Origin of the sequence: Myroides marinus (assembly GCF_900109075.1) — a bacterium.
Taxonomy (GTDB): Bacteria; Bacteroidota; Bacteroidia; order Flavobacteriales; family Flavobacteriaceae; genus Flavobacterium; species Flavobacterium marinum_A.
This window is the reverse complement of sequence record NZ_FNYS01000001.1, coordinates 403,700-461,370: the sequence shown is the minus strand read 5'-3', so window position 1 is coordinate 461,370 and position 57,671 is coordinate 403,700. Positions and strand designations below refer to the sequence as shown.

Sequence of the window (57,671 nt, the reverse complement as noted above, 5' to 3'; positions counted from 1 at the left end):
AATTGGACAGAAGCGGCTTTTTTAAAAGAGTTAGAACCTTATATCAACAAGGTTAGTCACACTACTCCTAATGGATTTAATTATAACAATGGCTTTTCGGTAAGTTATGCTCATGATAACCAGCATGTCATCGTGACTACACCTACTGAACGTATACATTATAGGTATGCTGACTTCGGAGAGCGCCTTGCGGCTCGCATATTAGATGGGTTGATAATTATAATTCCATCTATATTTATACCTTTTATCGCAGGATGGTTATACTGTGCTATTATGCAGAGTGGAGATGAGCAGGCTACAGTAGGTCAGCGTACGATGGGTATTTGTTTATTAGATATGCAGACAGCTAAGGTGTCTTTTGGTCAAGCTACAGGACGTTTCTTCGCTTCTATTCTCTCAGCATTCTTTTTCTTTTTTGGGTATTGGATGTTTTTCTGGATGGATAAAAAGCAAACACTACATGATAACTTAGCGAGTACTATAGTCGTAAGAGAGGTAGGTAGAGAGAGAATAGGTTAAAACTAGATTTGTATTAGCCCAATGTATCGAGTTAGTTCTGCTGTGCCCCTGTTTTACTTCTATTAAAGTCATTATAATATGGCTTTTGATTTGTTCAGATACGGTTAGTATAACTAATACTCGTTTATAAGGTCGATGATGGAACTTAGGTTAAATATAAAAGAGAGCATTTCGTTCATTTCGAAATGCTCTCTTTGTTTATTTATCTTCTATATTTTCGTAGTATTCATCTATTAATAGATTCGATGAGGTAGCTGCCTTCACAGCTAGTACATCACAGCGTTCATTCATAGGGTGGTTATTATGTCCTTTTACCCATTTGAATTGCACATTGTGTTTGCGATATACTTTTAAGAAGCGCTGCCATAGGTCTGGATTCTTTTTGTCTTTAAAGGCTTTTTTCTCCCAGCCAAACACCCATCTTTTGTCCACAGCATCTACTACATACTTAGAGTCTGATACGACTAGTACATCAGTACCTTCGTTTTTTAGCATTTCTAAGCCGACGATTACCGCTAATAGTTCCATGCGATTATTGGTGGTTTTTCGGTAACCTTGAGATGCTTCTTTATAGACATTACGGCCAGCCCACTCTAATATTAGGCCATAGCCACCAGGACCAGGATTACCTCTAGATGAGCCGTCTGTATATAGTATTACTTGTGGTAAATTCATTTATGTTTAAAATAGTAGTTTTTCGATTACTTGAGGGAAGTGAAGGTGTTCTAATTTAAGTACAGCAGCCCCTACTTCTTCTGGAGTCATAGATTCATTAATAGGAGTAGATGTCTGGAATATAGTAGCTCCTTCGTCATAGTTCTCGTTTACATAATGTATAGTGATTCCTGATTCTTTTTCTTTATTTGCTACCACAGCTTCATGTACGTGATGACCATACATTCCTTTACCTCCGTACTTAGGTAAAAGTGCTGGGTGTATGTTAATTACTTTATTCGGATATTTTTTAACAAGGTCATCAGGAAATTTCCATAAGAAGCCTGCTAAAACAATTAAATCAGGTTGAAATTGTTCTAAATTTTGAGATACAACACCTTCATTAAGCATATTTCTATCAAAAATCAGAACGGGAACATTTCTTTTTTCCGCTTTTTCTATTACCTTAGCGTTTTGGTTGTTAACCAAAATTAGGTATTGATTAGTGATAGATTTTTGCTCAAAGTAGTTAAGAATGTTTTCTACATTAGAACCTGAACCAGAGGCGAATAGAGCTATTTTTTTCATGTTGTTAGTTGTGTTATGAAGTTGAAAGTGCGTTATTTTCGTACAAAAAAAAGAATAATAACTGACAATAAATAGAAAAATAGGGATAAGTATTAATAATTTTTATAATTTCGCACCGACAATTAACATGAAAAATCAGGTTTTAAAATAAAGTTTTTTATTTTTGCCTACGAAATTAAATTTAAAATTAAAGATTATGTCAGACATTGCATCAAGAGTAAAAGCGATTATCGTTGACAAATTAGGTGTTGACGAGAACGAAGTTGTAGCAGAAGCAAGCTTCACTAATGATTTAGGAGCTGATTCACTAGACACTGTTGAGCTTATCATGGAGTTCGAAAAAGAATTCGATATTCAAATTCCAGATGACCAAGCTGAAAACATTGCTACAGTTGGACAAGCTATCTCTTACATAGAAGAAGCTAAAAAGTAATAACTATATCCCGCGTGTTTATTCCATAAACACGTGGGTGTTATTATTTTTTTTAAGAAGACTGATTTTTAGAAGAAACAAAAAAGGACAGATTGGCAACAATCTAACATATACAATCAAACAAACACCCCAATGTTTCCTTTTTTTACAAAAGTGAAAGTTGGGATTTTTTTTTATAGTACAAACCATATAAGTTATTTTATGAAATTAAAGCGAGTTGTTGTTACCGGTTTAGGTGCCCTTACGCCAATTGGAAATAATATTCAAGAGTATTGGAACAACCTAATTAATGGAGTAAGCGGTGCTGCACCCATTACATATTTTGACGCTACCAATTTCAAAACTCAGTTTGCGTGCGAAGTAAAGAACTTTAACGTTGAGGATTTTATTGAGAGAAAAGAAGCACGTAAAATGGACCGTTACGCTCAGTATGCTATGGTTAGTGCAGACGAAGCGATCAAAGATTCAGGATTAAATTTAGAAACTATTGATTTAGATAGAGCTGGTGTTATCTGGGGTTCAGGTATCGGAGGATTAGAAACATTCCAAAACGAGGTTACTAACTTCGTAGAAGGTAATGGAATTCCTAAATTCAATCCGTTCTTTATCCCTAAGATGATTGCGGATCTTGCAGGTGGTCATATTTCAATGAAGTACGGTCTTAGAGGACCTAACTTTACGACTGTGTCTGCATGTGCATCATCTACTAATGCTATTATAGATGCGTTTAACTACATCCGTTTAGGTATGGCAGACATCTTCGTAACTGGAGGTTCTGAAGCTGCTGTAACTATTGCAGGTATTGGAGGATTTAACGCTATGCATGCATTATCTACACGTAATGACGATCCTCAGACTGCATCTCGTCCTATGGACAAAGACAGAGAAGGATTCGTATTAGGTGAAGGAGCTGGAGCTATCATCTTAGAAGAATATGAACATGCTGTGGCTCGTGGAGCTAAGATCTACTGTGAAATCGGTGGAGGTGGTATGTCTGCAGATGCACATCACTTAACAGCGCCACATCCAGAAGGATTAGGAGCTACTAATGTAATGATCAACTGTCTTAAAGATGCTGGATTAGAAGCTAAAGACGTGGACGTATTAAATATGCATGGTACTTCTACACCATTAGGAGATATCGCTGAGTCTAAAGCTATTATCAATGTATTCGGAGAACATGCTTATGATATGAACCTTAACTCGACTAAGTCGATGACAGGACACTTATTAGGAGCGGCTGGTGTTATCGAGGCTATTTCTGTTATCTTATCTATAGAACATGGAATAGTACCTCCTACTATCAACCACTTTACTGATGATGATCAAATCGATTCTAAACTTAACTTTACTTTTAACAAAGCACAAAAACGCGATGTTAAGGTAGGTATGAGTAATACATTCGGTTTTGGAGGACACAATGCTTGTGTACTTGTAAAGAAATTAGAGAAGTAATAATCATCCTGTAAAGATGAAAAAGTTACTAAATAGAATATTCAACAATTCCCGTTCCTTCAGTAATGAAGACGGGAATTTTTGTCGAAAGGTGACTCAAATAGTTGGGGTAAAACCTGTAGAATTATCTTATTATAAAGTTGCATTTACCCATCGCTCTATGAATAGATGTGATGAGGCTGGACATCCTATTAACTACGAAAGACTCGAGTTTTTAGGGGATGCAATGTTAGGGTCTGTTATCGCTTCTTATCTCTATATAGAGGTACCTAGTGGCGATGAGGGATACTTGACTAAAATGCGTTCTAAGATAGTGAGTAGAGAGAATCTTAATCACATCGGTAAAGAACTTGATTTAATCTCTCAAGTAGAGAGTAAGATGGGGAACCAACAGTTCGGAGAGAATATTCATGGTAATTTATTAGAAGCTATTATTGGCGCTATTTACCTAGATCGTGGATATCCTGCTTGTGAGAAGTTTATTCATGAGAAACTGCTTAGTACAGTTGAGGATATACAACAATTAGAGACTAAAATTACTAGCTATAAAAGCTTATTGATAGAGTGGTGTCAAAAGAGAAAGCATACTTTTAAGTATGATACTTTCGAAGAGGATACTGCTGAAGAATTAAAGTACTTCGGCGTTCGTTTATTCATAGACGATAAGCTAGTGGCGAGAGCAAGAGCCACTTCTAAGAAGAAAGCAGAAGAAAAAGCTTCTCAGAGAGCTTATTTTGCATTCCAGGAACAGATAAAGCAATAGTTATTTGTCAATTTCTTAACTTTTTTATAAACTATAATACAGCTGTTTACTATAACTAGCTGAATTAAAGTTGTATATTTGTATTGCAAATTTATGATATGGGGGCAATTATTAAGCATAAGCTAGAAGATTTTGACAGTGAAGATTACCGCTTAATCGCCATACATACTTCCCGCAAAGAAGATTATAAAGTAGTATATTTTATTAATTCTATACTTGAGATCAATCTGGTAAGGAGTAAAGAAGATGTAGATATCTTTACAGATGTCGGACATGCTTTTTTTTCTTTTTATGAATATGACGATATTGATCATCATGTTTATTGGAAGGTGGTCGCGAATAAGGCTTTCTTAATTCCTGAATCTGGATTAGATTCACCGTTATTTATCTCAGCCAACCATCCAGTAACTAAACAAGGGTATTTATTACCCGAACTAAAAGCGGTCGATTATCTAATAAAAATTGAAGAAACGGACAGTCAATTTGAAATTGGTACAATCATTGAGCGTTTAAATACAGTTAAATTAATATCTACTGCTTATGAAATTAGACAGGAGGTATTGAAAAATAAAACGAACTTAATTTTTTAAAAATATGTTAGCACAAAAAAAGACGAAAATCGTAGCAACGTTAGGACCTGCATCTAGTACAAGAGAGGTACTACATGATATGATCAAAGCTGGTGTAAATGTTTTTAGAATCAACTTTTCACATGCTGATTATAAAGATGTTCAAGAGAAAGTAAATATAATCCGCGATTTAAATCGCGAATTTGGATACACTACATCTATTTTAGGTGACTTACAAGGGCCTAAATTAAGAGTAGGTGTGATGTCAGAAGATGTTATCGTTAACCCAGGTGATGTTATTACATTTTCGACAAAAGAAGAATTTAAAGGTGACGCAGAACGCGTTTATATGAACTATAAAAAATTCCCAACTGATGTAAATGCAGGTGAGAGAATTTTATTAGACGATGGTAAGCTTATCTTCGAAGTGTTAGAAACAAACGGAGAAGATGAAGTTAAAACTGTAGTTATTCAAGGAGGACCTCTTAAGTCTAAAAAAGGAGTTAACCTTCCGATGACTAAAGTTTCTTTACCAGCCTTAACTGAGAAAGATATTAGAGATGCTATTTTTGCTTGTGAATTACAAGTGGATTGGATTGCGTTATCATTCGTACGTACTCCAGAAGACTTAATGGATTTACAGAATTTGATTAAAGAGCATTCAGATCATAAAATTCCAATTATAGCTAAAATCGAGAAACCTGAAGCAGTTAAAAATATTAAGAAATTAGTAGCTTACTGTGATGGTCTAATGGTAGCTCGTGGAGACTTAGGTGTGGAGATTCCTGCACAAGAGGTTCCATTAATCCAAAAAGAATTAGTACACGTAGCTAAAAATGCTAGAATCCCTGTTATCATCGCAACTCAGATGATGGAAACTATGATCTCTAGTCTTACTCCTACTAGAGCGGAGGTAAATGACGTAGCTAACTCTGTAATGGATGGTGCTGATGCTGTAATGTTATCTGGGGAAACTTCTGTAGGTAGCTACCCAGTACAAGTAATCGAGAAGATGACTCAAATCATTCAAAGTGTTGAGACTTCTCCATTAATTAAAGTGCCTCAAAGTCCACCTACGATTAAAACAAATCGTTATATCACTAAAAACATTTGTTACCACGCTGCTTTAATGGCAAATGATATTGAAGCTAAAGCAATCTGTACATTGACAAATAGTGGATATACAGCATTCCAAATTTCGGCTTGGAGACCAAATAGTAATATCTTAGTGTTCTCTTCGAACCGTCGTATTATTACTCAATTAAACTTATTATGGGGAGTGCAAGCATTCTACTACGATAAGTATGTGAGTACAGACGATACTATCGAAGATATCAATGCTATGGTAAAAGAGAAAGGATTAGCTAATCCTGGAGATATGGTTATCAACCTTGCTGCTATGCCTATTATTGAAAAAGGTATGGTAAATACATTGAGAATTTCTGAAGTAAAATAACCTTCGGATATAGATATAGAGAAGCCCAAAACATTGTTTTGGGCTTTTTTTTTTGGTTTATAGGCATAAAAAAAGCTCCACATAGTGGAGCTTTTAATAGTTTGTAATTTAGGTGCAAAAGTTAATTATTTTGCCTCTGCGTATCTTCTAGCTACTTCAGCCCAGTTGATTACATTAAAGAAAGCATTAATGTAGTCAGGACGACGGTTTTGGTAGTTTAAGTAATATGCGTGTTCCCAAACGTCCATTCCTAAGATTGGAGTTCCTCCATTGATGCTAGGCATTAATGGGTTGTCTTGGTTAGGAGTACCAGATACTTCTAGTTTTCCGTCTTTAACAGATAACCAAGCCCATCCAGAACCGAATTGTGTAGCACCAGCTTTAGCGAAAGCATCTTTGAAGTTTTCGAAAGATCCGAAAGTTTCAGTGATAGCAGCAGCTAATTCACCTGTAGGCTCACCACCTCCATTAGGAGTCATTACAGTCCAGAATAAGTTGTGGTTGTAAAAACCACCACCATTGTTACGTACTGCACCTTTAGTCATATCTAAGTTAGTAAGGATTTCTTCGATAGTTTTTCCTTCTAATTCAGTACCAGCGATAGCTGCGTTAAGGTTAGTAGTGTAAGCATTATGGTGTTTAGTATGATGGATCTCCATCGTACGAGCATCAATATGTGGTTCTAATGCATCGTATGCATAAGGTAATTTTGGTAATTCGAAAGCCATAATTCGTATTATTTAAAGATTAATATTAATTTTATTTCAAAATTAAACAAATAAAGCCTAATACGGAAAGGTTCTACTGTTTAATATAAGTTAATATAATCCCTTCTTACATGATTGATAAGCCTTCATTTTCAATATATAACGCCTCAGCAGGCTCTGGTAAAACGCATACTTTAGTTAAAGAATATCTGAAGATATTGCTGCTGGATAAGCAAGATGATGCTTATAAGAAGATATTAGCTATCACTTTTACGAATAAAGCTGTGGCAGAAATGAAGACTCGCGTGGTCTCATGCTTAAATGCATTCTCTAAAGAGACGCTAGATCCAAAGTATGAGAGTATCTTTAATCAAGTACAAGAGGATACAGAATTGAGTAAGGAATTTATACAAGCTAAGGCTGGACGTATCATTCGAAGTATTATTCATAACTATGCTTCTTTTGATATATCTACTATAGATAAGTTTACGCATAAGGTTATCCGTTCGTTTGCATTCGATTTGGATTTGCCAATGACCTTTGAGGTTTCTTTGGATTCTGATGAGTTATTGCAAGAAGCGGTAGATGCTGTAATTGCGAAGGCTGGTGTGGATAGTGAGTTGACAGACTTATTAATTGACTTCTCTTTAGATAAAGCGGATAACGATAAGAGTTGGGATATCACGAGGGAGTTAAAAGATGTAGGGTCGTTACTATTAAATGAAAATAACAGAGAAGAGATAGCTTTGTTTGCTGAACATACGCTTGAGGATTTTGTCAAAGTAAGAGATTTCTTAAGAAGTGAAATTAGGAGAATTGGTACAGAGACAGTTGAATTAGGAAAGCAAATTGCTTTAGTGATACAACAGAATGGGATGGATCCTAAATCGTTCTCTAGGGGTACATTTATTCGTCATATTGAAAATATTATTGCAGACAACGATAGCGCTCAAGACAGAAAGTATCTAGAATTTGACGATGTACAATTGCTTAAAGCAGCAAAGGATAGGGACTTAATAGAAGGATTTATACCTGAGTTTTTGAAAGTACTCGGACAGATTTATGAGATGTACTCTCGACGTGCTTTTTATAAGGCATTCTTGAAGAATTTAACTCCACTTTCTTTATTGAGCACTATCGGTCAAGAAATGGATAAGATACAGGAGGAACAGAATATACTTTCTATTACTCAATTTAATGCGATTATCCATAATGAGATACAGAATCAACCTGCGCCGTTTATTTATGAACGTCTAGGAGAGCGTTATCATCATTTTTTTATTGATGAGTTTCAAGATACTTCAGAGATGCAGTGGCAAAACTTAGTACCATTAATAGATAATGCTCTAGCAGGAGAAGATCTTACAGGGACTAAAGGAAGTCTGATGATCGTAGGGGACCCTAAACAATCTATTTATCGATGGAGAGGTGGAAAGGCGGAACAATTTATCGCATTGAGTAAAGAAGAAAACCCGTTCTCAAATCCTGATAAACAAACAATCAACTTAGGGAGAAACTACAGAAGTTATGCAGAGGTAATTAACTTTAATAATAGATTCTTTAAGGATGTTTCTCGCAATTTTGTGAATGAGGATTACAAGGATTTATATGAAAATAACAGTCACCAGGAGGTTAATAGTAAGACTGGTGGATATGTCAATATTACTTTCTTAAAGAAAGAAGAAGGTGAGGAGGCAGAAGCTAAAGATATGCAGTATGCTAATGCTACTTTGGATGCAATTCATCAAGCATTGGAACAGGGCTTTGAGTTAAAAGATATTGTCATCTTGACTAGAAAGCGTGATCATGGAGTATTGTTAGCTAATTTTTTGACTGAGAATGGACTGGAGATATTGTCTTCTGATTCACTATTGATTAACAATGCTAGCGAGGTACGTTTAATTATCAATGTTCTTAAGTTTTTAAAAACTGAAAGAGATCTAGAGGCTAAGATGATGTTGCTTTATTATGTGAGTAATAAGCGCGATGATCTAACAACAAAACATGATTTTATAAAAGAAGGGTTGTCTTTTGAGACAGAAAAAGAGTTTGAATCTTGGCTGGTGGATAATGGTGTACCAATATCTTTTGAAGCATGTCGTTCTAAGTCGCTATACGATGCAGTAGAAGCTATTGTATTGGCGTTCTTACCAGACAAGGGAGCTAATTCTTATGTGTTGTATTTCTTGGATTTGGTTTTAGAAAAGTCATTAAAAAATCAATTTGGTATAAGTGACTTCTTAGATTACTGGAATACAAATTATCACAAGTTTAGTATTCCTACGCCAGAAGGGCGTAATGCTGTACAGATAATGACTATTCATAAGTCTAAAGGACTAGAGTTTCCAGTAGTTATATTTCCATTTGCAGAAGAAGATTTTACAAGACCTAGTCGTGATAAACTTTGGGTAAATGTCGAAACTGATAAAGATCAAATAGTTTTTCCGAAAGCACTGGTAGATTCTAAGAAGGAAGTAGTAGAGTATGGTGAATATGCTCAGCAACTTTATGAGAAAAAAGAACAAGAGATGCTGCTGGATAATGTGAATGTGCTCTACGTAGCTTTAACTCGTGCTGAAGAGCAGTTATATGTTATTAGTTATAAGAATGTGACTGCTAAAGGAGAGTTTAAAAATAACCTTTCGAAGTTCTTCTTAGAGTTTTTATTTGCAGAAGGATTGTATAATGATGTGGATTTAGTCTACGAATTTGGTGTAAAAGAACGCGTATCTAAGAGGGTAGAAATAGATAGTGATGAGCTAAATAAAATGATTTTACCTGTGAAGTCTGTACTGGACTTTGAGGCAATAAAGATAGCTCAGCGCGAGGCATTGATGTGGGATTCTCATAATCAGCGTGCGATAGAATACGGAAATTTGGTACACAAGTTGATGTCATTTATACAGGATCACAGAGATGTAAAGGCTGTAGTAAATGAAGGTCTTGAAAAAGGATTGATTCAGGAGGATGTAAAAGAAAGCTTCGAAGAGATTATTCAACGAATAGTTAATCATCCTGATTTAGAAATTTTCTTTAGAGAGGATAACATCGTGTTTAATGAACGAGTAATTATTGGTCCTTATCAACGTAATACTATTCCTGATAGGGTGGTAGTGAGAGGAAAAGAGGCTTATGTCCTAGACTATAAAACAGGAAAGGAAGAAGAGAAATATAAAGAACAGGTGAAGGCTTATGGGGCATCTCTAGAGGAAATGGGGTATCAAGTCGTTAAAATGGTCTTGTTGTATACAGGAGAGAACTTAAATATGATACATTTGTAAGATAAATGTATAAAACGTTTAAAAGCTAAAATATATAATATGTACGGAAAGATTAAAGATTATCTTCAGAATGAATTGAAGACGATAGAAGATAATGGACTTTTTAAAAAAGAGCGAATTATTACTTCTCCACAAGGAGCGGAAATCACAGTATCAACAGGTGATAAAGTTTTAAATTTTTGTGCAAATAACTATTTAGGGTTATCATCACATCCAGAAGTTATTAAAGCAGCAAAAGAGGCTTTAGATACACACGGATTTGGTATGTCTTCGGTTCGTTTTATTTGTGGTACACAAGATATTCACAAGAAATTAGAATCAACTATTGCTGATTTTTACGGTACTGAAGATACTATTTTATATGCTGCTGCTTTTGATGCTAATGGTGGTGTATTTGAGCCATTATTAGGGGCAGAAGATGCTATTATTTCAGATAGTTTAAACCACGCATCTATTATTGATGGGGTAAGATTGTGTAAAGCTGCTCGTTACCGTTATGAAAATAACAATATGGCAGACTTAGAAGAGCAATTAATCAAAGCGAATGAAGCTGGACACCGTTTTAAAATTATCGTTACAGATGGTGTATTCTCTATGGACGGATTAGTAGCGCCATTAGATAAGATATGTGATCTTGCTGATAAATATGATGCATTAGTAATGGTGGATGAATGTCATGCTGCTGGATTTATTGGTGCAACAGGAAAAGGTACTTTAGAAGCTAAAAATGTAATGGGACGTGTAGATATTATCACAGGAACATTAGGAAAAGCTTTAGGAGGAGCAATGGGTGGATATACAACAGGTAAAAAAGAAATTATCGAGTTGTTAAGACAACGTTCTAGACCATATTTATTCTCTAACTCTTTAGCGCCAATGATCGTTGGGGCTTCTATCAAAGTATTTGAATTACTTCAGAATGACACTTCTTTAAGAGATAAATTAGAGTGGAATACAAATTACTTTAAAGCAGGATTGAAAAAAGCAGGTTTTGATTTCATAGATGGAGATTCTGCTATCGTTCCAGTAATGTTATACGATGCAAAATTATCTCAAGTAATGGCAGATCGTTTATTAGAAAAAGGTGTTTATGTGACTGGATTCTTCTATCCTGTTGTTCCACAAGGTAAAGCTAGAATACGTGTACAATTATCTGCTGCACATACTCAAGAGCATTTGGATAAAACTATCGCAGCCTTCACAGAAGTTGGTAAAGAGTTAAAAGTTATCTAATTAAAAAAACAATTTTCAATAAAAAGGACGATTCTTAACGAAATTTTTTGTAAATCTTGATTGAGAATTGTACTTTTGCTAGATTATTACGGTAAAGTAAAAATAAAAGTTATGAAACATTTCAACAAATTATTTGCAGCAGCAGTACTTTGTGCAGGGCTTTCAGCTCAAGCGCAAGACGCTGATCATCCTTGGGCTGTAACGGTTGGAGCTAACGCTGTTAACACAAAAGTTAGTACAACTAGTAACTTCTCAAACAGAATGGGAGGGTATTTCAAAACTAGTGATTGGAATATTCTACCATCAGTATCATACTTAAACGTAGCTAGATACTTAGGAGATGGATTTTCTATTGGTTTAGTAGGGTCAGTTAACAAAATTGACAAATTTATCGCTCCTGCTTCAGAAGGGTATTTAAAATACAACCCAGGAGACTTAACTTATTATGGAATTGATGCTGAGATCAAATACAGCTTCAAGGAAATTTTAAAATCTAAAGTAATCGATCCATTTATCTTAGTAGGTGGAGGTTATACTTTTATGGGAGATGCTAGTCAAGGAACTGTTAACGGAGGAGCTGGATTAAACTTCTGGTTCACTAAAAACGTTGCTTTAACTGTGCAATCTACTTATAAACATTCATTCTCTGATTCTAGATTACCAGACGTAGGAGTTGCTTCGCATATCCAACACTTCGCAGGTATCCGTTTCCAATTTGGTGGAAAAGATACTGATGGAGATGGAATCTTAGACAAATATGACGAATGTCCAGAAGTTCCTGGTTTAGCTGAGTTCAACGGATGTCCTGATACTGACGGTGACGGTATTCCAGATCATTTAGATGAGTGTCCAGATGTACCTGGTTTACCAGAATTCAACGGATGTCCTGATACAGACGGAGATGGTATTCCAGATAATAAAGACGAATGTCCAGAAGTTCCTGGTTTAGCTGAGTTCAACGGATGTCCTGATACTGACGGTGACGGTATTCCAGATCATTTAGATGAGTGTCCAGATGTACCTGGTTTACCAGAATTCAACGGATGTCCTGATACAGACGGAGATGGTATTCCAGATAATAAAGACGAATGTCCAGAAGTTCCTGGTTTAGCTGAGTTCAACGGATGTCCTGATACAGACGGAGATGGAGTGCCAGATAATAAAGACGAATGTCCAGAAGTTCCTGGTCCAAAAGAAAACAAAGGTTGTCCTTGGCCAGATAGAGACGGAGACGGAGTGCCTGATCATTTAGACAAATGTCCAGATGTACCTGGTCCAGCTTCTAACAATGGATGTCCTGAAGTAAAAGAAATCAAAGCTGAACAAGTAAAACAGCTTAACGATTACGGAAAAACATTATTATTCCACACTGGAAAATATACTTTCCAAGATGCTTCTTACTCAGTGTTAGACAACATGGTGAAAATTATGAAAGAGTACCCAACTGCTAACTTCCACATTGCTGGATATACTGACAGTACAGGTTCTGACAGAATTAACTTACCATTATCTGATAACAGAGCTAACGCTGTAAAAGTTTACTTAATTGAAAAAGGAATCGATTCTTCTAGATTAACTTCTAAAGGATACGGATCTAAAGATCCAATCGCTTCTAACAAAACAGTTAAAGGACGTGAGTTAAACAGACGTGTTGAGATCCAATTAGCAAAATAATTGAATTAAAACATACAATCTATAGAAAACGCTTCGAGTAATCGGAGCGTTTTTTTTTGTAACTTTCACTTATGAATTCAAATACATTTTTAGATAAACTGAGTGCGCAAATTTGTGCTGATTTTCCTGATTCTATGGATAACCTTGTTATCGTTTTACCTAATAAACGAGCTAAGGTTTTCTTGTTGGAAAATTTAAAGAAGTATTATAGATCTAGTGTCTTTGCACCAGAGATTATTAATATTGAAGACTTTATTCAGCAAATATCTAAGATTAGAGGAATTGACTCAATCGAGTTACTCTTTAAGTTTTATGTTGTTTATCAAGAGGTAGAACAAACAAACGCTCAAGACTTTGATCATTTTGCGAGTTGGGCAAATATGTTGTTAGGAGATTTTAATGAAGTTGATCGATATCTACTTGATCCAAATTATGTTTTCTCATATTTGAAAAATATTGAAGATATCAAACACTGGTCTTTAGATCCTGAAAAAAAGACTGATTTGATAGAGAACTACTTAGCTTTTTGGGAGCAGATACCAGTGTACTATAAAAGATTTTATGAAGTTTTATTAGAAGAACGTGTTGGTTATCAAGGGATGATCTATAGGGAGGCTGTGAAACTTCATAAGGAGTTTTTAAATAGAAATAATAAGGTTTATTATTTCGCTGGTTTTAATGCACTCAATGCAGCTGAGGAAAAGATTATTCAGCATTTTCTATTAGAGAAAAGAGGTAAAGTTTTTTGGGATATAGATAAGCATTTTATTGAAGATCCTTATCACGATGCTGGTCTGTTCTTAAGAAGAATAAAACGAAATTGGACTCACTATCAGTATAATCCATTTGAATGGATGGTTGATGAATTCGGAAAAGAGAAGAATATTCAAGTTATACAAACGCCTAAGAGTGTTGGTCAAGCTAAGATAGCAGGACAGATAGTGGAAGGATTGGGAGAAGAGGCGTCAAGATTAGAGAAAGTAGCAATAGTGTTAGGAGAAGAAAATCTTCTATTACCTGTTTTACACAGCTTGCCTTCAAGTGTGTCAAGTCTGAATATTACAATGGGGTATAGTGGAAAGAGTAATCCTATACAGATCTTGTTGAATAAGATATTTAAACTGCATTTATCGGCTATTCGTAGATCTGGTAAGCAGTATGTTGTGTATTACAAAGAGATATTGGATGTGTTGACAAATCCTGTGTTAGCTCAAATAATTGCACCAGATGAGGTTATAAAAGAGATAAATGATCGTAATCTTAGCTTCTTTAGCTTAAAGCGATTTGGGGAATGGATTGATAGTGATACTTATCCATTGAGAAGGCTTGTTTTTAAAGCTTGGAAAGAGCTAACACCAGTAGAAGTCTTGCAGAATCTTATTGAGATTGTTTTGGCAATTAAAAATAGCTTGAATGATGAAGTACATAGTGAGCGTATTAGTAAAACGTTTTTGTATTCGTCTTATCAAATGCTTAATAGATTAGTGTCTTACTGCCAGCGTTATCAGTTTATACAGAGTTATGATACATTGTATTCCCTGTTTAAACAAGTAATGGATATGTCAGAAGTTTCTTTTGAAGGTGAGCCTTTAGAAGGATTGCAAATTATGGGAGTTCTTGAAAGTAGGGTATTAGACTTTGACACTGTTATTGTTACTTCTGTTAATGAAGGTAAGTTTCCTGCAGGAAAGTCAATTAATTCTTTTATTCCGTATGATGTAAAGAGAGAAATAGGATTGCCAACGTATAAAGAGAAGGACGCTATTTATAGTTATCACTTCTACCATTTATTGTTAAGAGCTAAGAATGTTTATCTTTTATACAATTCTCAATCAGAAGGAATGGATGCGGGTGAGAAAAGTAGATTTTTGACTCAGTTAGAGGTAGAGCAGTTAGCTAATCACAATGTTAAGTATATCACATACTCTGCGGATTTGCCTGAGAAGGCTAATGAGTTGATACAAATACCAAAATCTCAACTACTACAAGAAGAGTTGAAGAGAATCTCAACGACAAAAGGTTTTTCTCCATCTGCATTATCTAATTATCTGCGTAATCCAATACAGTTTTATCTACAGCGAATATTGCGTATTAGAGAGGTAGAAGAAGTAGAAGAAAGTGTGGCTTTGAATACTTTAGGGACGATTATTCATAATTCTCTAGAGAATTTATATAAGCCTTACAAAGGTGCGCGCTTAACAGTAGATATAATTAAGAGTATTCAACGCAAGGCTGATGAAGAGGTACAAACTCAGTTCGAGGAAGTATATAATAGTGATAAGGAGAAGATAGGAAAGAATCTACTTGCTTTTGAAGTAGCAAAGCGTAATGTATATCATTTCTTAGAAGGTGAGTTAGAAAAGTTAAATGAAGGTGATGATATTCTGCTATTAGAACTTGAAACAGAATTGACGTATACTCTAGTTGATGATAGATTGCCTTATCCTATTAATTTGTTTGGATTTGTGGACCGTATTGAAGAACGCAACGGGGTTATTCGTGTTATTGATTATAAGAGTGGAAAGGTAGCTTCTACTAATGTGAGGTTAAGTAATTGGGAAGGATTGACCCTAGATCTTAAAAATGATAAGATTATACAGTTGTTATGTTATGCTTTGATGTATACTAAAAATGATAGTATGCAGTCTGTAGAGGCGGGTATTTATTCGTTTAAAAATAGAAAAGAGGGATTCTTATTCTTTGGAGTTAATGAAGGTAGAAATAATGTTAATCATGCTATAACACAAGAGACTTTAGCATTATTTAAAGATGAGTTAGTGACTTTGTTATTAGAAATACTTAATCCTGATATAGACTTTATTGAAAATGAGTTATAAATAGAAAAAGGAAAGCAACGCTTTCCTTTTTCTATTTTAGGCTATTGGTTAAAGCTTCTAATAGTTCTTCTTTGGCTTCTATCTGAGGCATATGTCCTGAGTTTATTTCAAATACTTCAGTATCGGTGCCTTCTATTTCTTTTTGTATTTCTTGAGGAGATATTACTGGATCTGATGTTCCTACTATCATTTTGATTGGATATGGAGCAAAGTGAAGCAGTACTTCTCTGTCAGTTCTTGATTTCATTCCTTCTATAGCTGCTATTATTCCTTGTTTTGGAGTTTTTAATGCTATTTCTAGATGGTGTTCTACTTCTTTAGCATGTGTAATCCTTGTCTCTGCTAAGAATGTGTTATTGATAGCCATCGTTACAAACAAGTCACTGTTCTTTTTTATTACTTCTAAAGCTCTATCTCTATTTATTTTTCGATCTGCACTGTCAGCTCTTGTTGAAGATGATACAAGAACAATTTTCTTGACATAATCAGGATATAACTCTCCAAAAGCTAATGACACGTAACCTCCCATAGAGTGACCAATAAGTGTTAACTTTTTTATCTTTAAGGATGAAATAATGGCGTATACCATATCTGCCATATCTTCCATACTGTGTATGTAACCTATGCATCCTGAATCTCCATGTCCTAGTAGGTCAATAGCTATTACTTTATTTTTTTGTGCGAAATAATCAAGATAGTATTCCCACATGGTATTGTCTTCTAAAAAGCCATGTAAGAAGACTAGTGTATTTCCTTTTCCTCTCTCTGTGTAAGAGATATTGGTGTTCTTATATAGAATTTTTGTGGTTCCCATCATTTTAATTTGATGCAAATTTAAAGTTTAGTGTTGTCGAGTCCAACTTTTTACAGTTTTAATAAGTAAATAGTACTTATATATTATCTGTAACAAGTCTAAATAATAGAAAAGTTTATCTTTGCCCAACTAATATTTACAACAATGAAAAAAATACTTACTGCAATTACACTTTTTTGTTCAATGGCTTACGGTCAAAGTGGTGAACCATATCAGATATATACTAAAGAAGGAAAAAAAGTTAGCTATGAAAAGATGGTTAAGAGCTTGTCTAAAAGTGATGTAGTCCTTTTTGGAGAATTTCATAACAATTCATTAGGACACTGGCTTCAATTACAAGTTACACAATCCCTTGGAGCTAAGAAAGAATTAGTGTTAGGGGCTGAAATGTTTGAGGCAGATAATCAAGAAGGTTTAACTAGTTATGTTAGGGGAGAGATTAATGAAGAACAGTTTGGAAAAGATGTTAGACTGTGGAATAATTACAAGACGGATTACAGACCTTTAGTGGAGTATGCTAAAAGCAATAAACTTGATTTTATTGCTACTAATGTGCCAAGAAGATATGCTAGTTTATTGTTTAAAAAGGGTACAGCTGCTTTAGATACGTTAAGTATAGAAGAAAAGGCGTGGATAGCACCATTACCTTTTCCTTATGATGGTAATTTGCCAGGGTACAAAAATATGATGGCAATGTTCGAAGATCATAAAGATGAGAACCTACCAAAAGCACAAGCTATAAAAGATGCAACAATGGGGTATTTTATCAATAAGCAATTTAAAACAGGTAAATTGTTTTTACATTTTAATGGATCTTACCACAGTAATAATTTCGAAGGTATCGTTTGGTATCTGAATCAATACAATTCATCTCTTAAAGTTAGTACTATTACTATGGTTGAGAGTGCAGATGTAGCTAATTTCGAAAATGATAATTTAGGTTTGGCTAACTTTATTATTGTTATAGATGCGAATATTTTAAAGTCTTTTTAACATAACGCTATATAAAATTCTTTAATGTCTTAAAAAATTTCTCGTTTGATTTAAATAGCGTTTTTTTGATTGAATAATTCTTTGTTTGTACTGAGTATAAATAGAGTCCTTGCCTTTGTGCATAACGTTAAGAAGATGTATTTTTGAGAGATTTTTTCAAGAAAAACAATTAAAATTACATTATGGCAAAATCTGCACTTTTAAAGTCATCCTTAGCTAAGAAGTATTGGATGGCTCTTACAGGGTTATTTTTATGCTTGTTTTTAGTAGGTCACTTGGCGGGAAACCTTCAATTGATCTTTGGTGACGCTTCTGCATTCAACGAGTATGCGTTATTTATGACTACTAATCCAGCAGTAAAAGTATTATCTTATGTTACGTACATTTCAATCTTATTTCACGCGATTGATGGTATCGTTTTAACAATCCAAAACAAAAAAGCACGTCCAATCGGATATGCAAAAAACAATGCTGCTGCTAATAGCTCATTTTCTTCTAGAAATATGGCTATTTTAGGAACTTTATTGTTAGTATTCATTGTGACTCACATGGCTAACTTCTGGGCTAAAATGCATTTCGCTGAAATGCCATTACAAAAAGTAGAAGTAAAAGTAGAAGGTCAAGAGCCAGTTTTAATTTATAAAACAGTACAACAACAAGCAATTCCTGTGAATGCTGTAGAAATGGGACAATTAGAGGTTAAAGGTACTCAATTCTTCCAACCAGGTACAGATTTAAAAGTTGCTGACGGATACAAAGATTTACATAAAATTACTGTAGAGTTCTTCAAAAACGAGAAGACTGGATTAATTGCAACAATAGCTTATGTATTAGCTATGGTGGTTTTAGGATTCCACTTATCTCATGGATTTGGTAGTGCATTCCAATCTTTAGGAGTTAATAATCCTAAATATAGAGGATGTATTAAAGGACTTAGCTTTATTATCGCATACGTTATTCCTGCGTTATTTGCTATCATTCCTGTATATATTCATTTTTTTAAATAGTCCTAAAGAAATTTGATCATGAAATTAGATTCTAAAATACCTCAGGGACCACTTGATAAAAAATGGTCTGAATACAAAAATCATATTAAATTAGTTAACCCTGCTAACAAACGTAACATTGATGTTATTGTTGTTGGAACTGGATTAGCTGGTGGTTCTGCTGCTGCTACATTAGCTGAGTTAGGATATAACGTAAAAGCTTTCTGTTACCAAGATTCACCTCGTCGTGCGCACTCTATTGCTGCTCAAGGGGGGATTAACGCATCTAAGAACTACCAAGGAGATGGTGACTCAGTTTACAGATTATTCTATGATACTGTAAAAGGAGGAGATTACCGTGCTCGTGAAGCAAACGTTTACCGTTTAGCTGAAGTTTCTGAAAACATTATTGACCAATGTGTTGCTCAAGGTGTACCTTTTGCACGTGAATACGGAGGTCTTTTAGATAACCGTTCTTTTGGTGGGGTACAAGTATCTCGTACTTTCTACGCTAAAGGACAAACTGGACAACAGTTATTATTAGGAGCATATTCTGCTATGAACCGTCAAATCGGTCGTGGTAAAATCCAAATGTATAACCGTCATGAGATGTTAGACATCGTATTAGTTGATGGTAAAGCAAGAGGTATTATTGCTCGTAACTTAATCAATGGTGAGATTGAACGTCACTCTGCACACGCTGTAGTTATTTGTACAGGTGGTTACGGAAACGTATTCTTCTTATCTACAAATGCAATGGGATCTAACGTTACTGCTGCTTGGAAAGCACACAAACGTGGAGCATATTTTGCTAACCCTTGTTATACTCAAATTCACCCAACTTGTATTCCTGTAACTGGTGACCACCAATCAAAACTTACTTTGATGTCTGAGTCATTACGTAACGATGGACGTATTTGGGTTCCTGCAAAAATGGAAGATGCTGTAGCAATTAGAGAAGGTAGATTAAAACCAACTCAAATCGCTGAAGAAGATAGAGATTACTACTTAGAAAGAAGATATCCATCATTCGGTAACTTAGTACCTCGTGACGTTGCGTCTCGTGCTGCTAAAGAAAGATGTGATGCTGGATATGGAGTAAACGCTACAGGTGAAGCCGTATACTTAGATTTCGCTTCTGCTATTGAGCGTTACGGTAAAGAACAAGCTCGTATTCACCACATGGATGAGAACGACGCTAAGTTAGTTTATAAATTAGGTAGAGACGTAGTTGAGAATAAGTATGGTAACTTATTCCAAATGTATGAGAAAATTGTTGATGAGGATCCATATACTACTCCTATGATGATTTACCCTGCTGTTCACTATACAATGGGAGGATTATGGGTAGATTACAACTTAATGTCTACTATCGAAGGATGTTATGTATTAGGAGAGGCTAACTTCTCTGACCATGGTGCTAACCGCCTTGGAGCTTCTGCTTTAATGCAAGGTTTAGCTGATGGATACTTTGTATTACCATATACTATTGGTGATTACTTAGCTAATGATATTCGTACAGGTGCTATCCCAACTGATTTACCTGAGTTTGACGCTGCTGAGAAAAATGTTCGTGGTATGATCGACCATTTAATTAGCAATAACGGTACACATTCAGTTGACTACTTCCACAAGAAGTTAGGAAAAATTATGTGGGATAAAGTAGGTATGGCTCGTAATGCTAAAGGTTTAACTGAAGCTATGGCTGAGATTGCTCAGTTAAGAGAAGAGTTCTACAAAGACGTGAAAGTATCAGGTACTAATGAAAGCTTTAACCAAGAGTTAGAGAAAGCATTAAGAGTAGCTGATTACTTAGAATTAGGTGAATTATTCGCTAAAGACGCTTTACACCGTGAAGAGTCTTGTGGAGGTCACTTCCGTGAAGAGCACCAAACTGAGGATGGTGAAGCAAAACGTGATGACGAGAACTTCGCATACGTTGCTGCTTGGGAATACAAAGGTAACCCAAGTGAAGCAGTGCTTCATAAAGAAGACTTAGTTTATGAAAACATTAAATTGGTAACTCGTAGTTATAAATAATATTGAGGCTTTGGTCTTCGGACCAAACCTTATTGTAAAAATTCGATACAAATGAATCTTACACTTAAAATATGGCGTCAATCAAACGCTAAAGAACAAGGAAAAATGGTTGATTATAAAATCGCCAATGTTTCTCCTGATATGTCTTTCTTAGAAATGCTTGATGTATTAAACAACGAGTTAATCGAGAAAGGTGATGATCCTGTAGCTTTCGACCATGACTGTCGTGAGGGTATCTGTGGTATGTGTTCTTTATTCATTAATGGTGAAGCTCACGGACCAGATAGAGGAATTACTACTTGTCAGTTACACATGAGAAAGTTCAAAGATGGTGATACTATCTATATTGAGCCTTTTAGAGCTAAAGCTTTCCCAGTAATTAAAGACTTAGTAGTTGACCGTACTGCTTTTGATAAAATTCAACATGCAGGTGGTTTCATCTCTGTAAATACTTCAGGTAATACACAAGATGCTAACGCTATCCCAGTTCCTAAACATGACGCTGACCGTGCATTTGACGCAGCTACTTGTATTGGATGTGGTGCTTGTGTTGCTACATGTAAAAACTCTTCTGCTATGTTATTCGTATCTGCAAAAGTTTCTCAATTTGCTTTGTTACCACAAGGTAAAGTTGAAGCTGCAGACCGTGTATTAAACATGGTAGCTGAGATGGATGCTTTAGGTTTTGGTAACTGTACTAATACTGGAGCATGTGAAGTAGAATGTCCTAAAGGAATTTCTTTAGAGAACATCGCTCGTATGAACAGAGAATACTTAAAAGCAAGCTTGAAATAATAGTTTTTCTTGAAATAAATGAAAAAGCAGATATAGAAATATATCTGCTTTTTTTATGCTTTTATTTAAATGTTTAAAAAATGATATTTTTTACTTTTGTATTCTTGATTTTTTAAGATTCTAAAAGTAGAGAATAGATGAGGAATATAACTGTAAAACAAAAGATTTACAATCTTTTAAATAACGAATCCAACTCCTTTGGGAGTAAAGCTATACAAGGAGTTATCATTGTCTTGATTTTGTTAAATGCAGTTTCGTTAATCTTCGAATCTATACCAGAATTTAAAGCAGAATACGCCTTTTTCTTTGTGCGTTTTAATCTTTTCTCAGTAGCTTTCTTTTCAGTAGAGTATGTTTTGCGCATGTGGTCTATTACATGTGACAAACGATTTAATCAACCATTCTTAGGTAGATTAAAGTACACTTTTACTTCTATGCAGCTGATAGACCTATTTGCTATATTACCTTTTTATCTATCTTTTGTTAGTGTTGACTTACGTATTTTACGTTTATTACGTGTGTTTAGATTGTTACGCGTATTTAAAGTTGCTAAGTATGTTTCTGCATTGGCAATTGTGATGAGCGTATTTAAAAGAAAGGCAAGTGAATTAGCAATTGCAGCATTCTTATTAATATTTCTATTGCTTATAGCTTCTACAGCTATCTATTATGCGGAGAACTCTTCACAACCTGAGGCTTTTTCGAGTATTCCAGATTCTATGTGGTGGTCTGTTATTACCATTTGTACAGTTGGGTATGGAGATATTTATCCTGTTACAGTATTAGGGAAGTTAATAGGAGGAGTATTAGCTGTAATTGGTATTGGTTTTTTTGCCCTACCTACAGGTATTATATCATCAGGTTTTACAGAAGTATTGGATGAGCGAAAAGAAGCAAAAGCTTTAGCGGCTTTAAAAGCAAAAGAGAAAGATACTTTAGAGAGTTGCCCTTGTTGCGGTAGGCCTATCGATGAGATATAATTATTATGTGTACTTTTGAGATATAATCTCAGCAATACCCTTATGAAAATAGCAATGTTACAATCTCCACTAGCATGGGAGGATATAGAACAAAATAAAAAGCATTTCTTACAGCAGTTAAATAAGATTGAAGAAGGAACTGATCTTGTAGTACTACCAGAGATGTTCGTTTCGGGCTTTACAATGAATCCTGAGCGAGTTTATATAACTATGCAGGATAACTTTATAGCAGAACTACAATCGTCTTGTAGAGAGCATTTATTTGCCTTAATTGGGAGTGTTGTTATAAAGGAAGGCGAGTATTATTACAATAGACTCTTTTTTATCTCTGATAAAGGAGAAATAAGTACCTATGACAAGAGACACCTTTTTTCATTAGCAGGAGAAGAGAAAGTGTATAAAGCAGGAAAAGAAAGATTGATTGTAGAATATAGAGGGTGGAAGATATGCCCATTAGTGTGTTATGATCTTCGCTTTCCAGTATTTAGCCGTAATAATGACGAAGCTTATGACCTACTTATCTATGTAGCGAGCTGGCCAGATCAGCGTATTTATGCGTGGGATTCTTTATTAAAAGCAAGAGCTATTGAGAACATGAGCTACCTAGTAGCTGTGAATAGATGTGGAGTAGATGAGAATGATAACATATACACTGGTCATTCTCAAGCCTTAGATATGCTAGGAAAGTACTTAGTAGAACCTATAGAAGGAGAGCACATTACCTATATCATGTTAGATAAAGCAAAACAAGATAAGATAAGAAAGAGTTTTGGTGTATTAAGAGATGCAGATACTTTTACTATTGACTAGAACTTATAGAATAACTAAAAAGGCCTCTTTGTATTTTACAAAGAGGCCTTTTTAGTTATAAACTGATTTGTTCTTTTACATCCCAGTTAGCACGTACATCTATAGCTTCAGGGAAGTATACTGTTTCTTCTGGCTGTCTTCTGTCCCAGAAGTATCCTGTATCCCATTTACCATTTTTATTATCGTCATAGATAACTCTAATATAATATTTTCGAGGAGGTAAAAGCGTAAATTCAAATGTATTTGAACTCTCACTAGCCTGACTAGTAATTACCTTTTCTCTTTCGTCTAGAAGTTCTACAATTACAGGGAATCTCTTAAGTCCATGTAAAGTAAGAGTTAAGTTACCATAATCTGTATAAGCCATAGTCTTATTGTTAAGAACTATAGTATCATTAGCTTTATCAAAGAAGTCTGTAATGGCACCAGGTAATAATGTTGCTTTATAGTTATCTGATTCAGCTTTTTTAAACTTAAGATAAATCTTTTGTTCTTTTGTTTTGTTCTCTATAGTGAATGGCACTGCTACCGAATCCTTATCTAGGATAGTGATTAAGTCTTTGTTAATAGATTTTACAGGTGTTGTAGTCTCTACTAATAGATCAGATAAGAAATCTAGCGTACCCGATTTACCATTTACACTTAGCGAATCTATCTCTTTCATCTTAGGTCTAGGTTTCACTGTAAATGTCTTAGAGTAGTCACCTTTAGTAGCTACGAAGTGTAGAGAGTCAGCGTCTATCTTAGGGAACCATACCTGTAAGCTGTCTTTCTCAGGGAAATAAGTATAAGCACTAGGAATAGTTTTACCATCTTTTTTTACCTCAATCTTTGCATCATCAGGATTTCCAGAGTATGGTACATACCATTTATTTTGCGTTATCTGAGCAGGTCTAGCCGCTTCAAATTTCTCATCTGATTTGAACAGTGTTAAGTCAAATGTTTTATCAGTAGGTATTTCGATAGGTTCTTTTATGAATGCTATTTTGTCCTCATTAGGGTTAAATAAGAAGTTATTATTCTTATCCTTTAATGCCACTAAATAGTATTTACCAGCTCTGATATTCTCTATTGAGAAAGTCGTTAAGCTGTCTAGTGTATTAGTTACATACAATGGTTTTTGTTTGTATATAGTAGAGTCTTTAAACGTCTCAGCATCATATAACATCACGTTCACGAAGTTATCTGTCTTTAGCTGATGAGCAGACTTAATAGTTCCTGCTATTTTCAGTGAGTCAATGTAATCTCCAGTAGAGAAAATGTATTTAAACTGTTTAAGTACGTTACCCTCATTGTTATCTATGATAGCATCACCGAAGTTAAAGCTATAAGTAGTATTTGGTTTTAGTGAATCTATTAAGTTAATAGTTACTGTCTTTCTAGCATTACCCATAGGAGACACATCAGGCATATGTTCCATAGGAGGTGATATAATCAAGTTTTGATTTACGTTTTTAATCTTAACGAACTCGTCAAAATCAATAGTAATCTGTTTTTTGTCAAAATGAATAGAATGGTTCTTTGGATTACTACCAATCATTACAGGAGGAATAGTGTCCTTAGGACCTCCAGAAATAAAACCTCTTTTCGCACAGTTTGAAAATGTTATAAAGCTGAATATCGTAAAGCAAACAATAAAGTATATACGAAACTTAGACATAATTTTAATTTAAAAGACAAATTAACAACTATATTTTTTAGTTAGAAAATATCAGTTATTAAAACTTTTATAATCACCAGAAGCTATTGAATATTTAGGTAATATAAATGCTTAAATACTCCTAGCTAAGCACAGTATAGTGATTTTAGTATTAGGAATTTGTAGTAGTTTTTTACAACACGATTCTAGTGTGTTTCCAGTTGTTAATATATCATCTAGTAAGAGGAAGTGGTTGTCTTCTGTGGTTAATTGAGTCTGATCTACTTCGAACACCTCTTTTTTAGAACCCTTTCGCTGAAATCTATTCTTAGTTGTCTGAGACGAAGTCTTAATTGTTTTAATCAGTAGAGTATTGTTTATTTCTATGTTATAATGTGTGCTTATAGCCTTAGCGAAACCATCTACTTGATTATATCCTCTTGTCTTCTTTTTATTCTTGTGTAAGGGTACAGGTATGATAGCGGTAATATCAGTTAGTAAATTAGTATGACTAAGCAGATGGGCATATATATTACCTAAGAAGAAGCTAACCTCAGGGTGATTCTTATATTTTAAATTATGAATGAGTTGCTGTATCATTCCTCCTTTAGAGTAGAGAAGTAGAGAAGAGGCATGTTCTATAGGTACTTTACCATAGAACTTGTGCATAGAAGCATTATCTACTGTTAAGTGCTCTTGGCTAAATGGCAATTCATCTCTACACAATAAGCAGAGTATCTCTTCCGATTGGAGCAATAGATTAGAACAGCCTAAACAATTCTTAGGGAACAATACATTGAGAATATCTTTTATCATCAGTTTTAGTTAAGTGTTTGGCTTGACTATTGTATTTATTGCTAAAATTAGTGAGAAGGAAAACGTTCTAATTACTAATAACAAATATCTTTGCGATGAAATGAATGTTTTGAAATGAAAATAGAAGAAGTACAACAACAGATTATGCAATTGATGGTTTTGATTGCTCAGAATAAGAAATCAGAAGCCTCTACTGCAATAGAGAAAATAGAAGAAAGTATTAACGATGGATTAGACTTCGCTAAGACAGACGAAGAGGTAGTACATTGGGGTAAGTTCTTGAAAATAGTTGAAGAATTAAAACTAAAGCTAGCTTAATGGAATCAGACCAACAGTGCTATTGTTGTAGCGGTAAGACCTTTGTAGATTGTTGTCAACCTATAGTTACACTTAAGAAGGAAGCATCTACTGCAGAGGAGCTAATGCGTTCGCGTTATACTGCTTATGCATTGATTAACGCTACATATATCATTAATACTACACATCCTAAGACTAGACACTTTCACAGTAAGAAGGCTATACTACAGTGGGCTAAAGAGAACACTTGGCAACGACTAGAAGTGATTTCTAGTGAGGAGAGCCGTGTAGTGTTTAAAGCTCATTTTATGGATAGAGACGGAAATGTCTGTGTACATTATGAAGATTCTTTATTTGAGATGTTAGGCGGGAAGTGGTACTATGTTTCGGGGACATTCTCTGAATAAACCTAGAGATTAAGTGGCGTTAAGTAAAAATTACTTTGTAAATTAGTAGAAATATAAAACTGTATTATTATGAAAACAACCAGAGTTGAGAGTGATTTATTAGGAGAGTTACAGGTTCCTGTAAATGCTTATTACGGTGTACAGACACAGCGAGCTATTAACAACTTTAAGATATCTACGAGCAAATTATCAGATTATCCAGAGTTCGTAAAAGGATTAGCTGTTGTGAAATGGGCTGCTGCTAAAACAAATTTTGAATTAAACGTCCTAGACGAAAAAATATATAAAGTTATCGCTGACGTATGTCAGGAGATATTAGATGGTAAGTTACACGATGAGTTCCCTGTAGATATGATTCAGGGAGGTGCAGGTACTTCTGTAAATATGAATGCTAATGAAGTTATTGCTAATAGAGCAATTGAGATATTAGGATTCGAAAAAGGGGATTATACACACTGCTCACCTAATGATCACGTAAACTTGTCACAATCTACTAATGACGCATATCCTACAGCACTAAAAGTAGCTGTATTCGAAATGAATAAGAAGGTAGTAGCGAAATTAGAGTTATTAGTAAAAGGATTTGAAGCTAAAGCAGTAGAGTTCGAAAACATCATTAAGATGGGACGTACACAGCTTCAGGATGCGGTACCTATGACTTTAGGACAAGAGTTCGGTGGTTTTGCTTTTACATTGAAGAAAGAAATAGCAGCTCTTAATCAAGCTAGTCAAGCATTTTTAGAGGTAAATATGGGAGCTACAGCTATCGGTACTGGTCTTAATGCAGTACCAGGATATGCAGATCTATGTGCTAAGAATATGGCTTTACTAATGAAAGAACCAGTTACATCTGCAGAAAACTTAGTAGAGGCTACGTCTGACACTAGTGGTTTCGTAGCGTACTCAGGGGTACTTAAGAAAGTAGCAATTAAGTTATCTAAGATTTGTAATGACTTAAGACTTTTATCTTCAGGACCTCGTACTGGACTTAACGAAATTCAATTACCACCAATGCAACCGGGATCTTCTATTATGCCAGGTAAAGTGAATCCTGTTATTCCAGAAGTAGTAAACCAAGTATGTTTTAAAGTAATCGGTAATGATATGACTATCACGATGGCTTCTGAGGCAGCTCAGTTACAGTTAAACGTGATGGAGCCAGTATTAGCTCACACACTGATGGAATCTATGATCTGGATGGAGAATGCTATGCAGACATTAGTGGAGAAATGTGTAGTAGGTATCAAGGCTAATGTAGAGCACAATAAAGAACTAGTATTAGGTAGTATCGGTATTGTGACAGCATTAAACCCATATATTGGGTATAAAGCGAGTACTAAAATTGCTAAAGAAGCATTAGAGTCTGGACGTGGAGTATACGAGTTAGTATTAGAGCACAATTTATTGACTAAGGAGAAACTAGATGAGATCTTAGATCCTAAACATATGTTAGCTCCGCATACAATTTAATCTATCAATAGAATTAGATATAGAAAGTCTCCCTTAGGGAGACTTTTTTTATACTTATTTAAGTAACTTTTTAAATATCTGTTGTCTAAATAGAGATTGGTAAGTTTATTGTGGTAATATACTGAACTAAAGAAATTTATTATGAAAGCATTAGTCATTGGAGGTACTGGAGCAACTGGTAAAGTACTCGTACGTCAATTACTTTGTGACGATGATTTTCACGAAGTAGTTATTTTTATTCGAAAAGAATGGGATATACACCATCCTAAATTAGTTACTCACCTAGTAGATTTTGAACAAATCGACCAGTGGAAACATTTAATAGAAGGAGATATTGCCTTCAGTTGTCTTGGGACGACATTAAAGCAAGCAGGGAGTAAGAAGGCTCAGTGGCATATAGATTATGATTACGTAATGCAGTTCGCTCAGTATGCGAAGGCCAACAGAGTGAAGAACTTTGTACTCTTATCTGCTAAAGCTGCTTCTGATAAGAGTATGTTCTTTTACAGTAAGTTAAAAGGGACACTAGAGCGATCTATACTTAATCTTCGATTTGAGAATACTATTATCCTACGACCAGGGTTATTATTACGACCAGGCACCAATCGTATGGGTGAGCGTATAGCTGCTAAAGTTCTACAGTTCTTTAATTCTATGAGGTTGTTTATGAAGTATAAACCAATAGAAGTGGTTAAAGTAGCTAATCGTATGCGCAAAGAGGCAAAGAATGAATGCTGTCGTCGCCTAATTATAGAAAGTGATGAAATGTAAAAGGCTTATCTCTATGAGATAAGCCTTTTTATATTCGCTTATTATTTTATTTAAAGCTTGTTGCTATTTTTAGTAGAGCATCTGGATTCATTACCCCTTTAGTAACATCCATTAGTTTAATGTCGTGATCATCTCCTGTACCCGTGCTTAATGGAAGCTGTTGTGGTATTTTTGGAGTTTCACCGAATAGTGTTTGGTATAATACTATAGAGTTAACAAATACCGCATCGTTTAGCATGTGGCGAGATGAGTCTGTATGGCGTAATACATCTTTTCCATCTTTAATAGCTGTATAACCCTCTTTTCCTTCATAAGCAGCTCCTAGTACAGCCGAGAAGTTTAAGAATCCTGTATTAGGTAAAGCTTTAGCCACTGCTACACCATTATCTATTAGCATTGGTTGATAGTCTTTATAGTCTCTCTCATTGTATTCAAATGGAACTGTAAGCCCGTAAATATAAGTAGCTACACCAGGACTGTTTTTAATCACTTGATCATGTACATTCTTTGTATTGGCTTTATACTTATCAAGTTCTTGTATCGCTACAGGTGTTGCTTCTTGTAAGATTACATAGTCAAAGTAGTTACCATCTTTATCTGTTTGTCCAAATAGTTTATCAGCATCTTTTTGGTTTGCAGCGATGATCTTGTCAATGCTTACCCCCATTTCAAGTAATGATTTTACCTCTACCTGTTTATTGTTTTCTTTAGCTAGGGCTTCTAACATTTTTGGAAAACTAGCAAAGTATTCTGTATGGCTATTACCAACAAATAATATTCTAATAGGTCCTTCTGCTTTTGGTGCAGTTGGTTTAGCTACTAATTCTTTAGTTGCTTCTGTTGTCCCTTCTGTTTCTCCTTTTTTGTTTTTGTCCCCACAAGATGTCAGAACTAGTGCTCCAAATAGGGAGAATAATAAAACCTTTTTCATATAATTTTTATTAATGTGTTATTTTATAACGCATTATGAGGGTAGTTTGTTGTTTTGGGTATAGATAAATGTTTTTAGTCTAATTGAAAAATAGAAAAGGCTTCACAGATAATTACTGCGAAGCCTTCTTGGGAAATTAAGTATGTATAAAAGGATTATTTCACTTGATTAAACTCTAAGTTTACATTAATCTTTACATCTTTAGCGATAGCTTGTCCTGATGGATCATATGCTACACCGAAGTCAAAACGGTTAATAGTAGTAGATGCTTGGAATCCTAATTTAGTATTTCCTTGACCATCGTCTTTTAATAGACCACCATAAGTAAGGTTAAACGTTACTGGTTTAGTGATATCTCTAATTGTTAAGTTACCTTCTAATTTGTATTGATCTTTACCTACTTTTTTGATTGACTTACTTTCGAATGTCATTGTAGGGAACTTCTCTACTCCGAAGAAATCATTTGTTTTTAAGTGGTTGTCACGCATCTCGATAGATGTGTTCACACTGTTCATATCTACAGAAAACTTAAATGTACCTTTTGTTAAGTCTTCAGGATTACCTTCGAATGTTCCTGTGTATTTATCAAAACGACCATCTACGAATGAGATTCCTAAGTGTTTCACTGAGAAGTTTAAGAATGAGTGGTAGTTATCTACATTCCATTTTGTTTGTGCGAATGATGCAACTGAGAATAATGTTGCTACGAATAATAATGCTATTTTTTTCATGATAATAATTTTTATTGTTTTGTTATCTGATACAAATGTAGTACCACATTTAGCTCTAAGCACTTAACCTACATTAAGAAGAGTTTTTAGAGTGGTATGATTTTATTCAATTGAGTAAAATAGATCAGTATTAATATAATGAATTATTTTTAAATAACATAATTACAGTATTTTACATTTGTTTTGTCATTTTAAGAAAGGAATGAGAGTAGGTTTTTGACCTGTTTTGAACTCATTTGGAGATAATGACCTGATATGCTCTTTTTGAGCAAATTAGAAGTGTGGTTTTTGATGTAATTTGCTATAAATGAGATATGTGTGAAATTTAATTTTAAGTTTGTTTTGATAGTGTTCGGAAAATAGTAGTGTTTACTTGGGATAGAAGGTTGTTTTGTAAACCGTAGCAAACTCGTACCCAAACCATCACCTATTAAAGATGTACAAAAATCTTAACCCAAAGGCAAATAAAAAGCTGGTGATATTTAAATAGTGATAGTAATTAAAGATAAAGTACAAGTAAGGATAATGATAAATAAATATCTTAGTGTAGCGTGTTAGTAGTTGAATACTAAATACTTATTGCAACTAATTAATAATTAAAATTTTGTTGAGAGTATGAGAAAATTAAAAAAATGGGAATGTTTTTCGCTGTTGTGTCTAACCCATTACTATCTGTTACATCTTATATTTATATTATTGATGTTCGTAGAAAATGGAAGGACAATAGATGTAGAGGCTTTGTTTTTTCTGTTTATATTGGGACCATTTTCTCTGATGATTTTAAGGTGGTATTTTATCCTTCCTACTGTAATTTTGATGCTTGTGATTACATCATATCGTAAGAATATAATACAGGCTTATTGGTGTTCTATAGGGAGTTATCTGATAGTGTTGGTTTTATTTTTTTTAGGTGATGATTTGATACCTTGTTTGGCGTCGAATGTTGTGACTGTGGGTGTAGTGACAGCTATATTCTGGAAGGCGTGTAAGAGATTAGAAATAGAGAGTAGGGATGAAGAAGCGTTGGAACTTAATAATAATATATAAAAAAAGCGGCTCCGATAAGGAGCCGATTTAGTATATAGTATCCTGAGGATTACTTCATTTTCTTTAACCAGTTTCTCATAGATACTTCGTTCTCTATGATGTTTTTAAGATCAGCAATTGCTACACGATCTTGTTTCATCGTGTCACGGTGACGGATAGTAACCGTTTTGTCTTCTAATGACTGGTGGTCAACAGTAATACAGAATGGTGTACCTAATGCATCAGCACGACGGTAACGACGACCTACTGCATCTTTTTCATCATAGGCTACATTAAAGTCCCATTTAAGCTCTTCGATTATCTCTTGTGCAAGTTCTGGAAGACCATCTTTCTTAACTAATGGTAATACAGCAGCTTTAGTTGGAGCTAATACTGAAGGTAATCTTAATACTGTACGTGTAGTACCGTCTTCTAACGTTTCTTCTACTAAAGATTTAGAGAATACAGATAAGAACATACGGTCAAGACCTACTGAAGTTTCTACTACGTAAGGTACATAAGAAGTGTTAGTCTCGTTGTCAAAGAACTGTAGTTTCTTACCAGAGAACTTCTCATGTGCTTTAAGGTCAAAGTCAGTACGTGAGTGAATACCTTCTAATTCTTTAAATCCGAATGGGAAGTTAAACTCGATATCTGTAGCAGCATTAGCATAGTGTGCTAATTTCTCATGGTCGTGGAAACGGTAGTTCTCAGCTCCCATACCTAATGATAAGTGCCATTTATGACGAGTCTCTTTCCAGTACTCATAGTACTTCATTTCTTCACCTGGTTTTACAAAGAATTGCATCTCCATTTGTTCGAACTCACGCATACGGAAGATAAACTGACGAGCTACAATCTCGTTACGGAATGCCTTACCTGTCTGAGCGATACCGAAAGGAATCTTCATACGTCCTGTTTTCTGTACGTTTAGGAAGTTTACGAAGATACCTTGTGCTGTCTCAGGACGTAAGTATAAGTCCATAGCAGTATCTGCTGATGCTCCTAACTTAGTACCGAACATAAGGTTAAACTGACGTACCTCAGTCCAGTTTTTAGAACCAGTCTCTGGGTCAGCAATCTCTAACTCTTCGATAAGAGCTTTAACGTCTGCTAAATCTCCAGTATCAAGACCTTTAGCCATACGCTCTAAGATCTCTTTTTTCTTCGCTAAGTATTCTACTACACGAGGGTTAGTAGCTACGAATTGTTCTTCGTCAAAAGATTCTCCAAAGCGTTTCTTTGCTTTTTCGATCTCTTTTTGAGCTTTTTGGTATAATTTTTCACAGTAGTCTTCGATAAGAACGTCTGCTCTATATCTTTTCTTACTGTCTTTGTTGTCAATTAATGGGTCATTAAACGCATCTACGTGTCCAGAAGCTTTCCAAGTGGTAGGATGCATAAAAATTGAGGCATCAATTCCTACAATATTTTCGTGCATTTGTACCATAGATTTCCACCAGTACTCGCGAATGTTTTTCTTTAACTCCACACCGTTTTGAGCGTAGTCATATACTGCGCTTAAACCATCGTATATTTCGCTCGAAGGAAATATATATCCATACTCCTTAGCATGCGAAACAACGTTCTTAAAAATATCATCTTGTTTTGCCATAGTGCAAAAGTAATAAAAGACTTTAAGATTAGAAACTTCGCTACAAGCTATTTGTCGTTAATAATCTTAAGTTTATTGGTTTACTATTATAATTACTTGTTTTTTATTGAATTTTGTTGAGCGTATGCAGACAAAATGCGTTCTGTGTTCTCTATATGCCCAGACATATCCCATGCATCATGTCCAGGGATTACTTGTTTAGCTTCGCTAAACTTGCGTTTAACTACCTCAATAGTCTTCGGCCAATCTGCTACATTGCCATCTTCTATATTACCTATTGTTGTAGCTTCTGCACTTTTAATTAAGCAGCCTCCGTAAAGAATCTTCTCTTTAGGAAACCATACTACAGTATTGTCTTTAGAGTGACCTTCTCCTAAGAAGTATACAGCTAGCTTTTCTTTGCCGAATGTAAACTGTTTTTCTCGACCGAAGGTGTGTAGTGCCTGTGGCTCATTGCGATCCTTCAATATATCATTTGTCAACGAATAAGTGTAAGTCTGTGCTCCTAGTTTATTAAAGTAGTCTAATCCACCAGAACGATCCTCGTGAAAGTGAGTAGTGATTACCCACTTTACATCTTTATGATGTTCCTCTTTAATGTGATTTACTAAAGGTTCATACTGGTCTTTATCCCATGGGGTATCTATAAGTATAGCTCCTTCGTCAGTCAATACATATAGAGCATTAGAGGAATAAGATATTCCTTTAAACTCTTGATATGTGGTATAGACATACATATGTTCATTAAGCTTCTCTATCTTTAGTTTGTCAGATTGGGCGTGTGCTACTGTGGCACATATTAACAGGGCTACAGTGCTTAATATTTTTCGCATAGAATGTATTTGTTTAAAAAAGATGAGCTTATACCCATCCTTTCTTTTTGAATTTTTTGATTACTGCTAAGAATTGGTTCATTTCGTCCGGTGTACCTAAGGTTACTCTGCTCCACTGCATAAGAGGAGGGAATGGACGTCCAATTGTGATGCCTTCTGCTGCCATACCTTCGATATATTGTTTTTGATCACACTTAACTTGGTGAAACAAGAAGTTACCTTGACTAGGAAGGTATTTAATATCTAGTGCATCAAATGCCTCTGTGGTCATCGCTAGTGAATTAGAGTTCATCGCTCTACTCTGTTGGATAAACGCTGAGTCCTTTAGTGAGGCTGTACCTGCTACTGCAGTAGGCATACTAATATTAAGTATCGCCATAAATGGTACTAACTCTTTAGCTACTTTCTCTGTAGACAGACCGTATCCTAAGCGCATACCTGCCATAGCGAATATCTTAGAGAATGTGCGTAGGACAATAACATTATCTCTGCCTTCTCTAATGAATGATGTACCACTCACGAAGTTCTTATCAGTGATATATTCAGCGTAAGCTTCGTCTACCATAAAGTAGTTTTTATCAGCATTAGCTCCTTTTACCCAATCCGCAATAGTAGCTGATGAGGTAAGTGTACCTGTAGGATTATTAGGGTTACACAAGTAAACAATAGAAATACCATCAAAGCTATCTGCTGCCTGCTTCATCTTAGTGATATCCATACAGAAGTTAGTATCTAATGGAATACTTACCACAGGAATACCCATTCCCTGAGCGTGATCTGCTGCTAAGAAGAATGAAGGATGAGGTGTGATAAGCTGTATCTTTTGTCCTTTTTGAGTAGCTTTATATACTTGTTGGTTAACTACAGCTCTGATTACATCAGATGATCCCACACCTAATGTTACTTGTTTAGTGTCGATCTTAAAGGCTTCGGCGATGGTCTGTTGTAATTTTTCTATATAACTGTCAGGATATCGATTCACATTAGATAAAACGTCAACAATGGCATTCTTTGCTTTAGGAGATAAACCTAGGCTATTCTCGTTATAATGCAATAAAAGAGGATGGTCAGTCGATGCTGTGCCATCTGTATCAGTGATTGTACTTAACGTATTTGTTGCTGCAAATCCTTGTGTAAGGATACTTCCTGCGAACAACGTACCTGAAATTTTTAATAGATCACGTCTGTTCATAGTGAATTAAAATTACTGTGTTATGTAAATAGGAAAAGCCTTAATCAACAGACTAAGGCATTGAATGAATAAAGTTAGTGTATCTAAATCGAATAAAAGACATTATTTTGACGTTTTTTGATATTTTTTTTTCATTTTGAAGCAGTGTTTTTCTCTTTTGTGAAGAAAAAAGGGAATAAACGGGAGGAGAAAGTAATCAGTTAGTTGTCTTTTTTACTCTTTTTCTTGTTTAGGTCTACTTGTGTATAGGTATTGAGTTTATTGAGGTCTATAGTGAATATGAGTGTTTTTTAGATTGGTGTTTTAGGTGTTTTATTGAATATTTGAAAATATTTTTGCCTAAATACATTGTTGTTGGTTAATTTATGTTAAATTTATACTGCTCTTAGGTGATAACATATACTGTGTTTTTGCAGTAGAAAATAGAGGCTATTATCTCAAGGGAACGTTTAATTAATTAAATAATCAGATATGAAAAAGATTACGTTTATGGTTTTAGGAATGGCTGCTATGATAGCTGTTTCTTGTGGTGAGAAAAAAGATGCTCCTAAAGAAGGAGAAGCTGCAACAACTGAGGCTCCTGCTGAAGCTCCTGCAAAAGAGGAAGCATCTGCTGCTACTGGGTACGATGCAGTATTAGATAAATATGAAAAAATCGCTGATGAGCATATCGCTTTGATGAAAAAAGTACAAGCTGGTGATACTGCTGCTGTAGCTGACGCTACTAAAGTAAGTGAGGAATTAATGAAAATCGCTGAGGAGTTACAAAAAACTGACCCAACGACTATCACTAAAGAGCAAACTGCTAGATTCCAAGCTATCGCTGAGAAATATCAAAAAGCTTTAATGCCTTAATTAGCACTTTATAAAAGTATATTTAAGAAAGCACTATCCTATTGGATGGTGCTTTTTTTGTATCTATGTGATAGATAGTGTCCTATTAGTTGTGATCATATTAAGTCATTTATGTTCATAAGTAGCCATATAGGTCACTATTTAGATTAGGATATTAGTAGAACGATAGCTTTGTGGTATCGTTCTTTGACATATTGTTTATAAATGATGTAGGGATAAAATAAAAACAGGAGCCACTAATCAATAGTGACTCCTGATATATACTGAGATTATTCTATTCCTCTTCTTCTGTATTCTTTAATTTCATCAGTAGGGTATAGGCTCCTTTAGTAACAATCTTTTTATTCGTTAGAATCTCTGGATTGGTGATTTGGATATACCCATTTTCTTTAGGACCTACTTTTATTGCTGTCATCTCATAGGTCTGTTTGTTTGTTTCTATGAACACATAGTTTTGCCCTTCAAAATAAACAACACTATCTTCAGGTAAGGCTTTAGCTACTACTGAGTGTGTATCTATGTCTGCATTCATATACATACCTGGTACGAGCTTTTTATCAAACTCTTCAAAGTGGCAGTGTACTTCTGATACTCCTTCTGTATTGACATCCATACTGATTAGTACTATCTCTCCTTCGTACTTTTTGTCAGGAGAACCATTCGTATAACTCACTACGCGCTGTCCTACTTCTAGTTTGTCTAAGTCTTTCTCATACACTTTAAGGTTAAGGTGTATATCGCTAGGATTGATGAGTTCAAACATAACGTCTGATGGAGTTACATACTTACCAACATTGACTAGTACTGTACTTACAAATCCGTTTATAGGGCTGTAGATATTAATTGTTCTACTAATTTTGTTATGTGTTAGTGATGCAGGGTTGATATTAATTAAACTTAACTGTTGTGCTAATGCGTTCATCGTGATGCGTTGATTATTCATCTCTGCTTGTGCTATTTGCATTACTTTATCACTACTCGCTTGACTAGCATTTAGGTCTTTCTGACGGTTGTAGTCTAACTTTGCAAATTCGTATTTGTCCTTAGCGATAAGGTAGTTTTGCTGTAATTGGATGTACTGTGGATCTTCCATAGTAGCTATAAGTTCCCCTTTCTTAATGTGCATACCAGGTAGTAACTTCGTGTTTTTAAGGTATCCGCCCAGTGGATTAGTTACTGAGATTAAGTTTTGAGGAGGTACATCTATCTTACCATTTAGCTTTAGTGTTGTTGCTATTTGACGTTCACTTAGAGAACCTGTCTCTATAGTAGTATTCTTCATCTGTGCATCTGTTAGATGTACAGTAGTAGTGTTCTCTTCTACCACTTGAGTAGGTTCATCAGTAGTTTGTTCTTTCTTACATTGAGTAAAAAGGACTGTACTTCCCACAGCTAGTGTTAGAGCAAACAGTCTTGTATTTATATATTTAGAAAACATAGTCTTAATTATTAGAAGTTAGGTAGTTGATTTGGATGATATTGTCATTGTACATTTTTAGTGTGTCTAAGTATCTGTTGACAGTCTCAAGTGCTTGATTTATTAACATCACATACTCTAAATAGTTAATGTCTCCGTTGATGAATTGTAATTGAGCTGTCTTAGTGATTGTTTCAGAGTTTTTAAAAGAGAAACTTTCATAATTAGTCAATATCTGTAGATTGCTCTGATGAGATGTTAACAACTGTTGATAACGTGTGTTCATCATATCTCTAGTAGCTGTATAATCAGCATCTGCTACTTCCTCTGCTATCTTAGCGCTCTTAATACGATTGCGCTGACCACTAGTGAATATAGGTAGTGACACCCCTACTTGGAATGAGTGGAAGCGATTACCTCTATCATAGTATACATCATTAGCTGCTACTCCCATAAAGCTACTGTTGTTATAAGCTGCTTGTAGGTTAGGCAGTTGTTTTGATCGCTCTAGCTTCGTCTGTTCTTGTGCTATTATCTTTTGGTTTTCGATAAGCTGTAATACAGGATTAGTAGCTAGGTCAGTTTCTAGATCAGAAAGTTCTAACTTTTTGTCTTGCATCGTAGGCATAATATCTTCTGATGTATTTAGTAGATATTGTAGTTGTACTTGAATTAGCTTCTTCGTTTTCTGTACTTCACCTAACTGTGCTTGTATACTCATCTGTTGGTTTTGGGCAGTTGTTTTCTCTAAGATATTACTCTCACCTTTTTGTAATCTTAGAGAGGCTTTGCTGTAGAAGTTAGCATATAAGCTATCTGCACGAAGTAAAAGGGCTTCTTTCTCTTGCCAGTACATATAGTCATAAAAACTTTGTGTTACAGCTTTCTTTAGTTCGTATGTCTTTAAATCTAGATTGAAGATACTCTGTTGGTATTCGGCTTTATAGACATTCTTTTGTTTGCTATAAACTGTTGGGAAAGCAAAGTCTTGTACTATACCAAATTTGTTATCTGTGTATGGTCCGTTTATTTGTCCGAACTCACCTGTTATAGTAGTCTGAGGAATATCTGTAGCTGTGTTAATAAATGCCTTAGCGTATTCTGTTCTCAACTTTTCAGCACGTATAGTATTGTTGTTTTCTATAGCTTGAGACAATGCAGACTCTATAGTAATTGGAGTCTGTGCTTGAGCAGAGAAACCTAATCCTAAGAATAGGGCAATAGCTGTGATGGCTTTTTTCTTTTTCATAAAACTGAAGTTTAATTTTTGTTCGAATGTGATGTATAACATCGGTAATACAAATAAAGTTAGGAAGGTAGCTAATAGCAATCCTCCAATAACCACTGTAGCTAATGGGCGCTGTACTTCCGCACCTGCACCATTACTCAATGCCATAGGTAAGAAACCAAATGACGCAACACAAGCAGTCATTAGTACCGGACGCAAACGTGAGGTAGCACCTCTAACGACGATAAGTGGCATATTCTTAATTCCTGATTTATGTATTCTGTTGAATTCGGCAATTAGTACAATACCGTTTAAAACTGCTACCCCAAATAAGGCAATAAAACCAACACCTGCGCTTATACTAAAAGGCATTCCTCTTAATGCAAGTAAGAATACTCCACCTATGATAGATAGAGGAATGGCTGTGAATATCATTAAACATTCTCTAATATCTCTAAAGGCGAAGAATAGCAATAAGAAGATAAGCACTAAGGCTAAAGGTACTGCAATAGCAAGGCGTGCTTTAGCTTCGTTTAAGTTTTCGAATTGTCCTCCATAAGTTATTTGATATCCTGTAGGTAGTTTGATCTGAGTCTCTATTTTGTTTTGTAGTTCTTCTACAATACTCTGTACGTCTCTATCTTTTACGTTAAAACCTACGAAGATTCTACGTTGTGCATTTTCACGTTGGATTTGATTAGGCCCTTCTTTTATTTCAATAGTAGCCAACTGGTTTAGGGGTACTTGTGTTCCTAGAGGCGTTGAGATTAGTAGGTTCTGGATATCAGATAGATTCTTACGATTAGTTTCGTCCATACGAACAACCATATCAAAGCGTCTTTCGCCTTCATAAACCATACCTGTACTCTGTCCTGCAAGTGATGAATTGACAATTCTGTTTATCTCAGAGATTGATAGCTTATAACGTGCAATAGCTGGTCTGTTGTACTCTATCATTAACTGAGGCATACCCGTTACTGGTTCTACATATAGATTGATAGCTCCTTTTACTGTATTAGCGATATTGCCAATCTTACCCGCAACGTTTGCTAAAGTGTCTAGGTTTTCACCAAATACTTTTACTACAACATCTTGTCTCGCACCTGTCATTAATTCGTTGAAACGCATCTGTACAGGGAACTGAAAACCAACAGTTACTCCAGGTACTTCCTCTAGCTCTTTAGTCATCTTCTCTGCCAGTTCTGGAAAGGTTTCAGCTGAGGTCCATTCACTCTTGTCTTTTAGGATTACCATCATATCACTGGCATCCATAGGCATAGGATCTGTAGGTACCTCTGCACTACCTATCTTAGTTACTACTTTCTCTACTTCAGGGAAACGAGTCTTTAGAATATGGGCAGTCTTTTGAGTACTTTCTATTGTGGTGGTAAGGTTACTTCCAGTAAGTACTCTGGTCTCTACTGCGAAATCTCCTTCTTCTAATGAAGGGATAAACTCTCCTCCTAAAGTTGATAGAATGTATAATGCAGAGATAAAAAGGACAGCAACTACTGAATAGATAATCTTCGGTATAGACAATACTTTTAGAAGGCAATGTTGATAAAAAGCTTCTACACGATTCATAATACGCTCTGATAAGTTGGGCTTATGAGTTACTTTGCGACTCATAATCAATGAACTCATCATCGGTACGTACGTTAGGGATAAGATGAATGCCCCTAATAGTGCAAAAGCAACTGTCTGTGCCATTGGTTTAAACATCTTACCTTCGATACCTTCTAGGGTTAGGATAGGAATATATACAATAAGAATAATAATCTGACCAAATACAGCACTGTTCATCATCTTAGATGCTGAGTGGACTACAGTCTTGTTCATATCATCTTGTGATAGTTTATTCATTGACTTGTACCTCGCATTATGGGAGAACTGGTGGAGGACAGCTTCTACGATAATAACTGCTCCATCAATGATAAGACCAAAGTCAAGGGCTCCTAAACTCATTAAGTTACCACTTACTCCGAATAGGTTCATCATACAGATGGCAAATAACATAGCCAGTGGAATGATAGAAGCAACAAGTAGACCTGCTCTCATATTTCCTAAGAATAGGACTAATACAAATACTACAATTAATGCTCCTTCTGTTAAGTTTCGCTCTACTGTACCGATGGCATTGTTAACCATTTTAGTACGGTCAAGGAATGGTTCTATTACTACTCCTTCTGGTAAAGTCTTTTGTATTTCGGCTACTTTTAGTTTGACGTCTTTGATTACGTCATTACTGTTTTCACCTTTAAGCATCATTACTACAGCTCCGGATACTTCTCCTTTATCGTTAAAAGTCATTGCTCCGTAGCGGGTAGCGTGTCCTATCTGTACTTTAGCTACATCTCGGACAAGTAGAGGTACTTCTGTGTTTCTAGAAGTAACAGCTATATTTTCTATATCTTCGATAGTGCCTACTAACCCTTCTGTGCGAATGTATAATACAGTTGGGCCTTTCTCAATATATGCACCTCCTGTGTTTTCGTTATTGTTTTCTAGTGCTGTAAATACATCATTGATAGTAATGCCATAAGCGTCTAATTTGTTTGCGTTTACAGCTATTTCATACTGTTTTAGCTTTCCTCCAAAACTACTTACTTCAGCAACTCCTTTTACAGATAGTAGCTGACGACGTACTACCCAATCTTGGATAGAGCGTAACTCTGTTAGATCATATTTGTTTTCATAGCCATCAAGAGGTCTTACTACGTATTGGTATATTTCACCTAGTCCTGTAGAAATAGGGCCGAGCTCTGGTTGTCCAATGTCTTGTGGAATATCAGCTTTTATTTGGTTAAGACGTTCACTTACTTGTTGTCTTGCCCAATAAACATCGACGTCTTCTTCAAAGACAATAGTTACTAAAGAAAGACCAAAGCGAGAGAAGCTTCGCATATTTTTAATACCTGGAATATTGCTGTTAGCCTGCTCTATTGGAAAAGTTACTAATCGTTCTATATCTGTGGCTCCATAAGAAGGAGCTACTGTGATTACTTGTACTTGGTTATCTGTGATGTCTGGTACAGCATCAATAGGAAGTTTCGTTGTCTGGTATATACCAACACCGATTAGAGCTAATACAAATAGCCCAATGATGAGTTTATTCTTTACAGAAAACTCAATTATTTTGTTTAACATGATTTATTCTGTTAATACGTTAATATTGTGTGGATTACATAGATTATTTGTTCATAACTGATACAGTATGAACAATAGACTATTACTCGATATTAGGTATTAACAATACTTCGGCGGTTGCCAAATAGAAGATAGGTAGTTGCTTTCAATTTGATCTTCATTGAAAGCATGTATTTTATTATCAAGCGTATTAAACTTAATACGTTCAATTTTTAGAATAGGTGTAGGAGCTACGATAGCTACTATACTTATAAAATGTGTGTGAGTAACGAAAGGAAGTTTCTCATCCATAGGATCTCCTTCTTCTTTATGACTTTCGCTATAGTGTATTTGTAAGAATCCCCAAAGTGTTAATTCAGGATTATGTGATGTGTGCTCAATGTAATGTTCAACCAATAGCGGAAACTTCAACACCTGGCCTAGTTCAGTTGTCGAAATTAAGAATAGCGTCATTAAAAATAAGGCAATCTTGCTTCTCACTTTAATTGATTGTTTATTAATTAAGTAGTACAAAGTTATTAATTCTTTGTAGAATTATGCTGCAAGGTAGTAATTTGTATTTATTCAAAGTAAATATACTACGTACTTCTAATAAAAATCTAATAAAATATTCTAGAGCATAAAAAACACCTAGTCAATAGGTGTTCTTTATATGTTATTAATTAGTCTTCTAAGAAGAAATCTTCATCAAAGTCATATTCTTTATTAAAGAATACTGAATCGCTGTTGATTGCCTCAAAGTGACTATTTATCTTATCTAAAGTATAAATAGTTTCTAGTTGATGCCAATGCTCTCTAGTTAAAGGTAAGAAAGCTAAGGTATCAGAACCATCCGATATCTTGCAGAAGCGAATCTCATAGTCAGGCATTAGAATACTGTTTAACCAGATAATAGTATCATCTCGATCCACTATAATATGTGTGTATTCTTTGCTGTCATAGATAACCTTTAATAGAAGTTGATCATTAGGTTGATCTTCTATAGACGCAGTTAGATGACCAGTCAGAAGGCATTTCTCTATGTACTCAACTATAGCATCATCATAGTCACTCCAGTCTACCCAAATAACTAGGTCGCTTTGTAAGGAATGAAAGTCTTCATAAAGTTCGGTTTCGAAGTATTTTTCTAAGAGTTGTATTTTGTTCTGCATATAGTGTGGTTAAACGTTAATCTCATTATTAGGATTCTTCTCTCTAATTTACGCCAAAATAGAATGAAATAAAAGAAAGATGATTGTTTTAATCTAAAAGATGTCCCTTTTGAATGTTTTCTGTACTACAAATATCGTGCTATTTAAACTATAGGGTTGTGATGTTATTCATTGAATGGCTCAAATTCTCTTTCAACAAAAGCTTCTGTCAATATACCTGCTGTACATAACCACTCTATAGCATCATTTAAAGTTGCTCCTAAGGCATAAATGTTTTCTTCATATCTTGGCAGAACATAGTATTGATTTTGATAAAAGATAATTTCATCACCATCAAGAGTGTCTCCTATACAGATACTTTCTAGTACTTGTTCTTTCGTTAAAATGTCTTCACCATCTTCCCAAAAGTAGTATTGAGTAACTCTCTCTAACCATTCTGATTGTCCTTTTGTGATACGAGTAGGAGAGTAGATACGAATATAAGTTCCTCCTAGTATTCCTGTACCATATTGAAGCATAAAAGTGTTGTAATCTTCTTCAAAAGTAAAGCCTAATTGTTGTTCACAATTGTTGATATCTTCGGCTGTAGGTAAGAACAGTTCTACTGAGTTTGTATTGATATTCGGTATTACAGTATAGTGATCAAATTTGCTCATTATAAATATTTGTTTTCAATGTTATCTAATCCGTTTCTAAAGTCGTGATTAACCGTATAAACTTCTTCTGATGTTACAGGTGTAATAGACGTAGAATTAATATTCTTTCCTTCTTTTGTCCATAATGGAGGGTAGATATGAAAGGATTGGTTTATTCGTAAATTAATTGTGTCTTCTTTCCATGTATCCCATCTAAAGTCTTGGTAGAACTGATCTAAGTTACCCGTAATAAAGAAGTGTAGCATATCAGAATAGCTGATATCTAATGCTTCGAAATCTAAAGTATCAGGAGCAAAGTAATAGATACTTCCTGCGTCAGAACCTAAGCCACCAGAATTAATGCAGAAGTAACCTCCTAATACATCAATCGCTACAATATAATAACCTTTTGAATTTCCTTCATTGTCTATTGTTTTGTTTGTATTCCATTCTAATGCTGAGGTTAAGATATTCTCCTCCTCTTTAAAACCTCCACCTAAAACTCTTATCCAGCCGTTATCTATCAATAACCCACCAGTCTCATATACAATAGCGCCTAGTGGAGAACGCGTAGTTATTTGTAACTGTAGTAGAGCTTCCTCTGCGATTTGTCTACTGTGTTGAGGTAGTATCTCGACAGGACATATGGCATCTTGTATCCATTCTTTCACCACAGCTAGTCCAGGGTCTTCTGTATTGATTAATTCTTCTAGTGTTCGCATTGATATTATTTTAGTGCAAAATACAAAAAATAATAAAGGCTGTCTATGTTGATAGACAGCCTTTATTGTTTCTAATAAGTATATTTATATGGTACTAGTTGCTCAAAATTGCTGCAGTAGCAAAGAGTGTAATTGCTAAAATAAAGAAAACAATACCAATTAGTGAGATTACTAAACCAGCGATAGCAAATCCTTTTGGTCTTTTAAACATACCAACTATAGAAAGGATTAATCCTAATAACCAACAGATACCATTAATAATAGGAATCCAAAAAAGTACAAAAGCAACAATAGATAAGATAAATCCTGCTAATCCAATACCGTTTTTTTCTTGTATTGGAGGCTGATTATACGTTGGTTGATTATAATTCTGGTAAGGAGATTGAGTTGGAGGAGGAGTATTAAACTCTTCTTTTATCTCTTGCTTAATTTCCTCTACAGTTTCTTTTACTGGTTCAACTATGTTTTCTTTAACAGCTTCCACTACTGGCTCTACTACATTTTCTTTGACAGACTCTATAGCAGGCTCTACAATGTCTTGTTTTAACTCTGTAGCTTCTTCTTTGATATCTTCAACAGTTTCTTTAATTGTTGAAGTTACTTTGTCTACAATAGAATGTCCTTCATTAGTTTCTTCAGTGTTTGGTATTGGTGGAGGCGTGTTTTCTGTGTTTTGAACTTCTTTTTTGCCTTCTAAATCTTTATTATCTTCCATAGTATTGTGGTTTTTATTGATTCAAATATAAGTTTTATTTAACAAATAATTATAAAAATAAATACGCAGTAAGATAAATAGTATAGCAGTTTAATTCTTTTGCTATTAAAGACAAAAGCCTCTAAGTGAATTCACTTTAGAGGCTTTTCATATTTTATAGAGGAATATTACCGTGTTTTCTGTTTGGCATATTGACCTCTTTGTTTTCTAACATAGAGAAGGCTTTGATAAGCTTTCTACGTGTCTCATTAGGAAGAATAACTTCATCTATAAATCCACGTTGAGCGGCTCTGTATGGAGTAGCAAATTTATCAGCATATTCTGCTTCTTTTTCTGCTAGTTTAGCTGCAGGATCTGCTGCCTCAGATATTTCTTTCTTAAAGATAATCTCACTCGCTCCTTTAGCTCCCATTACGGCAATCTCTGCATTTGGCCAAGCGAAGTTCATATCAGCTCCAATGTGTTTAGAGTTCATTACATCATAAGCACCTCCGTACGCTTTACGTGTAATCACTGTTACTTTAGGAACAGTAGCTTCACTTAGAGCATATAGTAATTTAGCACCATGTACTATGATACCATTCCACTCCTGATCTGTACCAGGTAAGAATCCAGGTACATCTACTAATACTAATAAAGGAATATTGAAGGCATCACAGAAACGCGTAAAACGAGCTGCCTTAATAGAACTGTTTACATCTAGACATCCTGCTAAGAACATAGGATTATTTGCAACAATACCAACGCTCTTACCTCCAAGTCTAGCAAAACCTACTACGATGTTTTCTGCGTAGTCTTTGTGTATTTCAAAGAAAGAATCCTCGTCTATGATATGTCCGATTACATCTTTCATATCGTAAGGTTTGTTAGAACTTTCGGGTACTATCTCATCTAATTCATATCTATATTCTTCACTTACAGTATATGGAAGGTCTAGAGGTTTTTCCATATTGTTTTGGGGCATATAAGATAGAAGTGTTTTTACATCTTCTAGACATGCAACATCATTAGGAGAAGTAGTATGAGCTACACCAGATTTAGTAGAGTGTGTGCTTGCTCCACCTAATTCTTCTGAAGTTACCTCTTCATTTGTTACTGTTTTTACAACGTTAGGACCAGTTACGAACATATAACTTGACCCTTCTACCATCATCGTGAAGTCAGTCATAGCAGGAGAGTATACTGCACCTCCAGCACATGGCCCCATAATAGCTGATAGTTGAGGTATTACACCAGAAGCTTGTACGTTGCGATAAAAGATATCTGCATATCCACCTAAAGAACGAACACCTTCTTGAATACGTGCTCCTCCAGAATCATTAAGACCGATCATAGGTGCTCCCATCTTAAGAGCCATATCCATTACTTTACAGATCTTCTCTGCATGAGTCTCAGATAATGCTCCTCCGAATACAGTAAAGTCTTGTGCAAACACATATACTAAACGGCCATTGATCGTTCCATATCCTGTAACTACACCATCTCCATGATAAACTTCTTTATCCATACCGAAGTCTGTAGTACGGTGAGTCACTAACATACCTATCTCTTCGAATGAACCTTCGTCTAGTAGATATTCTACACGTTCACGAGCAGTTAGTTTCCCTTTGCTGTGTTGCGTATCTATTCTTTTTTGCCCTCCACCTAATTTAGCTTGAGCTTGTATTTCTTGTAATTTATTTATTTTCGGATTCATAGGTTCTTAGTTTGGTAATCGAAGTTGTTTTTGGTCTTCTAAGTACATTTGTAGGGCAATGTATGCCGCTATCTCAGCTTCATCTTTATACTCTTCTTTGATTAGATCAGCATTGTAGAATTTCTTCACGAAGTTCGTGTCAAAATGTCCTTCTCTGAAAGCATTGTGCTCCATTACGAACTTACCAAATGGCAATGTCGTACTAATACCTTTTACTTTGTATTGTTTGATAGCTTCTATCATTACTTCTATAGCCTCTTCACGAGTTTTACCATAAGTGATTAACTTGGCTAACATTGGGTCATAGTAGATAGGTACATCCATACCTTCTTCTATACCATTGTCAACACGAATACCTTCACCTACTGGTAATTGATAGATCTCTAAATTACCCACACTTGGTAAGAAATCATTTAAAGGGTCTTCTGCATAGATACGAAGTTCCATAGCGTGTCCTTTAATCTCTAAATCTTCTTGAGTGAATGGAAGTTTCTCTCCACGAGCTACTTTGATTTGCATTTCTACTAAATCAAGACCAGTAATTAATTCTGTTACAGGGTGTTCTACTTGTAGACGAGTATTCATCTCTAAGAAATAGAAATTAAGATTTTCGTCAATTAAGAATTCAACAGTACCTGCACCAACATAAGCACAAGATTTAGCCACTTTAATAGCTGCTTCTCCCATAGCTTTACGTACTTCAGGAGTTAATACAGCAGAAGGAGCTTCTTCTATTACCTTTTGGTGGCGACGTTGTATACTACATTCTCTTTCGAATAAGTGAACCACATTACCATGCTTGTCCGCTAATACCTGAATCTCAATATGTCTAGGCGAACCTATATATTTTTCGATAAATACAGAACCATCTCCGAAAGCATTTGTAGCTTCAGAAGTAGCACGTTGCATTTGATTTTCAAATTCTTCTTCTTTTTCTACGATACGCATCCCTTTACCACCACCACCTGCAGCAGCTTTGATAAGAATAGGGAAGCCAATCTCTTTAGCAACCTGTTTAGCTTTAGCTATATCTGTGATCGCTTCGTCTAGACCTGGCACCATAGGGATATCGTATGCCTTTACAGTATCTTTAGCAGCTAGTTTATTACCCATTACTTCGATAGCGTGAGTATCTGGTCCTATAAAAGTAATACCAGCATTAGCACAAGCTAAAGCGAAGTTAGAGTTTTCACTTAAGAATCCGTATCCAGGGTGAATACCATCAACATTCAGTGATTTAGCTACTTCTAATATTTTATCCCCTAATAAATAGGACTGATTAGAAGGAGCTTCACCAATACAAACTGCTTCATCAGCCATTCTTACGTGAGGAGCATTTCGGTCCACTGTCGAGTATACAGCAACTGTCTTTATGCCCATTTTTTTAGCTGTAGTCATAATACGTACAGCTATCTCGCCACGGTTGGCAACTAATATTTTTTTCATTGTTATTCGAATTCAATTAAAACTAATCCCTTATCAACAGTAGCTCCTTTAGCGACATTGATAGATTTAATAATCCCAGATCTAGGTGAAGAAAGATTGTTCTCCATCTTCATAGCTTCTAAGATTAATAAGTTGTCATTTTCGGCTACTTCTTGACCTACTGTTACCAAAATATCAAGTATAAGTCCTGGCATTGGAGCCTTGATAGAATTAACTTGCTTAGCAGTATTAAGAGAGAAACCTAATTGATTGATTAGCTTATCGAGTTCGGTTTGGATATTTACGGCGTAATTATTTCCGTTAACCATTACAGTGTAGTTTTTGTCTGTAAACTGGCGTTCTAAGATTTCCACGTCATAAGATCTGTTATTTTTGAGTGCATGATATGCAGAGCTATCTACACGAGAGACATTAATATCTCCCTGTAATAAATCTTCACTCTCAAAAACAGTATCAGCATTTACTTTTAATTGATACGTTTTATTCATTATGTATTTTAGTTTTTGGTATTCGTAAATATAATTAAATGTGTGATATATAAATAATAATTATTGAAAATTTAATTTTATACCAATTGTGAGGAAATTATTGTGTTTTTGTCTGATTTTTGATGTGTTAGCTAAAATATTTAATCACTTTGTCTGTAGATAATAGTTGTATAGTTATGGTAGAACTAGAGGTGTTTTCGTTGGGGTGAGTCCATAGTGAGTCCATAATGAGTCCATAGAGACTCCATTATTTTAAGCAAAACAATGGAGTCATTATAGATGTATTATTCATTCACTATGCTAAGATGCAGAAGGAAGTAGGAGTGGTACTACTAGAAGAAGTAAAGGATAGGGCAAAGAAAAAAGGCAACTTCTAATAAGAAATTGCCTTTGTGGTATTATATTATTCTTGGTCTTGATCTTTTAATGGATTCCAACCTCTTGATTTTAATGGTATTTTAGTGTTTTCTCTAGTGATTAGATGCACACCTTCACTCTCTTGAGTCATGTGACCAATGATAGACAGATTAGGATTTCCCTTTATCTTTTCGAAGTCTTCCATCTTGATAGTGAATAGTAATTCGTAGTCTTCACCTCCATTTATAGCCATCGTAGTAGAGTCAATATTAAACTCTTCACATGTGTTCATAAATTGTGGGTCTAAAGGAAGTTTGTCTTCATATAGATTACATCCTACATTAGACTGTTTGCACAGATGCATTACCTCAGACGATAATCCATCAGATACATCTATCATAGATGTAGGTTGTACTCCTAGATCTGCTAGTAATTGTTTGATATCTGTTCTCGCTTCAGGTTTTAACTGTCTTTCGATGATGTATTCGTATATAGATAAATCCGGTTGACTATTAGGATTAACAAGGAAAACTTGTTTTTCTCTTTCTAATACTTGTAATCCCATATAAGCAGATCCGATATCTCCAGATACTACTAATAAGTCAGTTTGTCCTGCTCCGCTACGGTATACTAGTTCTTCTTCTTTAGCTTTACCAATAGCTGTTACGCTAATGATTAACCCCTTTTGTGAAGAAGTGGTGTCTCCACCTACTAGGTCTACTTTATAGTATTTACACGCTAGTGCTATTCCTTCGTATAATTCGTCTAATGCTTCTAATGGAAAACGATTAGAGACAGCTATAGATACAGTGATCTGCGTAGGTATAGCATTCATCGCACAGATGTCTGACAGATTTACCACTACAGCTTTATATCCTAAGTGTTTCAGAGGTGTATATGCTAGGTCAAAGTGAACTCCTTCGATTAATAAGTCTGTAGACACGACTACTTTATCATCTCCAAAAGAAAGAACTGCAGCATCGTCACCGATTCCTTTGGTAGTACTTTCGTTTTCTATAGTAAAGTTTTGTGTTAAGTGTTCTATTAATCCGAACTCTCCTAAGTGTCCAATATCTGTTCTAGATTGATTTTTATTCTCGATCATCGTATATCTGCTTTATTTAAAAGTATTGCAAAGGTAAAAAGAAAAGGCGATAGATTTATTTCTATCGCCTTTTAAACTATAAACTAGGTCTTTTAAAATATTTAAAATAACTGTTATATGTGTTGTAGTCACTTGCTAAGGATTTAAAGAAAGTAGGGTCTTCTTCTTTAACTACATTTAGTAGTTCTCTCCAAATCTCTATTTCTGTTATAATCTCCTGGTGGTAATATTCAATCTCATTTAACGGAAGGCCTTTATAGTAAGTAAGGACCTCTTTAGACTTCTGAACAAGTTCTTTAGTCATCTCACGAGCTTTTTCTTTCTCACCTACATGATAAGAACCTTCTATGAATGGATGTACTACTTGATATAATCCGTAATACTTGATAGGCATATTAGTCATCGCTATATCTATAACCTTTTTCGCTTTATCAGTTTTACCTTCATCAATTAACTGCTCCATTAGACGAGCTAAGTTAATACGGTAGCTTAATGCATTACGTCTAGTCTGAGGATCGTGATAGATTTTATCACTACCCATATTACCCCAGTACCACTTAGTCACAATATCGTACATTCTATCAGCATCAATAGATCCTCTATCTAATGGGTGAGAAGACTCTCCAGTAGATTTGATAGGAATTAATTTATAGATTAATCCATTTAACTGTAGATAATCTTTCATCCATACGAAGTCATCATCTCCCCAGCTTCCACCAGAGAAGTAGATAGGTCTTTCCCATTTGTTGTTCGCTATAATATCTAGCATCATCAAACGGTGTTTATAGATAGCCTGATCAGTAATCTCTATATCTAAGTATGGTAATACATCTTTTCTCAAGTGAGGAGATACGATGTTGTACTTCGCTATATTAACACTGTCTACAGGTATTCTAATTTTATTAGTAGGAGCGACGTATAGTGTAGTACCAGCCTCTGTTTTAATTTTCGTTCTCTCATCATCAGATTTGATAAAATTAAGTAGTGAGTTAATATCTATTGCCTCATCTACCATTTTCTGAATAAAGATGGCGTCTCTCTTATTACCCACATATTGATCATGTGTGAATGAGATAGGTAATGGCTCTGAGTCATACGCCTTAGCTCTCATCTGATCAATATACCAGTCTAGAGGAAGTAAGCTCGTACATACTACTCGCACGTCTGTTCTATATCCTTCTACATCTTGTAAATACCATAATGGGAAGGTATCATTATCTCCGATAGTGAATAGTATTGCATTAGGATCACATGAGTCTAGGTAAGCTCTAGCATTAGCTAATGCTGTATAACGGTCTGAACGATCGTGATCATCCCAGTTTTGTTGTGCTAATAACACAGGAGCAGCAAATAGTGATACTACTAATACGGCTGGTCCAGCAAACTTAGGTTGTACATATTTCTTAAGTCCATCATAGATAGCATATACTCCAAACCCAATCCATAATGCAAATACGTAGAATGCAGGAACTACTGCATAGTCACGTTCACGTGGTTCGAATGGACGCTCATTAAGGAATATCTTAAGTGCAAAACTTGTGAATAAGAATAACACTAATAGTACCCAGAACATTTTAGGGTCTTTGCGATAGTGGAATACCACACCGATAAGTCCAAGTATAAATGGCAAGAAGAAATAAGTGTTTCTTCCTTTGTTTTCTAATACATCAGATGGTAAGTTGTCTTGAGAACCTAAGCGGATCTCATCTAAGAATTTGATACCACTAATCCAGTTACCATGTTGTAAGTCACCTTGTCCTTGGATATCATCTTGTCTTCCTGCAAAGTTCCACATTAAGTAACGCCAGAACATATATCCGAACTGATACTCAAACATGAAGCTCATATTGCTAGAGAATGTAGGTACCTCTATTTCTAGATATTCTCCATATTGGTCAAAGAACTTGTCTAGCCCATCAATGTCTATTTCACCTTTAGCCATACCTTCTTTAACACCTGCTATAAGTTCTTCAAGTTCTTTATTTCCAGCATAGCTAGAAGCAGCATGAAAGTCTAACGGACGCGTATAGCGCATATAGTTAACACGGTGGTTCTTATCAGTACTCCATAGCCTAGGAAGTATCCCTTTATGAGTGTTATTAAAGTTTTGACCAGCATTGATATATTCATTTACGATTTCGTATTTACCTGTTTGGTAATTTCTTTCGTAGTTTGGTTTATCGTCTTTCCAAGGGTTGTTTTTGTCTAACCCTACATATTTTTTAGTGAAGTAAGAGTCGTAATAGATACTTTCTTCACCATACTGTTCACGTTGGTAGTATGCTAATAACTCTGAAGCATCAGATGGAGTATTTTCATTGATTACTACTTTAGCATTCGCACGTATTGGTAACATAATCCAACTCGTCAATCCAATAAAGATGAATAGTAGAGTAAGGATAAGTGTATTAGCCATTACTTTGTTTTTCTTTTCTGTGTATTTTAACCCAAATACAAAGAAGGCAACGATAAGTAAAAAGGCGAATATCGTACCACTGTTAAATGGCATTCCCATAGAGTTGACCATAAAGATCTCTGTCTTACCAAATAATGCTAAGGTCTTAGGGAATAGGAATGCGAATAGGAAGAATAGTACACCTACTGCAGCTATATTAGCTATGATAAAGTTTTTGACATTAACTTGTTGGTATCTCTTGAAATAGTATAGCAATGCTATAGATGGAACTGTTAATAAAGCCATTAAATGGACTCCAAAAGAAGCTCCGATTACTAATCCAATCAATAGTAACCAACGATTACCTTTAGCAGAATTTAAGTCGTCATACCATCTAATCCCTAGGTAAAGTAGTAGAGAAGTTAGTAGCATAGCAGAAGCATACACCTCAGACTCGACAGCGTTAAACCAGAAACTATCAGTAAATGTAAAAGCTAACGAACCGATAGCTGCACTACCTAAAACAACAATTGCATTGTTATTTGTCCACTCGCTTTTAGTCTCCACAATTTTTTTAAGTAGATTAGACAATGTCCAAAACATAAAAAGAATTGTAAAAGCACTTGATATAACGGCAACCATGTTAACCATTAATGCAACTTTATCAGGAGAGGTAGCGAACATAGAGAAGAATGCTCCTAACATTTGATAAAAAGGAGCTCCTGGAGGGTGCCCTACTTGTAGTTTAGCAGAAGTTGCAATATACTCTCCCGGGTCCCAGAAGCTTACTGTAGGTTCTACTGTCAGTGTATAAGTTAGTAGAGCTATGGCAAAACATAGCCAACCGCCTATAACATTCCACTTCTTGTAATTGAATGTCAACATATTTGTAATTACTAGATATTTTTATAGATTGTTATTACAAAGAAAAGATTTTTTTTGTGTTACTTGAAGTAATTAGAAAAATTTAATTTTTTTGAAACAAAAATTTGGAGATAACAAAAAATGTTATACTTTTGCATCCGCATTGATGAAGTAATTACGCTTTACAGTATGTAAAAAGGTACTGGCCTATGGTGTAATGGTAACACAGCTGATTTTGGTTCAGTCGTTCTAGGTTCGAGTCCTAGTAGGCCAACAGAAAGCCTCTTGATTATTCAAGAGGCTTTTTTATTTGGTATATGTTTGCTTATAATAGCCTTGTAAAACTAAGAGGGAGCAGTTACTTTTGGTGGCAGTAATGCTTTTTGTTGTAAAGTGTTTTTAAATAGTATTATGTGAAAGCTATGACAAGAGTTTAGTATAGTTGTTATAAGTGAATATTAAGTAGAAAAATAAAATGTTAAAATTACATTTGCTTAATATTGACTATGAGTATCTTAGTGGATTTGCTAGTTTTGTTGAGGTAAAAAAGATATTTTAAATTTGGAAGAATCAAAAAATGTTCTAATTTTGCACTCGCATTACTGAAGTAATCATGCCGAAGTAATCAAATGGTACTGGCCTATGGTGTAATGGTAACACAGCTGATTTTGGTTCAGTCGTTCTAGGTTCGAGTCCTAGTAGGCCAACAAAAAAGCCTCTTGATATTCAAGAGGCTTTTTTTATTGAAATAAATAAGGAATATTTATAAAAAAGGTCAGAAGTAATTCTGACCTTTTTTAGTTATTAGTTGTGACCTTTAAACTCCGCTTTTCTCTTTTCTAAGAAAGCAGTAGTTCCTTCTTTAAAGTCTTCAGTTCCGAAACATTCTCCGAAGTTTTTGATCTCTTCGTGATATCCATTAATACCTTCTTTAAAGTTAGCATTAATAGATTTGATAGCTTTACCAATTGCTGTAGCAGAGTTACCAGCTATTTTGTTAGCTATTTTCTTAGTGAATGCAAGTAGCTCTTCTTGTTCTACTACATGGTTTACTAGACCATAAGCCAAAGCTTTATCAGCAGTAATCATTTCTGCAGTCATGATCATTTCCATAGCTCTACCTTTTCCTACTAATTGAGGAAGGCGCTGTGTACCTCCATATCCTGGTATTAATCCAAGAGTTACTTCAGGTAATCCCATTTTTGCATTGTTAGAAGCTATTCTGAAATGAGCAGCCATAGCTAACTCTAATCCTCCTCCTAACGCAAAACCGTTAACAGCAGCAATAACTGGTTTGTTGAAATTCTGAATATAGTCAAAAAGTAATTCTTGTCCTTTAGCTGCTAATTGAGACCCTTCACTAGTATCAAAGCTAGAAAACTCTTTTATATCAGCACCTGCAACAAAAGCTTTTTCTCCACTTCCTGTGATGATGATTACACGAGTTTCGTGGTCTTTCTCTAGTTGTTTGAAAGCTTGGTGTAGTTCTTCTATTGTCGGCTTGTTTAAAGCGTTTAATTTAGTTGGGCGATTAATTGTTATAATGGCTAAACTACTTTCGTTTTCTATTAGAATATTCTCAAAATCCATAATATGTTGTTATTTGATTAACTATTTATAATTGGTAAGGTAACAATAAAAGTTGTTCCTTTTCCTTGTTCTGTTTCAAAAACAATAGTACCGTTGTAATTGGTAATAATATTTTTGATAATTCCCAGTCCTAGTCCCATACCACTTGATTTGGTAGTAAACTTAGGTTGGAATATTTTATTAAGATCTTCTTCTTTGATACCTGTGCCGTTATCTGCTACTCTGATGATAGCACTGTCTTCTTGTCTAGTAATACTTACTCTAACCTCTGGATACTGTTGTTCTGAAGGGATAGCTTGTATTGCATTTTTGACTAAGTTAGTAATAATTCTGATTAGTTGTGTTCTATCTATCTTAGAGATAATTTCTTTATCTGTGGTTTCGAACCAGATAAAGTCCTCATTAAAAATATCAAGTGTTAATCGTACAGTGTTTACAATGTCTAGTGTTTCATTCTGTTGAGCAGGCATTGCGGCAAAACTAGAAAAGGCTGTAGCAACAGAAGTCATGGTATCTATTTGCTGTATTAAAACTTGTGAGAAATCTTTAAGCTTATTCTTAATTTCTGGATCATTAGGATCAAACCTTCTCTCGAAACTTTGTACAGTAAGACGCATAGGGGTAAGAGGGTTCTTTATCTCGTGCGCTACTTGTTTTGCCATTTCTCTCCACGCTTGTTCTCTTTCTGTTTGAGCTAGTTTTTCGTAGGATTCATCCAGTTTCTCTACCATATCATTATAAGCGTTGATAAGAGCTGAAATCTCTTTACTAGTAGAAGTTGATTCTACTTTCTCATTCTTTTGCCCAAACTTAGTTCGAGTCATCTTGATACTGATGTCTTTTAAGCTTTGGGTGATATAATTAGATAAGAAGTATGATATGGCAATGGACATAATAAGCATAATGATATATACTTGTCCAAACTTAATCATGAATTTCTGAATTTCATTTTCATAAAACTCGGTTTGTTCTTCATAAGGTATTTTTAAAATACCTAGTGGTTTGAACTTTAAGTCCTTTAAAAAACTGTAAGCTATACGGAGGCGATTGTTATCAACAGTTTTAATGTCGACAAATCTCTTACTAGGTGAAGATTGTATAGTTTTTAAAACTAAGGGAGAAATAGTAGTAGAGATGCTATCAACAGAAAAGGTACCTCTTGACGTAATCAAGAGGTGCCCTTGTAGATCATGTATATTAATTTCTGTATTGTGTATAGCGGCTAGCTCATGTATTTTATCTCTGAATATACGAGGTATGTTTTCTGTAGTCAGAGGGTATTCAGAAGTAGTAAGGATGTAGTTTATATTCTCGTTTATCGAGTTCTCTGTTCTCTCTAATCTATACTGATGATAAGTACGAGCTTCTTCTCTAAACTGATACACAGATACTGCTGATATCAATACAGAGGAGATGATACTTAAAAATATAAGTGAGAAAAATATTCTATTTCTCAGAGAAAAGTTCTTTAATATAAAATCATCTTTCATTATTTTCTGCTATCGCGTATTCGTTTGTAGAGGCGTATTCCTAGCATTAATAGTACCGATAGTCCTACTAATCCCACTACACCAAATATCCAATTAAAAGTACTTTTTAAAATTACTAAAAATACTACAGAAAATAAAATAAGGGTTGCTCCTTCATTCCAAATTCTAAAAAAGGAAGATGTTTTTGTCATTGTTCTGCTGTTTATTTGCTTAACGAACTGATGACATTTTAAGTGATAAGCGATTAGCAGTACTACAGACAATAGTTTTACATGCATCCATGGTTGACTTAGCCATGCAGGCATTTCTATTATCATCCATATACCAAAAGCAGTTGCTAATACAGCTGCTGGCCAGGTAATAATATTCCACAATCGGTTAGTCATAATGGTGTATTGGTCTCTAAGGATATTAGATTGCAATTTTGGCATATCTTTAGTCTCGGAGTAATACACAAATAAACGCACGATGTAGAATAATCCTGCAAACCAACAAACTATAAATATAATGTGTAATGCTTTTAAATATAGGTATAACATAATACTATCTATTTTGCCATTCTTTAATCCAAGTAACCATAGCGTCTATCCACATATCATCGTCATTCATACATGGGATAGTTCTAAATTCTTCACCACCGTGCTTTAAGAACTCATCGTGAGCTTCCATTCCTATTTCTTCAAGTGTTTCTAAACAGTCAGCGACAAAAGCAGGAGTTACTACTGCTAGTTTCTTGATACCTCTCTCAGCTAATCCATTTACAGTAGCATCAGTAGGCGGTTGTAGCCATTTGTCCATTCCTAATCTAGACTGGAATGAGTTAGTGTATTTGTCTGCAGGGATGTTTAGTTTCTCTACTACTTGTCTTGTTGTTTCTAAACATTGGTGTCTGTAACAGAAGTCATGTGCTTTAGAGGCAGTTTGACAACATGTACCATCTATTGTACAATGTCCTTTAGTTACATCCGATTTTCTGATATGTCTTTCTGGTACTCCGTGATAAGAGAAGACAATATGGTCATAGTCATATCCTTTTAAGTGATTCTGTATGGTAT

General features: G+C 35.0%; 49 protein-coding genes and 2 tRNA genes (2 of these 51 running past the window's edge). 24 read left to right on the top strand and 27 right to left on the bottom strand.

Going from position 1 to position 57,671, the window contains the following annotated elements:
• Nucleotides 1–519: the 3' portion of an RDD family protein gene (locus BMX53_RS02095; RefSeq protein ID WP_038986974.1), read on the top strand. The gene continues 117 nt to the left of window position 1, outside the view; only the last 519 of its 636 coding nucleotides appear in the window; the start codon falls outside the window, past its left edge; it ends in the stop codon at nucleotides 517–519.
• 198 nt (nucleotides 520–717) lie between these two features.
• On the opposite strand, the gene rnhA is transcribed toward BMX53_RS02095, so the two are convergent.
• Nucleotides 718–1,194, bottom strand: a complete 477-nt coding sequence (gene rnhA, locus BMX53_RS02090) for a ribonuclease HI (protein ID WP_038986975.1) — start codon at nucleotides 1,192–1,194, stop codon at nucleotides 718–720.
• 6 nt (nucleotides 1,195–1,200) lie between these two features.
• Nucleotides 1,201–1,761 carry a phosphoribosylglycinamide formyltransferase gene (purN, locus tag BMX53_RS02085; protein ID WP_038986976.1) on the bottom strand — a complete coding sequence of 187 codons (561 nt, stop codon included), beginning with the start codon at nucleotides 1,759–1,761 and terminating at the stop codon, nucleotides 1,201–1,203.
• A 196-nt stretch (nucleotides 1,762–1,957) separates the two neighbouring features.
• Between purN and BMX53_RS02080 the strand changes: the two genes are divergently transcribed.
• The 5 genes from BMX53_RS02080 to pyk all read left to right on the top strand — a co-directional run bounded on the left by BMX53_RS02080 (nucleotide 1,958) and on the right by pyk (nucleotide 6,437).
• Nucleotides 1,958–2,194 (top strand): acyl carrier protein, encoded by a 237-nt coding sequence (locus BMX53_RS02080; protein ID WP_002988156.1) that lies wholly within the window; start codon nucleotides 1,958–1,960, stop codon nucleotides 2,192–2,194.
• 201 nt (nucleotides 2,195–2,395) lie between these two features.
• Nucleotides 2,396–3,649 carry a beta-ketoacyl-ACP synthase II gene (gene fabF, locus BMX53_RS02075; protein WP_205627535.1) on the top strand — a complete coding sequence of 418 codons (1,254 nt, stop codon included), beginning with the start codon at nucleotides 2,396–2,398 and terminating at the stop codon, nucleotides 3,647–3,649.
• Nucleotides 3,650–3,665: 16 nt separating this feature from the next.
• Nucleotides 3,666–4,412 carry a ribonuclease III gene (gene rnc / locus BMX53_RS02070; RefSeq protein ID WP_038986978.1) on the top strand — a complete coding sequence of 249 codons (747 nt, stop codon included), beginning with the start codon at nucleotides 3,666–3,668 and terminating at the stop codon, nucleotides 4,410–4,412.
• Nucleotides 4,413–4,510: 98 nt separating this feature from the next.
• Nucleotides 4,511–5,002, top strand: coding sequence for an IPExxxVDY family protein (locus BMX53_RS02065; protein ID WP_038986979.1), 492 nt, complete (start codon nucleotides 4,511–4,513; stop codon nucleotides 5,000–5,002).
• A 4-nt stretch (nucleotides 5,003–5,006) separates the two neighbouring features.
• Nucleotides 5,007–6,437, top strand: coding sequence for a pyruvate kinase (pyk, locus tag BMX53_RS02060; RefSeq protein WP_038986980.1), 1,431 nt, complete (start codon nucleotides 5,007–5,009; stop codon nucleotides 6,435–6,437).
• Between the two features lie 125 nt (nucleotides 6,438–6,562).
• Here the strand turns inward: pyk and BMX53_RS02055 are convergent, their stop codons facing one another.
• Nucleotides 6,563–7,165: a superoxide dismutase gene (locus BMX53_RS02055; RefSeq protein ID WP_038986981.1), complete on the bottom strand. Its 603-nt coding sequence runs from the start codon at nucleotides 7,163–7,165 to the stop codon at nucleotides 6,563–6,565.
• 110 nt (nucleotides 7,166–7,275) lie between these two features.
• Between BMX53_RS02055 and BMX53_RS02050 the strand changes: the two genes are divergently transcribed.
• The 4 genes from BMX53_RS02050 (at nucleotide 7,276) to BMX53_RS02035 (ending at nucleotide 16,169) form a co-directional block, all read left to right on the top strand.
• On the top strand, nucleotides 7,276–10,425 hold the full coding sequence (locus BMX53_RS02050) for a UvrD-helicase domain-containing protein (RefSeq protein ID WP_038986982.1): 3,150 nt from the start codon (nucleotides 7,276–7,278) through the stop codon (nucleotides 10,423–10,425).
• 39 nt (nucleotides 10,426–10,464) lie between these two features.
• Entirely contained in the window at nucleotides 10,465–11,658 is a 1,194-nt protein-coding gene (gene kbl, locus BMX53_RS02045) for a glycine C-acetyltransferase (RefSeq protein ID WP_038986983.1), read from the top strand.
• Nucleotides 11,659–11,769: 111 nt separating this feature from the next.
• Nucleotides 11,770–13,332, top strand: coding sequence for an OmpA family protein (locus BMX53_RS02040; RefSeq protein ID WP_074744371.1), 1,563 nt, complete (start codon nucleotides 11,770–11,772; stop codon nucleotides 13,330–13,332).
• A gap of 71 nt (nucleotides 13,333–13,403) precedes the next feature.
• Nucleotides 13,404–16,169: a PD-(D/E)XK nuclease family protein gene (locus BMX53_RS02035; RefSeq protein ID WP_074744369.1), complete on the top strand. Its 2,766-nt coding sequence runs from the start codon at nucleotides 13,404–13,406 to the stop codon at nucleotides 16,167–16,169.
• 31 nt (nucleotides 16,170–16,200) lie between these two features.
• Here BMX53_RS02035 and BMX53_RS02030 read toward each other — a convergent pair whose 3' ends face one another.
• Nucleotides 16,201–16,983 (bottom strand): alpha/beta fold hydrolase, encoded by a 783-nt coding sequence (locus BMX53_RS02030; RefSeq protein ID WP_074744367.1) that lies wholly within the window; start codon nucleotides 16,981–16,983, stop codon nucleotides 16,201–16,203.
• Nucleotides 16,984–17,127: 144 nt separating this feature from the next.
• Between BMX53_RS02030 and BMX53_RS02025 the strand changes: the two genes are divergently transcribed.
• From BMX53_RS02025 to BMX53_RS02000, 6 genes are all read left to right on the top strand, one after another.
• Complete coding sequence (locus BMX53_RS02025) at nucleotides 17,128–17,976, top strand: ChaN family lipoprotein (RefSeq protein ID WP_074744365.1); 849 nt, start codon at nucleotides 17,128–17,130, stop codon at nucleotides 17,974–17,976.
• Nucleotides 17,977–18,158: 182 nt separating this feature from the next.
• Entirely contained in the window at nucleotides 18,159–18,983 is an 825-nt protein-coding gene (locus BMX53_RS02020; RefSeq protein ID WP_038986988.1) for a succinate dehydrogenase cytochrome b subunit, read from the top strand.
• An 18-nt stretch (nucleotides 18,984–19,001) separates the two neighbouring features.
• Nucleotides 19,002–21,002 (top strand): fumarate reductase/succinate dehydrogenase flavoprotein subunit, encoded by a 2,001-nt coding sequence (locus tag BMX53_RS02015; RefSeq protein ID WP_038986989.1) that lies wholly within the window; start codon nucleotides 19,002–19,004, stop codon nucleotides 21,000–21,002.
• A gap of 51 nt (nucleotides 21,003–21,053) precedes the next feature.
• Nucleotides 21,054–21,797: a succinate dehydrogenase/fumarate reductase iron-sulfur subunit gene (locus BMX53_RS02010; protein ID WP_038986990.1), complete on the top strand. Its 744-nt coding sequence runs from the start codon at nucleotides 21,054–21,056 to the stop codon at nucleotides 21,795–21,797.
• A gap of 137 nt (nucleotides 21,798–21,934) precedes the next feature.
• The gene (locus tag BMX53_RS02005; protein WP_074744363.1) at nucleotides 21,935–22,777 is read left to right on the top strand and encodes an ion transporter; all 843 of its coding nucleotides are present in this window, start codon (nucleotides 21,935–21,937) and stop codon (nucleotides 22,775–22,777) included.
• Between the two features lie 42 nt (nucleotides 22,778–22,819).
• Nucleotides 22,820–23,587, top strand: coding sequence for a nitrilase family protein (locus BMX53_RS02000; RefSeq protein ID WP_074744361.1), 768 nt, complete (start codon nucleotides 22,820–22,822; stop codon nucleotides 23,585–23,587).
• A 55-nt stretch (nucleotides 23,588–23,642) separates the two neighbouring features.
• Here the strand turns inward: BMX53_RS02000 and BMX53_RS01995 are convergent, their stop codons facing one another.
• Nucleotides 23,643–25,247: an Ig-like domain-containing domain gene (locus tag BMX53_RS01995; RefSeq protein WP_074744359.1), complete on the bottom strand. Its 1,605-nt coding sequence runs from the start codon at nucleotides 25,245–25,247 to the stop codon at nucleotides 23,643–23,645.
• A 111-nt stretch (nucleotides 25,248–25,358) separates the two neighbouring features.
• The gene (locus tag BMX53_RS01990; RefSeq protein ID WP_244154461.1) at nucleotides 25,359–26,042 is read right to left on the bottom strand and encodes a ComF family protein; all 684 of its coding nucleotides are present in this window, start codon (nucleotides 26,040–26,042) and stop codon (nucleotides 25,359–25,361) included.
• 114 nt (nucleotides 26,043–26,156) lie between these two features.
• Here BMX53_RS01990 and BMX53_RS01985 point away from each other — a divergent pair, with 114 nt between their 5' ends.
• From BMX53_RS01985 to BMX53_RS01970, 4 genes are all read left to right on the top strand, one after another.
• Nucleotides 26,157–26,360, top strand: coding sequence for a hypothetical protein (locus BMX53_RS01985; protein WP_038985142.1), 204 nt, complete (start codon nucleotides 26,157–26,159; stop codon nucleotides 26,358–26,360).
• Nucleotides 26,360–26,746 carry a YchJ family protein gene (locus BMX53_RS01980; protein WP_074744357.1) on the top strand — a complete coding sequence of 129 codons (387 nt, stop codon included), beginning with the start codon at nucleotides 26,360–26,362 and terminating at the stop codon, nucleotides 26,744–26,746. Before BMX53_RS01985 ends, BMX53_RS01980 begins: the two co-directional genes overlap by 1 nt.
• Before the next feature lie 69 nt (nucleotides 26,747–26,815).
• Nucleotides 26,816–28,216 carry an aspartate ammonia-lyase gene (gene aspA / locus BMX53_RS01975; RefSeq protein ID WP_038985139.1) on the top strand — a complete coding sequence of 467 codons (1,401 nt, stop codon included), beginning with the start codon at nucleotides 26,816–26,818 and terminating at the stop codon, nucleotides 28,214–28,216.
• Nucleotides 28,217–28,357: 141 nt separating this feature from the next.
• Nucleotides 28,358–28,987 (top strand): NAD(P)H-binding protein, encoded by a 630-nt coding sequence (locus tag BMX53_RS01970; protein WP_074744355.1) that lies wholly within the window; start codon nucleotides 28,358–28,360, stop codon nucleotides 28,985–28,987.
• A gap of 46 nt (nucleotides 28,988–29,033) precedes the next feature.
• Here the strand turns inward: BMX53_RS01970 and BMX53_RS01965 are convergent, their stop codons facing one another.
• Nucleotides 29,034–29,918, bottom strand: coding sequence for a hypothetical protein (locus BMX53_RS01965; protein ID WP_063175092.1), 885 nt, complete (start codon nucleotides 29,916–29,918; stop codon nucleotides 29,034–29,036).
• Between the two features lie 155 nt (nucleotides 29,919–30,073).
• Nucleotides 30,074–30,649: a YceI family protein gene (locus tag BMX53_RS01960; protein ID WP_074744353.1), complete on the bottom strand. Its 576-nt coding sequence runs from the start codon at nucleotides 30,647–30,649 to the stop codon at nucleotides 30,074–30,076.
• A gap of 615 nt (nucleotides 30,650–31,264) precedes the next feature.
• On the opposite strand from BMX53_RS01960, the gene BMX53_RS01955 reads away from it, so the two are divergent.
• Entirely contained in the window at nucleotides 31,265–31,696 is a 432-nt protein-coding gene (locus BMX53_RS01955) for a hypothetical protein (RefSeq protein ID WP_074744351.1), read from the top strand.
• 49 nt (nucleotides 31,697–31,745) lie between these two features.
• Here BMX53_RS01955 and BMX53_RS01950 read toward each other — a convergent pair whose 3' ends face one another.
• The 3 genes from BMX53_RS01950 to BMX53_RS01940 form a co-directional block, all read right to left on the bottom strand.
• Complete coding sequence (locus BMX53_RS01950; RefSeq protein ID WP_038985128.1) at nucleotides 31,746–33,290, bottom strand: glycine--tRNA ligase; 1,545 nt, start codon at nucleotides 33,288–33,290, stop codon at nucleotides 31,746–31,748.
• A gap of 92 nt (nucleotides 33,291–33,382) precedes the next feature.
• The gene (bla, locus tag BMX53_RS01945) at nucleotides 33,383–34,123 is read right to left on the bottom strand and encodes an MUS/TUS/MOC family subclass B1 metallo-beta-lactamase (RefSeq protein WP_074744349.1); all 741 of its coding nucleotides are present in this window, start codon (nucleotides 34,121–34,123) and stop codon (nucleotides 33,383–33,385) included.
• A 28-nt stretch (nucleotides 34,124–34,151) separates the two neighbouring features.
• Nucleotides 34,152–35,315 (bottom strand): pyridoxal phosphate-dependent aminotransferase, encoded by a 1,164-nt coding sequence (locus tag BMX53_RS01940; protein WP_074744347.1) that lies wholly within the window; start codon nucleotides 35,313–35,315, stop codon nucleotides 34,152–34,154.
• A 471-nt stretch (nucleotides 35,316–35,786) separates the two neighbouring features.
• On the opposite strand from BMX53_RS01940, the gene BMX53_RS01935 reads away from it, so the two are divergent.
• On the top strand, nucleotides 35,787–36,170 hold the full coding sequence (locus tag BMX53_RS01935) for a DUF6591 domain-containing protein (protein ID WP_074744345.1): 384 nt from the start codon (nucleotides 35,787–35,789) through the stop codon (nucleotides 36,168–36,170).
• Between the two features lie 274 nt (nucleotides 36,171–36,444).
• Here the strand turns inward: BMX53_RS01935 and BMX53_RS01930 are convergent, their stop codons facing one another.
• From BMX53_RS01930 to BMX53_RS01875, 12 genes are all read right to left on the bottom strand, one after another.
• The gene (locus BMX53_RS01930; protein ID WP_074744343.1) at nucleotides 36,445–37,608 is read right to left on the bottom strand and encodes an efflux RND transporter periplasmic adaptor subunit; all 1,164 of its coding nucleotides are present in this window, start codon (nucleotides 37,606–37,608) and stop codon (nucleotides 36,445–36,447) included.
• A 4-nt stretch (nucleotides 37,609–37,612) separates the two neighbouring features.
• Entirely contained in the window at nucleotides 37,613–41,962 is a 4,350-nt protein-coding gene (locus BMX53_RS01925) for a CusA/CzcA family heavy metal efflux RND transporter (RefSeq protein ID WP_074744341.1), read from the bottom strand.
• A 99-nt stretch (nucleotides 41,963–42,061) separates the two neighbouring features.
• Nucleotides 42,062–42,442, bottom strand: coding sequence for a hypothetical protein (locus tag BMX53_RS01920; protein ID WP_242651176.1), 381 nt, complete (start codon nucleotides 42,440–42,442; stop codon nucleotides 42,062–42,064).
• A 182-nt stretch (nucleotides 42,443–42,624) separates the two neighbouring features.
• Nucleotides 42,625–43,113, bottom strand: coding sequence for a hypothetical protein (locus tag BMX53_RS01915; RefSeq protein ID WP_038985116.1), 489 nt, complete (start codon nucleotides 43,111–43,113; stop codon nucleotides 42,625–42,627).
• A 164-nt stretch (nucleotides 43,114–43,277) separates the two neighbouring features.
• Complete coding sequence (locus BMX53_RS01910; RefSeq protein WP_074744339.1) at nucleotides 43,278–43,769, bottom strand: SMI1/KNR4 family protein; 492 nt, start codon at nucleotides 43,767–43,769, stop codon at nucleotides 43,278–43,280.
• Nucleotides 43,769–44,470 carry a DUF2625 family protein gene (locus BMX53_RS01905; RefSeq protein WP_063175097.1) on the bottom strand — a complete coding sequence of 234 codons (702 nt, stop codon included), beginning with the start codon at nucleotides 44,468–44,470 and terminating at the stop codon, nucleotides 43,769–43,771. Before BMX53_RS01905 ends, BMX53_RS01910 begins: the two co-directional genes overlap by 1 nt.
• 94 nt (nucleotides 44,471–44,564) lie before the next feature.
• Entirely contained in the window at nucleotides 44,565–45,185 is a 621-nt protein-coding gene (locus BMX53_RS01900; protein WP_063175098.1) for a DUF4190 domain-containing protein, read from the bottom strand.
• A 154-nt stretch (nucleotides 45,186–45,339) separates the two neighbouring features.
• Complete coding sequence (locus BMX53_RS01895; RefSeq protein ID WP_063175099.1) at nucleotides 45,340–46,881, bottom strand: acyl-CoA carboxylase subunit beta; 1,542 nt, start codon at nucleotides 46,879–46,881, stop codon at nucleotides 45,340–45,342.
• Between the two features lie 6 nt (nucleotides 46,882–46,887).
• The gene (accC, locus tag BMX53_RS01890; RefSeq protein ID WP_074744337.1) at nucleotides 46,888–48,327 is read right to left on the bottom strand and encodes an acetyl-CoA carboxylase biotin carboxylase subunit; all 1,440 of its coding nucleotides are present in this window, start codon (nucleotides 48,325–48,327) and stop codon (nucleotides 46,888–46,890) included.
• 2 nt (nucleotides 48,328–48,329) lie between these two features.
• Nucleotides 48,330–48,815, bottom strand: coding sequence for an acyl-CoA carboxylase biotin carboxyl carrier protein subunit (locus BMX53_RS19465; RefSeq protein WP_063175101.1), 486 nt, complete (start codon nucleotides 48,813–48,815; stop codon nucleotides 48,330–48,332).
• Nucleotides 48,816–49,218: 403 nt separating this feature from the next.
• Nucleotides 49,219–50,277, bottom strand: coding sequence for a thiamine-phosphate kinase (thiL, locus tag BMX53_RS01880; protein ID WP_063175102.1), 1,059 nt, complete (start codon nucleotides 50,275–50,277; stop codon nucleotides 49,219–49,221).
• A 76-nt stretch (nucleotides 50,278–50,353) separates the two neighbouring features.
• Nucleotides 50,354–53,557: a glycosyltransferase family 117 protein gene (locus BMX53_RS01875; protein WP_063175103.1), complete on the bottom strand. Its 3,204-nt coding sequence runs from the start codon at nucleotides 53,555–53,557 to the stop codon at nucleotides 50,354–50,356.
• A gap of 182 nt (nucleotides 53,558–53,739) precedes the next feature.
• Between BMX53_RS01875 and BMX53_RS01870 the strand changes: the two genes are divergently transcribed.
• Together BMX53_RS01870 and BMX53_RS01865 are read left to right on the top strand one after the other, a co-directional pair.
• Nucleotides 53,740–53,810: transfer RNA gene (locus tag BMX53_RS01870), tRNA-Gln, on the top strand.
• A 362-nt stretch (nucleotides 53,811–54,172) separates the two neighbouring features.
• Nucleotides 54,173–54,243: transfer RNA gene (locus BMX53_RS01865), tRNA-Gln, on the top strand.
• 97 nt (nucleotides 54,244–54,340) lie between these two features.
• Here the strand turns inward: BMX53_RS01865 and BMX53_RS01860 are convergent.
• The 4 genes in view from BMX53_RS01860 to hemH are tightly spaced (at most 17 nt apart) and all read right to left on the bottom strand, a layout consistent with a single transcriptional unit that may run on beyond the window.
• Nucleotides 54,341–55,126: an enoyl-CoA hydratase/isomerase family protein gene (locus BMX53_RS01860; protein ID WP_063175104.1), complete on the bottom strand. Its 786-nt coding sequence runs from the start codon at nucleotides 55,124–55,126 to the stop codon at nucleotides 54,341–54,343.
• Nucleotides 55,127–55,143: 17 nt separating this feature from the next.
• Nucleotides 55,144–56,616: a sensor histidine kinase gene (locus BMX53_RS01855; protein WP_063175105.1), complete on the bottom strand. Its 1,473-nt coding sequence runs from the start codon at nucleotides 56,614–56,616 to the stop codon at nucleotides 55,144–55,146.
• The gene (locus BMX53_RS01850) at nucleotides 56,616–57,155 is read right to left on the bottom strand and encodes a CopD family protein (protein ID WP_074744335.1); all 540 of its coding nucleotides are present in this window, start codon (nucleotides 57,153–57,155) and stop codon (nucleotides 56,616–56,618) included. Before BMX53_RS01850 ends, BMX53_RS01855 begins: the two co-directional genes overlap by 1 nt.
• A 4-nt stretch (nucleotides 57,156–57,159) precedes the next feature.
• Nucleotides 57,160–57,671, bottom strand: partial view of a ferrochelatase gene (gene hemH, locus BMX53_RS01845; protein WP_063175107.1) — the 3' portion only. Its footprint extends 505 nt past the window's final position; the window shows 512 of its 1,017 coding nt (coding positions 506–1,017); its start codon lies off the right edge, out of view; the stop codon is at nucleotides 57,160–57,162.

Coding starts and splice junctions, on each gene's coding strand:
- BMX53_RS01990 (WP_244154461.1), bottom strand. CDS start 26,042: ATGATAAAAGATATTCTCAATGTATTGTTCCCTAAGAATTGTTTAGGC.
- BMX53_RS01895 (WP_063175099.1), bottom strand. CDS start 46,881: ATGAATCCGAAAATAAATAAATTACAAGAAATACAAGCTCAAGCTAAA.
- BMX53_RS02050 (WP_038986982.1), top strand. CDS start 7,276: ATGATTGATAAGCCTTCATTTTCAATATATAACGCCTCAGCAGGCTCT.
- aspA (WP_038985139.1), top strand. CDS start 26,816: ATGAAAACAACCAGAGTTGAGAGTGATTTATTAGGAGAGTTACAGGTT.
- rnc (WP_038986978.1), top strand. CDS start 3,666: ATGAAAAAGTTACTAAATAGAATATTCAACAATTCCCGTTCCTTCAGT.
- BMX53_RS01970 (WP_074744355.1), top strand. CDS start 28,358: ATGAAAGCATTAGTCATTGGAGGTACTGGAGCAACTGGTAAAGTACTC.
- BMX53_RS01860 (WP_063175104.1), bottom strand. CDS start 55,126: ATGGATTTTGAGAATATTCTAATAGAAAACGAAAGTAGTTTAGCCATT.
- BMX53_RS02065 (WP_038986979.1), top strand. CDS start 4,511: ATGGGGGCAATTATTAAGCATAAGCTAGAAGATTTTGACAGTGAAGAT.
- kbl (WP_038986983.1), top strand. CDS start 10,465: ATGTACGGAAAGATTAAAGATTATCTTCAGAATGAATTGAAGACGATA.
- bla (WP_074744349.1), bottom strand. CDS start 34,123: ATGCGAAAAATATTAAGCACTGTAGCCCTGTTAATATGTGCCACAGTA.
- BMX53_RS01960 (WP_074744353.1), bottom strand. CDS start 30,649: ATGAAAAAAATAGCATTATTATTCGTAGCAACATTATTCTCAGTTGCA.
- accC (WP_074744337.1), bottom strand. CDS start 48,327: ATGAAAAAAATATTAGTTGCCAACCGTGGCGAGATAGCTGTACGTATT.
- BMX53_RS01910 (WP_074744339.1), bottom strand. CDS start 43,769: ATGAGCAAATTTGATCACTATACTGTAATACCGAATATCAATACAAAC.
- BMX53_RS02040 (WP_074744371.1), top strand. CDS start 11,770: ATGAAACATTTCAACAAATTATTTGCAGCAGCAGTACTTTGTGCAGGG.
- BMX53_RS01850 (WP_074744335.1), bottom strand. CDS start 57,155: ATGTTATACCTATATTTAAAAGCATTACACATTATATTTATAGTTTGT.
- BMX53_RS01900 (WP_063175098.1), bottom strand. CDS start 45,185: ATGGAAGATAATAAAGATTTAGAAGGCAAAAAAGAAGTTCAAAACACA.
- BMX53_RS02015 (WP_038986989.1), top strand. CDS start 19,002: ATGAAATTAGATTCTAAAATACCTCAGGGACCACTTGATAAAAAATGG.
- BMX53_RS01855 (WP_063175105.1), bottom strand. CDS start 56,616: ATGAAAGATGATTTTATATTAAAGAACTTTTCTCTGAGAAATAGAATA.
- BMX53_RS02020 (WP_038986988.1), top strand. CDS start 18,159: ATGGCAAAATCTGCACTTTTAAAGTCATCCTTAGCTAAGAAGTATTGG.
- BMX53_RS01995 (WP_074744359.1), bottom strand. CDS start 25,247: ATGTCTAAGTTTCGTATATACTTTATTGTTTGCTTTACGATATTCAGC.
- BMX53_RS01940 (WP_074744347.1), bottom strand. CDS start 35,315: ATGAACAGACGTGATCTATTAAAAATTTCAGGTACGTTGTTCGCAGGA.
- BMX53_RS01930 (WP_074744343.1), bottom strand. CDS start 37,608: ATGTTTTCTAAATATATAAATACAAGACTGTTTGCTCTAACACTAGCT.
- BMX53_RS01965 (WP_063175092.1), bottom strand. CDS start 29,918: ATGAAAAAGGTTTTATTATTCTCCCTATTTGGAGCACTAGTTCTGACA.
- thiL (WP_063175102.1), bottom strand. CDS start 50,277: ATGATCGAGAATAAAAATCAATCTAGAACAGATATTGGACACTTAGGA.
- BMX53_RS01985 (WP_038985142.1), top strand. CDS start 26,157: ATGAAAATAGAAGAAGTACAACAACAGATTATGCAATTGATGGTTTTG.
- pyk (WP_038986980.1), top strand. CDS start 5,007: ATGTTAGCACAAAAAAAGACGAAAATCGTAGCAACGTTAGGACCTGCA.
- BMX53_RS01955 (WP_074744351.1), top strand. CDS start 31,265: ATGAGAAAATTAAAAAAATGGGAATGTTTTTCGCTGTTGTGTCTAACC.
- BMX53_RS02005 (WP_074744363.1), top strand. CDS start 21,935: ATGAGGAATATAACTGTAAAACAAAAGATTTACAATCTTTTAAATAAC.
- BMX53_RS02055 (WP_038986981.1), bottom strand. CDS start 7,165: ATGGCTTTCGAATTACCAAAATTACCTTATGCATACGATGCATTAGAA.
- BMX53_RS01925 (WP_074744341.1), bottom strand. CDS start 41,962: ATGTTAAACAAAATAATTGAGTTTTCTGTAAAGAATAAACTCATCATT.
- BMX53_RS02025 (WP_074744365.1), top strand. CDS start 17,128: ATGAAAAAAATACTTACTGCAATTACACTTTTTTGTTCAATGGCTTAC.
- BMX53_RS02030 (WP_074744367.1), bottom strand. CDS start 16,983: ATGGGAACCACAAAAATTCTATATAAGAACACCAATATCTCTTACACA.
- BMX53_RS02000 (WP_074744361.1), top strand. CDS start 22,820: ATGAAAATAGCAATGTTACAATCTCCACTAGCATGGGAGGATATAGAA.
- BMX53_RS19465 (WP_063175101.1), bottom strand. CDS start 48,815: ATGAATAAAACGTATCAATTAAAAGTAAATGCTGATACTGTTTTTGAG.
- purN (WP_038986976.1), bottom strand. CDS start 1,761: ATGAAAAAAATAGCTCTATTCGCCTCTGGTTCAGGTTCTAATGTAGAA.
- BMX53_RS02010 (WP_038986990.1), top strand. CDS start 21,054: ATGAATCTTACACTTAAAATATGGCGTCAATCAAACGCTAAAGAACAA.
- BMX53_RS01915 (WP_038985116.1), bottom strand. CDS start 43,113: ATGCAGAACAAAATACAACTCTTAGAAAAATACTTCGAAACCGAACTT.
- rnhA (WP_038986975.1), bottom strand. CDS start 1,194: ATGAATTTACCACAAGTAATACTATATACAGACGGCTCATCTAGAGGT.
- BMX53_RS02080 (WP_002988156.1), top strand. CDS start 1,958: ATGTCAGACATTGCATCAAGAGTAAAAGCGATTATCGTTGACAAATTA.
- BMX53_RS01980 (WP_074744357.1), top strand. CDS start 26,360: ATGGAATCAGACCAACAGTGCTATTGTTGTAGCGGTAAGACCTTTGTA.
- BMX53_RS01875 (WP_063175103.1), bottom strand. CDS start 53,557: ATGTTGACATTCAATTACAAGAAGTGGAATGTTATAGGCGGTTGGCTA.
- BMX53_RS02035 (WP_074744369.1), top strand. CDS start 13,404: ATGAATTCAAATACATTTTTAGATAAACTGAGTGCGCAAATTTGTGCT.
- BMX53_RS01935 (WP_074744345.1), top strand. CDS start 35,787: ATGAAAAAGATTACGTTTATGGTTTTAGGAATGGCTGCTATGATAGCT.
- BMX53_RS01905 (WP_063175097.1), bottom strand. CDS start 44,470: ATGCGAACACTAGAAGAATTAATCAATACAGAAGACCCTGGACTAGCT.
- fabF (WP_205627535.1), top strand. CDS start 2,396: ATGAAATTAAAGCGAGTTGTTGTTACCGGTTTAGGTGCCCTTACGCCA.
- BMX53_RS01950 (WP_038985128.1), bottom strand. CDS start 33,290: ATGGCAAAACAAGATGATATTTTTAAGAACGTTGTTTCGCATGCTAAG.